This is a genomic window from Nocardioides marmorisolisilvae (assembly GCF_003725775.1).
GTDB classification, from domain to species: Bacteria; Actinomycetota; Actinomycetes; order Propionibacteriales; family Nocardioidaceae; genus Marmoricola; species Marmoricola marmorisolisilvae.
Genome location: NZ_RJSG01000001.1, coordinates 458,354 through 515,363, shown reverse-complemented (window position 1 = coordinate 515,363; position 57,010 = coordinate 458,354). Strand labels below are relative to the sequence as shown.

Sequence of the window (57,010 nt, the reverse complement as noted above, 5' to 3'; positions counted from 1 at the left end):
AGCCCGTCGCCCGCGCAGCCGACACCGGGGCGGATATCCCCGACGCGTTCCGAGCCGTCGCCGAGCTACCTGGGGCTGGGCTGCTTCGAGTAGCAGCCTCGGCCTGGAGCGTGTCTCACCGGTCCGGCGCCGGACTTGCCAAGACGATGGCGCGGGCGGCCGACACCGCGCGCGCAAGCCGGGCGACGTCGCGCTTGGTCAGTACCGAGCTGTCCGCCGCGTTGGCAACCGCGCGGCTGTTGGCGCTGCTTCCGTTGGGCGTGCTGTTTCTCGGACGCGGGATGGGCGGAGACCCCTTCACGTTTCTCCTACGGTCGTTCCCGGGCCAGCTGTGCTTGGCGGCAGGCCTGATGCTCGTCTGGTCAGGGAGTGTCTGGCTCGAACGGATCGCGGACCAGACAGAGCTGTCATGAGTCCGTTCCTGGCTGGCTTGTTCGCGTCGGCAGCGGTCGCCGCCCTCGTCCCGCTCGAAGGCCGCCTCGAGACGACGCCGGGATCCGGTCGCCCCGGGGGGACGGCAGAACGCGCTCTGCTGCTTCGCCTGCGCGGGACCTTGTGCATTCTTGCAGCGGTCGGCGGCTGGGCAGTGGTCGGCGGAGTCGCCGGCTGGGCGATCGGGGTGGTGGCGGCCTTGCTCTCCTGGCGCGCCCTTTCGCGCCTTGAGAGCCCAGCAGCAGCGAGACGTCGGCGTGAGCTCGAGCGGGACGTGCCGATCGCCGTGCATCTCCTTGCGGCGTGCCTGGCCGCGGGTGCGGCGACCGTCGCAGCCCTGGAAACAGTCGCCACGGCGATGCCTGGTGCCGCGGGAGACGAGCTCGACCTGATCCGCCGCCGTCTTCAGATGGGAGTCGATGCGGGACGCGTGTGGCGATCAGTCGACGGGCCGCTCGAAGAACTCGGTCGGCGCATGGCGAGAGCACATGAGTCCGGGGCGTCGGTGGAGCAGGCGGTGACGCGTTTGGCCGAGGATCTTCTCAACCAGAACCGGGCTCGCGCTGAAGCCAGCGCACGGACGGTTGAAGTACGGGCAGCAGCACCCCTCGGCCTCTGTTTCCTTTCGTCCTTCGTTCTTCTCGGAGTCGTTCCACTCGCAGCCGGACTCTTCTCGTCCCTCACCCTTTTCCGCTGACCGAGTCGTCCACAGGTGATTCACGTTGCCGGTTCTCCACCGCTCCCGATCGTGTCGTCGCTCGGTGCTCCTGCAGCCGGAAACCTCCTACCGGTCAGAGGAATCGCCGTCATCGCGCGGCACAAGGAACAGGAGAAGCAATGCGTATTGCCACCGAACGACTGAGGGACCAGATCGGCGCGACCACCGCCGAGTACGCCGTCTGCACCGGAGCCGGAGTCGGGTTTGCCGGCCTGCTGTTCAAGCTGCTCACGAGCGACACCGGAGCGAAGGTCGTGAACACGATCTTCGACCGGGTTCTCGGGATGCTGCCGTTCTGATCGGGCTGGTCGTGGCGGAGGAGCGCTGCTCCTCCGCCATGGCGAAAGGAGGGTCGATGAGAAGGCGCGATGAATCAGGTGCGGTCACGGCGGAGACGGCGACGGTGATCCCGGTCCTGGTCGTTCTGGCGGCGGTGCTCGCGTGGATGGTCGCGTTCGGCGTCGCCCAAGCTCGGGTGGTTGATGCAGCGCGGGAGACAGCGCGAGCACTTGCACGGGGCGACGACGCGGAGACCAGCTCGAGGCTTGGCCGACAGATCGCGCCTGACGGCGCCCAGATCGTGGTGCGGGAGGAACAGGGTGCCCTGGTCGTCACTGTCACCGCCGAGATGCGCGGTCCCGGTGGTCTCCTCGGATTTCTTGGCCGGCCCGTTAGGGCCGAGGCTGTCGCAGCCCAAGAGCCCGGATCATGAGCCGGCGCGAGGATGGTGCGGCTGTGGTGATGGCGCTCGGCCTGGCGGCTCTGATTGTTTTCGTCGCAGTTATCGGGGGAGGCGTCGTAGCGGTCATCGCCACGCACCGACAGGTTCAGGGTGCGGCGGACCTTGCGGCACTTGCGGGTGCATCGGCAGCCCAGGAAGGTGGGTCGCCGTGCCTGGCCGCCGAACGAATAGGTCGCCGTAACGGTGTGAGCGTAAGGCTCTGTGAAGCGTCGGATGGCGACGTCACGGTTGTCGTCGAGCGCCGCCTGCCCGGCGCTTTCGGCAGCAAGGCGCTTCGCGCCAGGGCGCGTGCCGGGCCTACGTCCTGAGCCGCAGCGAGGGCTGCCCTAACCCACGTTGCCGATGACCTTCGTGACCGAGATCCGGATCGCGACGCGACTCGGGTTTTCGCGAGGCACTTTGTAACGCTCGGCGTAGCGACGCTCGGCTTCGGCGACGACTTTCGGGTCGTCGGAAACGGTGGCCGTTCCCTCGATCGTCGACCAGGAGCGGCCGTCGACGCAGCACACGGCGATCGGTCCGCCGTCGGCCAGGTTGCGCGCCTTGCGCGAGGTCTTCGAGGTGATCGCCCAAGCGGTGTCGGTCTCCGGGTCGATCACCACACCCATCGGGACGACGTGAGGTGAGCCGTCCGGCCGCAGCGTGGTCACCGTGCAGAGCCGACGTTCGATCCAGAAATCGAGGAAGGCCGAAGACCGGGGAAGTACGAGGGACACGCTTTGATCCTGCCCTGGTTTACCGTCCCTGCCGAATTGCCCGCTGGTTGGCGGATCTCGCCGTCCATCGTCCGGACTTGGTGCGACTTTGCAGAGTCCACGTCATCCGTGCCACGCGGCCGACGTCTGTTGGCCAGTTTCAATCCAACAACCATGGGAGGTTCGAATGAAGAGTTTCCTGGTGGTACTGACATTGGCAGCGGTCGGCTTGTTCTTCGGAGCAACTGCAGCCATGGCGGCGACCTGGCAGAAGACGACTGACGGCTCGTCGGTCCTTTTCAACAACGATCCTGACGGGAGTGGCGCCGGCAACGATGAGCGCTTCCACGTGTGCGATACCAGCAGCGATGGGCACGCGGTGTACGCCGAATACGCGTTCGACGGAGGTTCGTTGACCAAGCACAACTGGGGCGGCGGCAACGGCACGTGCAAGAACTTCGATCACCAGTGGAGCGAGAACAAGGTGGTCAAGTTCCGTTCCTGCGAGGAGATCAACAACTGGCCGAACGACTGCAGCGGTTACGAGTCAGGCGGCCGAAGCTGAACTCCTACCTCTCGGTGGTCGCTCCGGGAACCGGAGCGACCACCGTCCTCCGCGCCCGAGCAGTGTCCAAGACCTACGGCGATCGCGAGGTTCTGAAAGCCGTCGATCTCGAGGTCCTCGCTGGCGAGATGCTGGCGATCACGGGGCCGTCTGGTTCGGGAAAGTCGACGCTGCTGCACTGCCTGGCAACCATCGTTCAACCTGACGCCGGCGAGATCACCTTTGGTGGCCTGCAGCTCTCTCGGCTGGCCGAGGCTCGACGGAGTGAGATGCGGCGAACCTGCTTCGGCATCATGTTCCAGTTCGGCCAACTCGTGCCTGAGCTTTCGGCGGCAGAGAATGTGGCCTTGCCCCTGCTCCTCCGGGGTATGCGACGCGGTGAGGCGATTGCGCGAGCCACAGCGGTACTCGATCGCTTCGGAGTCGCGGAGTTTGCGCCTGCCAGACCTTCCGCGCTTTCCGGGGGTCAGGCTCAGCGGGTCGCCATGGCGAGGGCGGTCGCAACTGACCCAACGATCCTTTTCGCTGACGAACCGACCGGCGCGCTCGACTCGAACTCCGGGGCTCGGGTGCTCGACGAACTGGTGGCCCTGGCAAGGGCAGGCACAGCCGTCGTGATGGTCACACACGACCCGGCGGCTGCCAGTCGAGCTGACCGTGTCGTGGAGCTACGTGACGGGATGCTCGAGGCGCCAGCATGACGCGGGGTGTTCGACTGTTCAACCTGGTCGCACTGGGTTTCCGATCTGCGTACTCGTCACGTCCTCGGTTCGTAGCCTCTGCCGCAGTCGGCGCTGCTGCCAGCGTCACCTGTCTGGCCGTCGGGACGGTGAGAGCGATTGATTCTGGGCACGGCGGTCCCTACTCGACTGCCCTGCTTCAACAGGCATCGATGCGACAGGGACTACTTACTGGATTGGCGCTGCTCCTAGTCCCGCTTGTGGCACTGCTTGGTCAGGCGGCAACTTTGGGTTCACCGGCTCGGAACCGCCGCCTGGCCCTGTACCGACTCGTCGGGGCCACGCCCCGGGAGGTCCGGATCGCCTTGGTCGCCGAAGCGGCGTTACCCGTGGCGACAGGAGCAGTTGCAGCGCTTTGCGCCTTTCCTCTCGCCCAGCGTCTGTTGAACGGCCCGCTCACAGTGATCGGAAGCTGGACCACCACGACTGTGGTTCGCGACGGGGTCGACGCGACCACGGAAATTACTCATGTTCACCACGGCTCGGTCCACGTGCTGCCGACGGACGTTGCACCGGGTAGTTGCTGGGCTCTGGCGACTCTGCTCCTGCTTCCGACCGCCGCGGTCATCGTTTGTTGGTTCGCGTCACGTCGCATTGAGGCAGATCCACTTGCCGTGTCTCGACGCGTCAAAGCTCGTCGGCCCCCGCTTGCGGCCGCGGCGATCACCCTTCTGCTCAGCCTCAGCGGTCTGGTCGGATACTCCGGCCTACGGTCCCTCCTCGGTCAGCCGAACAGGGCCACGCAGATCGACGTGATTGTTGTGGTCGGGTTGTTCTCGGTCGCCGCCGGGTCTCTCGTAGTCGGGGTGGCGTCGGTGGCATCGCATCTCGGCCGCTGGATTGCTGACACGGCGAGAAGACCGGCTCTTCTGATCGCCGGGCGTCGTTTGGAAAGTGATCCCTACGCAGTCAGCCGCGCGACGGCTCTAGTCCTCCTTGCGCTCGTCGTGGCGTTCAGTGGACAAGCGGTCAAAGCGCACTTCTTGGTCATCACTGATCCTGAAGACCCGCTGTATGCCGACACGCTGAGACTCGTGGATGTCGCCTACTACCTCGCACTAGCTCTGGCGTGCTGCGGGCTCGCCCTCAGTACCTTCGAGGCGATGGTCGCTCGTCGTGAGCAGTTCGAGGTCCAATTGGCCGTGGGGACGCCGCGCAGAGTGCTGCGGCTCAGCGTGGTGCTCGAAGCCTTACTACCGTTGGTCCCAGGTGTGATCGCTTCTTCGGTCATCGCGCTTCTCGGCGTGCGGGGCATCCTCGGCACCGGTCATGCTGAAGTTGTCGGAAGTGGTGCGATCGAGCACACGAGGATCGTGCCGATCCCGATTCCGTGGACCTCTGTGGCGGGCCTGGGCCTCTTCGTCCTTTTTGCCAGCGGTTTGGTCGCCGCTCTCAGTTTCACGGCTCTGGGACCGGTGCAATCGCCGCCGCCAAGGGACTAATTGACTTCGGCTAGTACCAGATCCAGCAGCCGTACAGCTCCCGCCTTGTCGAGCGGGTTGTTCTGGTTGCCGCACTTCGGCGACTGCACGCAGGACGGGCAGCCCTCGGTGCAGGCGCACGAGTCGATCGCGTCCCGGGTGGCCTCCAGCCACTCGAACGCGGTGGCGAAGCCGCGCTCGCTGAAGCCGGCGCCGCCGGGGTGGCCGTCGTAGACGAAGACGGTGAGTACGCCGGTGTCGGCGTGGCGGGCGGTGGAGACACCGCCGATGTCCCAGCGGTCACAGGTGGCGAACAGCGGAAGCAGGCCGATGCTCGCGTGCTCCGCGGCATGCGCGGCACCGGGCAGGTCCTCGGCGGAGATACCGGAGTCCTCGAGCACGTCGTCGGGGACGGTCCACCAGACCGAGGCGGTCTCGAGCGTTCGCTCGGGCAGGTCGAGCGGCTCCTCGCCGATGACGTCGCCGGAGGGCACCTTGCGCTTGAGGAACGACACGACCTGATGGGTCACGCGGACCGTGCCGAAGCTCAGCCGCACCCGCCCCCACGTCTCGTGGCGGGCCTCGCGGACGATCTCGATGTCGGTGACCTCGCGGGCCGAGGTCGAGTAGCTGACGTCGGGTGCCGGAACGACCGTGGCGACCGACTCCTCCAGGTCGAGGTCGAGCACCAGGTAGCTCTCGCCCTGGTGCAGGTAGACGGCGCCGGAGTGCGCGGTGCCGTGGGACGACCCGTGGTCGACGGTGCCGAGGACCCGGCCGGTGCTCTCCTCCACCAGCCGCACCGGGCTGCCGCCCGAGGACCTGATGTCGGCCAGGTCGCTGGCCCGGCGGCGGTCGGTCCAGTACCAGCCGTGGTGACGCTTGCGGAGCAGCCCGGCCGCGGTGAGGGCATCGACGGCGTCGCGGGCGGCGGGTCCGAAGATCTCCAGTCCCTCCTCGGTCAGGGGCGACTCAGCCGCCGCGGCGCACAGGTGCGGACCGAGGACGTAGGGGTTGTCGGGGTCGAAGACGGTCGCCTCTACCGGCCGGCCGAGCAGGTGCTCGGGGTGGTTGACCAGGTAGGTGTCGAGCGGGTCGTCGCGGGCGACCAGCACCCCGAGGGCGTCGCCGCCGTCGCGTCCGGCGCGACCGACCTGCTGCCACAACGCAGCACGGGTGCCGGGGAAGCCGCCGAGGAGCACGGCGTCCAGGCCGGAGATGTCGATGCCGAGCTCGAGCGCGTTGGTTGCGGCCAGGCCGAGCAGCTCGCCTGAGCGCAGCGCCTGCTCGAGCTCGCGTCGCTCCTCGGGGAGATAGCCACCGCGGTAGGCGGCGACCCGGGCGGCCAGCGACGCGTCGACCTCGTCGAGCAGCCGCTTCGTGGTCAGCGAGACCGTCTCCGCGCCTCGACGGCTGCGCACGAAGGCGAGCGTGCGGACGTTCTCGATGATCAGGTCGGTGAGCAGGTCGGCCAGCTCGGCGGTCACGGATCGACGTACCGGGGCGCCGTGCTCGCCGCCGTAGGAGACGAACGGCGGTTCCCACAACGCCAGGGCCACCTGGCCGCGCGGCGAGGCGTCGTCGGTGACGGCGCGGACCGGCAGCCCGGTCAGGCGGCCGGCCGCGACCTCCGGCTCGGCGACCGTGGCCGAGGCCAGCACGAACGTCGGGCTCGCGCCGTACAGGGCGGCGACCCGGCGCAGTCGACGCATGACCTGGGAGACGTGCGCGCCGAAGACGCCGCGGTAGTGGTGGCACTCGTCGATGACGACGAAGTCGAGCGCGGCGAAGAACCGGGTCCACCGCTCGTGGCCCGGCAGCAGCGAGCGGTGCAGCATGTCGGGGTTGGTGAGCACGTACTCGCCGTGGTCCCGTGTCCACTCCCGTTCCTCCGGCGAGGAGTCCCCGTCGTGGGTGGCGACGCGCAGTCCCTCCAGCCCGAGCCCGCGCAGGGTGTTCAGCTGGTCCTGGGCGAGCGCCTTGGTGGGGGAGATGTAGAGCGTGCTCGAGCCCCGCTGCCCTCGGGGGCCGCGCTTGGTGTTGATCGCGGTCAGCGCGGGCATCAGGTAGCCGAGCGACTTGCCCGAAGCCGTGCCGGTAGCGAGCACCGCGTGCTCGCCGGCGTGAGCGAGGTCCGCCGCCTCGACCTGGTGCGCCCAGGGCTCGGCGATGCCACCGCGCTTCCAGGCGGCGACCAGCTCCGGGTCGACCCAGGCGGGCCACGGCGCGGTCCGTGCGACCCGCGGGGGCAGCACCTCGAGGTGGGTGAGCCGGTCGTCGCGCCCCGGCGCACCGGTGAGCCGGTCGACGAGGTGCTCCAGCCGGGTCGTGCTCACGCCTGGAGTCTCCCAGCCACGCCCGACATCCGGATTCCGGCCCCGCAGCGGCCGATACCGCGCGTGGTTGAATGACTGGCAGGATGACGGTTGAACCAAGCAGCCGCCCGCCCACCCCTGACGCACGCTGGGAGTTCTCGTGGATCTGACACTGACCAACCGAGAGGTCGACGGGCACACCGTCGTCTCCGTCGGCGGCGAGATCGACGTCTACACCGCGCCCAAGCTGCGCGACCAGATCTCCGACCTGGTCGGTGCCGGCAAGACGAGCCTGATCATCGACCTGGAGGGCGTCGACTTCCTCGACTCCACCGGTCTCGGCGTCCTCGTCGGCGGGTTGAAGAAGGTCCGTGCCCAGGACGGTTCGATGTCGCTGATCTGCAGCCAGGACCGGCTCCTCAAGATCTTCCGGATCACCGGACTGGCCAAGGTCTTCACCATCCACCCGGACGAGCAGACCGCTCTCTCCGCCTGACCTTCGTCGGGCATTTCGGGCACTTCGCCCTGCCTTGTTATCGGCGTGGGTGACATGGCTCACCCCCTCGCCGTGACCCGCGCCACACCTGCGTATAGTCCGCGACGTTTGACAGGCATTTTGTTGATGGCGCACCACACACAGGAGATTTGATGACCGGGCTCGAGATCAAACCCGAACTCACCGGCGGAAACCTCGCACTTGTGCTGATCATCGGCGTGATCTCCCTAGCTGCACTGGGGATGGCCGCGATGTTCCGCAGCGAGGTGATGGCCGCAGGTCAGGGCACCCAGAACATGCAGAACATCGCCAAGGCGATCCAGGAAGGTGCCCAGGCGTACCTGACCCGTCAGTTCCGGACGCTCGGCATCTTCGCCGCCGTCGCGTTCCTCGCGCTGCTGGCGCTGCCGGCGGACGACGCGGGCGTGCGCATCGGACGCTCCATCTTCTTCCTGGTGGGTGCCGGCTTCTCGGCAGCCGTCGGCTACCTCGGCATGTCGCTGGCCGTGCAGGCGAACCTGCGCGTGGCCGCTGCTGCCAACGAGACCGGCCGCGACCCGGCCATGAAGGTCGGCTTCCGCACCGGCGCCATGGTGGGCATGCTCACCGTCGGCCTCGGTCTGCTGGGCGCCAGCACCGTGGTCATCATCTTCAAGGACGAGGCCCCGCACGTGCTCGAGGGCTTCGGCTTCGGTGCCGCACTGCTGGCCATGTTCATGCGTGTCGGCGGCGGTATCTTCACCAAGGCCGCTGACGTCGGCGCCGACCTCGTCGGCAAGGTCGAGCAGAACATCCCCGAGGACGACCCGCGCAACGCCGCCACCATCGCCGACAACGTCGGTGACAACGTGGGTGACTGCGCCGGTATGGCCGCTGACCTCTTCGAGTCGTACGCCGTGACCCTGGTCGCCGCGCTGATCCTCGGCTCGCAGGCGTTCGGCGACAAGGGCCTCGTGTTCCCGCTGCTGATCCCGGCGATCGGTGCGCTCACCGCGGTCCTCGGTGTCTACCTGTGCAAGCCGCGCCCGGGCGAGAACGGCCTGGTCACCATCAACCGCGCCTTCTACATCTCCGCCGCGATCGGTGGCGTCGCCTCGGTCATCGCCTCGTTCGTCTACCTGCCGAGCAGCTTCGCCGACTTCGACGGTGTCGCCGCGACCGCGCTGAACCAGATCTCCAGCGACGGCGCTGACGGAAACCCGCGGATCATCGCCGCGGCCGCCGTGCTCATCGGCATCGTGATGTCCGCGGGCATCCTGGCGCTGACCGGTTACTTCACCGGCACCGAGTACAAGCCGGTCAAGGACGTCGGCAAGACCTCGCTCACCGGTGCTGCCACCGTGATCCTCTCCGGCCTCTCGGTCGGTTTCGAGTCGGCCGTCTACACGACGTTCGTCATCGGTGGCGCGGTCTTCGGCGCCTTCCTGCTGGGCACCGGCTCGCTGACCATCTCGCTGTTCGCGGTGTCGCTGGCCGGTTGCGGTCTGCTCACCACCGTCGGCGTCATCGTCGCGATGGACACCTTCGGCCCGGTCTCCGACAACGCCCAGGGCGTTGCCGAGATGTCCGGCGACGTCAGCCCGGAGGGTGCACAGATCCTCACCGAGCTCGACGCCGTGGGTAACACCACCAAGGCCATCACCAAGGGCATCGCGATCGCGACGGCCGTGCTCGCCGCGACCGCGCTGTTCGGCTCCTACGCCACCTCGGTGCTCGACAAGCTCGCGGAGGTCCACGCGGACGGCAACGTCATCGCGGACTTCTTCGTCTTCAACCCGGGCGTCCTGGTCGGCGTGCTCCTCGGCGCAGCCGTGGTGTTCCTCTTCTCCGGTCTGGCCATCAACGCGGTGGCCCGTGCGGCCGGCGCGGTGGTCTTCGAGGTCCGTCGCCAGTTCCGCGACATCCCGGGGATCATGGAGGGCACCGGTCGTCCCGAGTACGGCCGCGTGGTCGACATCGTCACCCGCGACTCGCTCCGCGAGCTGGTCACGCCCGGTCTGCTGGCCGTGCTGGCCCCGATCGCGGTCGGCTTCGGTCTCGGCGTCGCGCCGCTGGCCGGCTTCCTGGCCGGCGCGATCGGCAGCGGCACCCTGATGGCGGTCTTCCTGGCCAACTCCGGTGGTGCCTGGGACAACGCCAAGAAGCTGGTCGAGGACGGCAACCACGGTGGCAAGGGCTCTGAGGCCCACGCCGCCACCGTCATCGGTGACACCGTCGGTGACCCGTTCAAGGACACCGCCGGCCCGGCCATCAACCCGCTGATCAAGGTCATGAACCTGGTCTCGCTGCTGATCGCCTCCGCGGTCGTCTCGATGAGCCAGGGCGACAACCAGCACGACGGTCTGCGGATCCTGATCGCCCTCGTGGCGGTCGCGATCATCATCGTGGCCCTCTACGTCGCCAAGCAGCGCGAGGTGGAGTTCGGTGACGACGCCGCGGCCGAGGCCGCTGCAGCGCCGCCGGTCGCCTGACCGAGTAGCAAGGTTTCGACGGGCTCAACCACCGCGGTGGTTGGGCCCGTCGAGCTTTTCGTGCGTGCTGGTCCTTGCCATCCGTCGGCTAACGGTGTTCGTTAGGGGCAGCCCGGTGCCGGCCGGGCGCTGATCAGACTCGTGGGGAGCCTGCTGTGGTGCCGAACGTCGACCGTCGTACCGTCCTGAAGACCGGAGCCGTCGTCGGCGCCGCCACCGCTTTCTCCGCCGGAGCCCCGGCGTTCTCCTCGACCCCGGGACGCCGCGTCGCGATCCTCGGGGGTGGCATGGCCGGCCTGGCCGCCGCGCACGAGCTGGCCGAGCGCGGCTTCGACGTCACCGTCTTCGAGCCCAAGGCCTGGGGCGGCAAGGCCCGCAGCATCCCGGTGGCGAACACCGGCGTCGGTGGTCGGGCCGACCTGCCAGGGGAGCACGGCTTCCGCTTCTTCCCGGGCTTCTACCACCACATCCCGGACACGATGAAGCGCATCCCGTTCGGCTCCAACGCCAACGGCGTGAAGGACAACCTGTCCGCGGCCAAGGGCGGCAAGTTCCTGCGCGGAGGGGATCGCGCCGACGCCTTCATCTTCGGCATCGGCCCGGACCCCCAAGCGCTGCTGACCGTCGACGGCCTGCGTCGCTACCTGCTGGAGAACCTCAAGGGTCAGGACGTCCCGCCGGACGAGCTCGCCTACTTCGTCACCCGGTTGCTGGTCTTCCTGACCTCCAGCGACGAGCGCCGGTTCGGCCAGTGGGAGAACGTGAGCTGGTGGGACTTCGTCGGTGCGGCGACCCGCTCGCCCGACTACCAGCACGTGCTCGCCGCCGGCCTGACCCGCAACCTGGTGGCCGCCAAGGAGACGCTGGCCAGCACGCGCACGATCGGCCACATGGGCGAGGCCTTCGTCTACACGATGATGGGGGTCGGCGCCGACGGTGCGCTGGACCGGGTGCTGAACCTGCCGACGAACGAGGCCTGGATCGACCCGTGGACGACCTACCTGCGCGGTCTCGGCGTGAAGTTCGTGCTCGGCCAGGGACTCGCGTCGTACGAGGTCACCAACGGGAAGGTCAGCGCGGTGAACCTCGCCGATGCGTACGGCGTCACCACGCGCCACGAGTCGGACTGGTTCATCTCCGCGATGCCGGTCGACAAGGCCACCGCGTTCCTCGGCGGCGACATGCTCGCCCGCGACCCGAGCTTCGCGAACCTCAACCGCCTGCAGACCGACTGGATGGTCGGCATCCAGTACTTCCTGAAGAAGAAGATCTCGATCACCTTCGGGCACATCACCTTCATCGACTCGCCCTGGGCGCTGACCGCGCTCACCCAGGGCCAGTTCTGGAAGAGCCGCAACTTCCCGGCCGCGTACGGCGACGGCTCGGCGGTCGATTGCCTCTCGGTCGACATCTCCAACTGGGACGCGAAGGGCATCCTCTACGGCAAGACCGCGAAGGAGTGCTCGCCCCAGGAGGTCGCCAACGAGGTGTTCGCGCAGATCCGCTACCACCACACGGTGGGCGACGTGCTCGGCCCGGAGGACGTGCACTCCTGGGTGCTCGACCCGGGCGTGCAGTACAACGCGATGACGCGGCGCAACGCCAACGACACCCCGCTGCTGGTGAACACCGCGGGCTCCTGGAAGGACCGTCCGGAGGTCTCCACCAAGCTCCCGAACTTCTTCCTCACCGGTGACTTCGTGCGCACCAACATCGACCTCGCCACGATGGAGGGCGCGAACGAGTCGGGTCGTGCGGCCGCCAACGCGATCCTCGACTCCGTCGGCTCGACCGCCTCGCGCGCCACGATGTACAAGCTCTACGAGAACCCCTGGCTGAAGGGGATCAAGAAGATCGACGCCGGGCTCTACAAGGCCGGTCTGCCGAACGCGCTCGACGTCCGGCTGCCAGGGCGGTACTAGCCTCATCCGGGTGACCGACCTCGCTGCCCGCCTCCGTGACGCCCTCACGGAGGCCGACTACACCTACGACGCCGTCGCCGACCTCATCGGTACGACGGCCCAGGCAGCGCTCGGCCGCAACGAGACGCTCCCGGGACTGCGGGCAACCACGGGCGGCAGCCCGCTGGAGACGCTGACCCGGATCTGGCTGCTCCAGGCCACCGTCCCGGCCGATGCTGCCGAGGCCGCCCTGCCGGGACTGGTCGACGACCTGTGCGCGGCCGGGATCCTCGAGCGCTCGTTCTCCGAGGTCGCGGCGCGGGTCGACCTGCGCCCGTACGGAACTGACAGTGGCAACCTCTGGGTGACCTCCGACCTGACGCCCGGTCTGGACGGCGGCCCGCAGAAGGTCGGCCCCGACCACGTCCTCGGGATCAGCCCGGCGGCGACCTCGCTGGCCGAGATGACCATCCGTACGCCGGTCACCCAGGCGCTCGACCTCGGTACCGGGTGCGGCGTCCAGTCGCTGCACCTGGCCGAGCACGTGCAGCACGTGGTGGCCACCGACGTGAACAAGCGAGCGCTCTGGTTGACCCAGCTCAACGCCGAGCTCAACAGCATCTCGACGGGTCCGACGAACAGGATCGAGGTGCGCGACGGCAGCTTCTTCGAGCCTGTCGCCGGCGAGCTGTTCGACCTGATCGTCACCAACCCGCCGTTCGTGATCTCCCCGGCGACCGGGGAGCGCCTCGTCTACCGCGACTCCGGCATCCCCGGCGATCGCGTCGTCGAGGACATCGTTCGGACCATCCCGAAGCACCTGAACCCCGGCGGCACCGGCCAGGTGCTCGCGAACTGGGCGATCCGCCGCGACCAGTCCTGGGACGAGCGGCTCTCCGGGTGGCTCACCGAGGGTTGCGACGCCTGGGTGGTCCAGCGCGAGATCCTCGACCTTCCCTCCTACGTCGAGCTCTGGCTCAAGGACGCCGGCCTGCACCCTTCGACAGGCTCAGGGACCACGGCGGACTACCACCACCGTTACGACACCTGGCTCTCCTGGTTCGACGAGCTCGGCATCGAGGCGGTCGGCTTCGGCTGGATCAGCCTGCGCAACAGCGGCTCTGAGGCCCCCGACCTGCGCCTGGAGGACTGGCGCTGGGAGGTCGAGCAGCCCCTCGGCCCGGAGATCGACCGGCACTTCAGCCGGGTCGCCGAGCTGCGGGACCTGACCGACGACGCACTGCTCGCCAGCCGTCCGGTCCTGGCGCGCGACGTGGTCCAGGAGACCTTCGGTCCGGCGGGTGCCGAGGACCCCAGCCAGATCGTGCTGCGCCGCCAGACCGGGATGCGCCGGGCCGAGCAGGTGGACACCGTGGCGGCTGCGTTCGCGGGTGCTGCGGACGGCGAGCTGACCGTCGGGCAGCTGCTCGCCGCCATCGGCGAGCTGGTCGGTGAGGTCGGCGTACCGGAGCGCCTCGAGCAGGTCCGCGACCTGGTCCGCGACGGGTTCCTGACCCTCGCCTAGACCGCGACGGCGGGACACCGAAACACGAAATCTGCAAGTCCGCGCTACCTTGTTGGCGCGTAAGACCCCTGTGAACGAAGGAATCAGCAGCTTCAGTGGCACACAAACTCGTGATCGTGGAGTCACCGGCCAAGGCCCGAACCATCGAGGGTTACCTTGGCCGGGGCTACGTCGTGGAGTCGTCCATCGGACACATCCGCGACCTTCCGCAGACCGCCGCGGACATCCCCGCGAAGGTCAAGGGCGAGCCCTGGGCCCGCCTCGGCGTCAACGTCGACGACGGCTTCAAGCCGGTCTACGTCGTCTCGCGCGACAAGAAGGCGCACATCACCAAGCTCAAGGGTCTGCTCAAGGACGCCGACGAGCTCTACCTCGCCACCGATGAGGACCGCGAGGGTGAGGCCATCGCCTGGCACCTCCTCGACGAGCTGAAGCCGCCGGCCAACCTGCCGGTGCGCCGGATGGTCTTCCACGAGATCACGCCCGAGGCGATCCAGACCGCGGTCGAGACGCCGCGCGAGATCGACATGGACCTGGTCGAGGCCCAGGAGGCCCGCCGCATCCTCGACCGTCTCTACGGCTACGAGGTCTCCCCGGTGCTGTGGAAGAAGGTCATGTCCGGCCTCTCCGCCGGCCGGGTGCAGTCGGTCGCCACCCGCCTGGTGGTCGACCGCGAGCGCGAGCGGATCGCGTTCCGGATGGCGTCGTACTGGGACCTCGAGGGCACCTTCGACGCCGGGGCCGACCACGAGCAGCGGATGTTCCCCGCCAAGCTGCACAGCATCGACGGCGTCCGCGTCGCCCGCGGCACCGACTTCGCCGACGACGGCACGCTGAAGGTTTCGACAAGCTCAACCAGCCCGAGCGTCGTCCACGTCACCCAGGCTCGTGCGCAGGACCTCGTCGAGGCGCTGCACGACACCGCCTTCACGGTCCGTTCGGTCGAGTCCAAGCCGTACCGCCGGTCGCCGTACGCGCCGTTCCGCACCACGACGCTGCAGCAGGAGGCCAGCCGCAAGCTCGGCTTCAGCGCCTCCAGCACGATGTCGGTGGCGCAGCGGCTGTACGAGAACGGCTACATCACCTACATGCGTACCGACTCGACCACGCTGTCGGACACCGCGCTGAACGCGGCCCGCACCCAGGCGAGCGAGCTGTACGGCGCCGAGTACGTGCCGGACGCGCCCCGGGTCTACGCCTCGAAGGTGAAGAACGCCCAGGAGGCGCACGAGGCGATCCGTCCGGCCGGCGACAACTTCAGGACCCCGGCGCAGACCGGGCTGACCGGCGACCAGTTCCGGCTCTACGAGCTGATCTGGATGCGCACGATCGCCTCGCAGATGAAGGACGCCGTCGGCCAGTCGGTCTCGGTCCGCCTCGGCGGCCCCTCGGCCGACGACCAGGACGTGGTCTTCTCGGCCAGCGGCCGGGTGATCACCTTCCACGGCTTCCTCAAGGCGTACGTCGAGAGCACCGACGACGCCGAGGACGCGCGCGACGACCAGGAGAGCCGGCTGCCGAACCTGTCCGAGGGCAGCGCGGTCAGTGCCGCGGCGCTCAAGGCGGTCGGCCACGAGACCAAACCTCCGGCCCGGTTCACCGAGGCCTCGCTGATCAGCGAGCTGGAGAAGCGCGAGATCGGCCGCCCGTCGACGTACGCCTCGATCATCGGCACCATCCTCAACCGCGGCTACGTCTACAAGAAGGGCACCGCGCTGGTCCCGGCGTGGCTGGCCTTCTCGGTGGTCCGGCTGCTCGAGCGGCACTTCGAGCGCCTGGTCTCCTACGAGTTCACCGCCGTGATGGAGGACGTGCTCGACGAGATCGCCAACGGCCACAAGAACCTGGAGACCGAGCTCGGCGAGTTCTACTTCGGGTCCGACCGGGTCGAGGGTCTCAAGACCCTGGTGAACGAGCTCGGCGAGATCGACGCCAAGGAGCTGGCCACCTTCCCGGTGAGCAAGCCCGACGGCACCCCGAGCGGCATCGACCTGCGCGTCGGCCGCTACGGCCCCTACGTGGAGGACACCACCAGCGACGCCGAGCCGCTCCCACGCGCCAACGTGCCCGAGGACCTGCCGCCGGACGAGCTCACCGAGGAGAAGGCGCGCGAGCTGCTCGCCAACCCGGCGGGCGCCGAGACCGAGCTGGGCACCGACCCGGACAGCGGGAACCCGATCGTCGCGAAGAACGGTCGCTACGGTCCGTACGTGACCGAGGTGCTGCCGGAGGACGCCCCGAAGAAGCAGAAGGCGCGGACCGGTTCGCTCTTCAAGACGATGACGCTGGAGACGGTGACCCTCGCGGACGCCCTCAAGCTGCTCTCGCTGCCGCGGGTGGTCGGCACCGACGCCGAGGGTATCGAGATCACCGCGCAGAACGGCCGGTACGGCCCGTACCTGAAGAAGGGCACCGACTCGCGGTCGCTGACGACCGAGGAGCAGCTCTTCTCGATCACCGTCGACGAGGCGCTGGCGATCTACGCCCAGCCCAAGCAGCGTGGCCGTGGCGCCGCCCAGCCGCCCCTGAAGGAGCTCGGCAACGACCCCGTCTCCGGAAGCCCGGTCGTGGTCAAGGCCGGACGGTTCGGTGAGTACGTGACCGACGGCGAGTACAACGCCACCCTGCGCAAGGACGACACCGTCGAGGCGATCACGCTCGAGCGCGCGGCCGAGCTGCTGGCCGAGCGTCGCGAGAAGGGCCCGGCGAAGAAGGCCGCCAAGAAGGGCGCGAAGAAGACGGCCAAGAAGACGACGAAGAAGGCCGCCAAGAAGACCACCACGAAGGCTGCGGCTAAGAAGTCGTAGCGCGTCGGGCGAGTCCTCGGATCATCGCCTTCGTCAGGACCCGGTGGGCGCGGCTGCGGATCACCGCGGTCTTGTAGAGCTGGCCGGCGACGCCGGGGAACACTGCGTTGGTGCGCGCCGTCATCCGGGTCCGGTCGGGCCCGAGCGGTTCGAAGGTGAAGGTCAGGGCGTAGCGGGAGAAGCGGTGCGCGCCGACCAGGCCGAGCAGCCCGGGTCGTTCGGCGCTGTCGACGACGAACGCGCGCCCACCCTCGGCTCCGACCAGGGCGGCGTACCGGCGCACCACCCCGGTCAGCGGGCGCTCGAAGGTCCGTCGGACCGAGTCCCAGAGCACGTCCGCCGGGACGTCGGCGAGAACACTGTGCTCGTCGATGTACGGATACTCCGGTGCAAGCGCGGCTGCCATACAAACAGTCTGCGCCCGCGCATAGGGTGTGGCACGTGTCCACCGGTGTCTACTCCGCCACAGGCCTGTTCGTCTGCTTCGAGGGCGGCGAGGGCGCGGGCAAGTCGACCCAGGCGAAGCTCCTGCACGACCACCTCGTCGAGCTCGGCCGCGAGGTCGTGCTCACCTTCGAGCCCGGTGACACCGAGGTCGGACGCAAGGTCCGCGAGATCGTGCTCAGCCCGGAGACCGGCGAGCTGGCCCACGAGACCGAGGCGCTCCTGTACGCCGCCGACAAGGCCGAGCACCTGCGCCGCGTCGTGCGACCGGCCCTCGAGCGCGGTGCGGTGGTCATCACCGACCGGTACGTCGACTCCTCGCTCGCCTACCAGGGCGCCGGCCGTGCCCTGGACGCCGACGACCTGGAGACGATGCTGCGCTGGGCCACCGGCGATCTGCGCCCGCACCTGACCGTGCTGCTCGACCTGGAGCCGAGCCACGGCCTGACCCGGTTCGAGGAGCGCGACCGGATCGAGGGCGAGCCGCTGGAGTTCCACCGCCGGGTCCGTGAGGAGTTCCTCGAGCTGGCCGGCCGGGACCCCGAGCACTACCTGGTCCAGGACGCGCACGGCGAGGTCGAGGAGATCGCTGCCAAGATCCGCGCCCGGGTCGAGGAGCTGCTCTGATGGGGGTCTTCGACAATCTGGTCGGCCAGAAGCAGGTGATCGAACGGCTGCGCGGTGCGGTCGCCGGCGACATGACCCACGCCTGGCTGTTCACCGGACCGCCCGGCTCGGGACGCTCGAACGCCGCCATCGCCTTCGCCGCCGCGCTCCAGTGCGAGCAGGGTGGCTGCGGAACCTGCCACTCGTGCCACGAGGTGTCGGTCGGCACCCACCCGGACGTCCGCGTCACCCGCACCGAGAAGCTCTCGATCGGAGTCGACGAGGTACGCGAGCTGGTCCGGTCCTCGGCCCTGGCCCCGGCTGGTCGGCGCTGGCAGATCATGATCGTCGAGGACGCCGACCGGCTGACCGAGCAGGCCTGCAACGCCCTGCTCAAGGCCATCGAGGAGCCTTCCGAGCGGACGGTCTGGCTGCTCTGCGCCCCGACCGTCGAGGACGTGCTGCCCACGATCCGCTCCCGCACCCGGCTGGTCGTGCTGGCCACCCCGAGCAGCGCCGAGGTCGCCGACTTCCTGGTCCGCAACGACCAGGTCGACCCGACCACTGCCACGCACGCGGCGCGCGCGAGCCAGGGCCACATCGGCCGGGCGCGCGCCCTGGCGCGGGACGAGGACACCCGCGGCCGTCGTCGCCAGGTCGTCCAGTTCCCGGCCCGGCTCACCAACCTGGGTGCGTGCATGAAGGCAGCCACGACGCTGCACGACCTCGCCAAGGAGGAGGCCGATGCGCTCACCGGGCAGCACGACGCCCGTGAGCGTGAGGAGCTCGACCGCGCCTACGGCGTCGTCGAGCGCGGTCGTCGACCGCGCGAGTACGCACCGGCTCTGCGTGACCTGGAGAAGTCCCAGAAGACCCGCGCCAAGCGCCGCCACCTCGACGTCGTGGACCGGGGCCTGATGGACCTCGTCTCGGTCTACAGGGACGCCCTGACGCTGCAGCTCGGTGCCGGTTCGGAGATCGTGAACGAGGAGATCCGCGTCGAGCTCGACAAGCTCGCCTCGGCGACGACCGCCGAGAGCAACCTGCGTCGCATCGACGCCGTCTTCGTCGCGCGCGAGCAGATGCTCGAGTTCAACGTGCCGCCGATGCTGGCGCTGGAGTCGCTGATGGTCGCGCTCCGTGTGGATTCCTGACTACGCCTCCCAGGCGTTGCCTAGGCTCTGCACATGTCGATGACGCCTCCGGGTCCGCCGCTGGAACCACCGCCCCCGGGCTCGGACCTGCCGCCGCTGCCCAGCGCCGAGCCGCGTCGTGCGCCGCGCAACGCTGCGCTGGTCGGCCTCCTGGTCGGCGTCCTGGTCTTCGCCGTGGCTGCGGCAGGGTTCGCGAGCTGGAAGCTCGTCGACAACAGCGACCCGAAGGCCGCGCCGAGCCCGTCCCCCGCGATCACGCCCACCCCGAGCGAGCCGATGCCGAGCACGCCGACCTCGCTGGACCGCTTCTACGGCCAGAAGCTCGACTGGCGGAAGTGCGGCCGCGACTTCTGCACTCACCTCGAGGTCCCGCTCGACTACGCCAACCCTTCCGGAAAGACCCTCGAGCTCGCGGTCCTCAAGGTTCCGGCGCAGTCCCAGCGGATCGGGTCGCTGGTGGTGAACCCGGGTGGTCCCGGCGGATCCGGTATCAGCTACGCCGCGGCCGGGTCGCTGCAGTTCGGCAGCGTGCTCTCCGACCACTTCGACATCGTGGGCTTCGACCCGCGTGGGGTCGGGCTGAGCGACCCGCTCAAGTGCCTCGGCACCCAGGGCCTCGACCGCGTCCTCGCCTACGACCCCGACCCGGACACCCCGGCCGAGGTCGCCGGGATGGACCAGCTGATGACCGAGTTCGGCCAGAGCTGCCTGGACAACAGCGGCGACCTGGCCAAGCACGTGTCGACGAAGGAGGCCGCCAAGGACATGGACGTCCTCCGTGCGGCGCTCGGTGAGGCCAAGCTCGACTACCTCGGTGCGTCGTACGGCACGTTCCTCGGGGCGACCTACGCCGAGGAGTTCCCGACGCACGTCGGCCGGTTCGTGCTCGACGGCGCGGTGGATCCGGCGCTGTCGAACACCGAGCTGTCCAAGCAGCAGGGCCAGGGCTTCGAGACCGCGCTGCGCGCCTACCTCAAGGACTGCGTGGACAGCGGCGACTGCTTCCTGGGTCGCACGGTCGACCAGGGCCTGGCGCGGATCAAGAAGCTCCTCGACGACGCGGACGCGAAGCCGTTGTCGACCGGGACCGACCGTCCGCTCACCGAGGGACTGGCGCTGACCGGCATCTTCCTGCCGCTCTACGTGAAGTCGTTCTGGCCGCAGCTGACCTCCGCGCTCAAGGACGCGATCGAAGGGCACGACGGCAAGGCGCTGCTCGACCTGAGTGACCAGTACGCCTCGCGCGGCCCCAACGGCTACACCGACAACGCCATGGACGTCCTGTACGCCGTGAACTGCCTGGACCACGACGACTACGTCGAGAGCAAGGACGTGCCCAAGCTGATCCCGTCCTTCGAGAAGGCGGCACCGACCTTCGGTCGGGCCTTCGCCTACAGCACCTCGTCGTGCTCCAAGTGGCCGATTAAGAGCGGTGAGCGGACGACCGCGATCCACGCCAAGGGCGCGCCGACGATCGTGGTCGTCGGCACCACCCGTGACCCGGCCACTCCGTTGGCGTGGGCACAGGCGCTCGCCAAGGAGCTCGACTCGGGGACGCTCATCACCCGCGACGGCGACGGCCACACCGGCTTCCAGCAGGGCAACACCTGCGTCAACGAGGCGGTCGAGGCCTGGTTGGTCTCGGGCACCAAGCCCAAGCCCGACCTGCACTGCTGACTCGGTTTCGCCGGGCCGCCGGGACGCCCCTATACTCGTCCGGCGTGCCCGGCTGAACGGTCGGTCACTGCGCCGCCTTAGCTCAGTCGGTAGAGCGAATCACTCGTAATGATTAGGTCATCGGTTCGATTCCGATAGGCGGCTCCACTTTCCCGCCCGGGTCATCTCAACGCGGCCGGTGCGGCGAGGCCTTGATCAGGGCGCTCAATCCGCAGCGGTGCAGCAGCGCGAACCTGCCGTCGGGGACGGCTTTCGACTCCTGCGTGATCAGTGCCGTGATCGCCGCCGTCACCCCGTCCCGCGGGTGCGCGGCGATGACGCCCTGGCGGAAGGCCCGCGGCAGGTCGCCGGCGCGCATGCCGGCCAGGTCGAACATCGCGCCCAGCTGGACGTAGGTCCCGGCGGCTCCGTCGTCGGCCACGTTCGCACCCGGGCTCGCGTGGACGGTGATCGCACCGGCGACCTCGTCAGCCACCGCCGCCCCGACCTTGGCGTCCTCGGCGACCCGGATCGCACGGTCCGCGCTGCGCAGCGTGAAGTCCTGACCTGAGACCACCGGCTCGATCCCGTAGTCGTGCAGCAGGCTGGCCACGTAGAAGATCTCCGGGTCCAGGGTGACGCCGTCGAGGGCGGCCAGGCCGTGACCGAACAGCCAGGTCCGGTACCCGTGGCCCAGCACGGCCGGGCTCTGCTCCAGAGCGGCCTCCTCGGCGGCTCGGGCGAAGGCGCTGTCCGGTGCGGTGAACTGTCCGGCGACGAGGTCGCGGGCGCTGACGGGCACCCGGCCGGTGAGCAGCCGGAGTCGTCCGGCGACGTACTGGCCCTGCCCCTTCGCGATGGCGACCAGCAGGGTGCGGCGCTCGGCCTTGGAGAGCGTCCCCTGCGTACGGCGGGTCCACGCCAGACTTCCGATCCGTTCGGTCATAGGAGAAGCATGTCCGAACGCCTACGGTGGCGCCGTGATCGACGTCGCACGCACCCCGGACGAGCAGTTCGCCGACCTGCCCGGTTTCCCCTTCGCCCCGCACTACGCCGAGGTGGTCGCCGAGGACCTCGAACCGGTGCGGATGCACTACCTCGACGAGGGACCGGCCGACGGGCCGGTGGTCCTGCTGCTGCACGGGCAGCCGACCTGGTCCTACCTGTACCGGAAGGTCATCCCGGTGCTGGTCGAGGCGGGGCTGCGCGCGATCGCGCCGGACCTGATCGGCTTCGGGCGATCGGACAAGCCGACCGACCACACCGACTACACCGTGGCGCGGCACGTCGGCTGGGTGCAGAGCCTGGTGACCGGACTCGACCTGACGGACGTCACGCTGGTCGCCCAGGACTGGGGCGGCCCGATCGGGCTGAGCGTGCTGGCTGCTGAGCCGGACCGGTTCGCCCGGGTGGTGGCCGCCAACACGATCCTGCACACCGCCGACCCGGCGCTGGCCGACCGGCTCACCTGGGCGGTGAACGGGACCGGGGAGTCGCGGGTGGTGCTCGAGGAGGCGCTGGTCGACTACCTGCTCTACACCCAGCGTGCGCCCGTCCTCGTGCCGAGCCTGTTCGTCGGGGCAGCCACCACGAACCCGCTCGAGCCAGCCGTGCTGGCGGCGTACGACGCTCCGTTCCCGGACCGGCGCCTCACCGCCGGCCTCCGTCAGATGACCGCGCTGCTGCCGCTGACCCGCAACGACGTCGGCGCCCGCCTGGGCCGACGTACGATGCGGGCGCTCGAGCAGCTCGAGAAGCCGTTCCTCACCTGCTACTCCGACGGGGATCCGGCCACCCGCGGCTGGGAGACCGTGTTCGTCGAGCGGGTGCCCGGCGCCCAGGGCCAGCCGCACCGCACCATCGCGGGAGCCGGCCACTTCCTCCAGGAGGACGCCGGCGAGGAGCTCGGTCGCACGGTCGCGGCTTTCGTCACCGGCGGCTGACCCGCAGCACTACAGTCCCCGCATGACCGAGACCCGCGACCCGCACGCCGAGGGACCGACCCCGGGGCCGTTCTCGGCGCTGCTCGGGTTCCGCTACATCAGCGTCGACGAGCACGAGGCCGTGGTCGAGGCGGACCCGGGTCCGGAGCACTGCAACGGTGGCGGGATCGTGCACGGCGGCTTCCTGGCCGCCCTGCTGGACACCACCACCGGCTGGGCGGTGCACGCGCGGGTTCCTGCCGGTGTCGCCGCGCCGCACGTGTCGCTGAGCATCCAGTACGTCAGGGCCGCCGTCCCGGGCGTCACCCTGGTGTGCCGGGGTCGGGCCGTCGGGGTCGGCCGGCGGATCGGGAGCACCGACGCCGAGATCACCCAGAACGGCAAGGTCGTCGCCCGCGCGGTCGGCAGTCACGCGGTCCTCGGCTGATCGGGATCGTTACCGCTGCCCGGGTTCGTGTGCCACACTGGGGGCAGATCCGAATCGAGCGCTGACTCCCCAGCGCCCCGATCGCCGGATGCGGCACCACCCGAGAACATCCCGGGCCGCCGCTCAGGTCGACTCGTCGACCAAGCGTCGCAACGTCCCTCGACGGGACCCCGCGACGTGCATCGCTGGAAAGGTGAAACCTCGTGGCTCGAGCGCGTCAGCGCCAACAGAACGGCCGCAGCACTGCGACCCGCAACAACGGGCGTGCCCGGAACCAGGACAACAAGGGACTGATCCCGCAGCTCGCCCGCGCCGTGCGCGAGGTCGAGGCGGCCGTCGAGCGACGCTCGATCGCGCCGTCGGTGCGGACCAAGTTCCAGGTCGTGGCCCTGCTCGCCCGCCAGGAGCGGAACCGGATCAAGGCCGACCCGGACCTGACCGAGTCGCGTCGCGGCGAGGAGCTGAAGCGCCTCGACGGCATCGCCACGATCCTGGCCCAGACGGCCGCCCGCGACTCGACGCTGTTCGAGCTGCTGCGCGAGGACGCGATGGTCACCGACGCGGCCAAGGAGCTGATCCGCGACCTGCAGACCGCCGCGGGCATGGAGGTCCCCGAGGAGGAGGAGCCGGAGCCCCAGGAGGCGTCCGAGGCCCCGGAGGTCACCGAGCGCCGGGTCGTGCCGCAGGCGGTCCTCGCCCGGCAGCTGGCCAACCCCTTCCTGGTCCCCGACTTCACCGCCGCCCGCGCCAAGAAGCCGCGCACCAGCGAGCTCGCCCGCTGGGAGCTGCTCGGCCCGCTGTTCCGCTCCTTCGAGCAGTCCGACGACACCGCCGTGGCGTGCATGCCGCTCCCCGGCCCGGAGCACGTCCGGCTGCCCGGTGACCTCGAGCTGATGGCGCACCAGGCCCGGATGGTCGGCGCCGCTGCGAACGGACACCGCACCTTCCTGCTCGCCGACGAGCCCGGCCTCGGCAAGACTGCCCAGGCGCTGCTCGCCGCGCAGGAGGCCAAGGCCTACCCGCTGCTGGTCGTGGTCCCCAACGTCGTGAAGACCAACTGGGCCCGCGAGGCCGAGCGCTGGACGCCGCGCCACCCGGCCACCGTGATCCACGGCGACGGCGACTCGATCGACGGCTTCGCCGACATCATCATCGTCAACTACGAGGTGCTCGACCGGCACGTGGGCTGGCTCAAGGACCTGGGCTTCCGCGGCATGGTCGTCGACGAGGCCCACTTCATCAAGAACAAGAGCTCGCAGCGGTCCCAGCACGTGCTCGAGGTCTCCGAGAGCATCCGCGCCCGCACCGGTCGACCGCTGCTGATGGCGTTGACCGGTACGCCGCTGATCAACGACATCGACGACTTCCGGGCGATCTGGCAGTTCCTGGGCTGGATCGACGAGAAGAAGCCGCTCGCCGAGCTGATAGACAAGCTCGAGGACAACCAGATGACCCCGCTGGACCGGGCCTTCTTCCCGGCGGCCCGCAAGTCGGTGATCGACATGGGCATCGTCCGGCGACGCAAGATCGACGTGGCCGCGGACATCCCCGAGCGTCGCATCGCCGACATCCCGGTCGAGCTCGACGGCGAGGTGGGTCGCTCGATCCGCGAGGCCGAGGCCGAGCTCGCCCGTCGCCTGGTCAAGCGCTACGACAGCGCGCTTGCGGCCCGGACCTCGGGTGAGGTCGTCGAGGGCATCGACCACGACCTGGTCCGCCGGGTCGCCGGGTGGGAGCGCGAGGACTCCGACGAGAGCACCGGCGAGAACGTGTTCGCGCTGATGCGCCGGATCGGCCAGGCCAAGGCCGGGCTCGCGGCCGACTACACCGCGCAGCTCGCCCGCAACGTCGGGAAGGTCGTCTTCTTCGCCAAGCACATCGACGTGATGGACGCGGCCGAGGAGACCTTCGACCGGCGCGGCATCAAGTACTCCTCGATCCGCGGCGACCAGACCCGGGGGGTGCGCGAGAAGAACATCGAGGCGTTCGTGAACGACCCCGAGGTCTCGGTGGTGGTCTGCTCGCTGACCGCCGCCGGCGTCGGTCTGAACCTGCAGGTCGCCTCCAACGTCGTGCTCGCCGAGCTGTCCTGGACGGCGGCCGAGCAGACCCAGGCGATCGACCGGGTGCACCGGATCGGGCAGGACCAACCGGTCACCGCCTGGCGCGTGATCGCGGCGCAGACCGTGGACACCCGGATCGCCGAGCTGATCGACACCAAGGCCGGTCTGGCAGCCCGGGCACTGGACGGCTCGACCGAGGAGGTCTCGTCGGTCGACCTGCAGATCGAGGCCATGGTCACCCTGCTCACCGACGCTCTCGAGGCCCGTCTCGCCGTCTGAGTTGTGACGAATCAGTCCCTTTTTGCGGTCGTTTCAGGTCGGTTGAGGGCGGTTTGATCCGGTATGCCGACGGCGATGTGACGCACGGGGTGTATGTGACCTCAGGAATTGCAGTACGCTGATCGCTCCGCTCGCTTTCGAGTTGAATTGTGGGGATTCTCGTGAAGAAAGTTCTGTCGCTCGGGGTGGCAGCTCTGGTCGGGCTGCTGGCCGTCATCGGGCTTGCACCGGCCGCTCAGGCGTACCCAGAGGTCATCATCGACTTGACCGCCCAGCCGACCGTTCTCTACGGCGGCCAGACGTTCACCGCCACCGCCACGGCCAACGTCAGCTGCGACTGGACGCTGGAGTGGAACGGCGACTCCCGCGACAAGAACGCGAGCCAGAAGTTCGTCACCGTCTACACGGCGCCGGACGTCACCAAGATCACCAAGATCCCGCTCCACGGCACCTGCGTGTACGAGCTCCCCGACGGCGCGACCCCGGTCACCAGCAAGGTGTCCACCAAGGCCGCCGCGGGCCCGCTGACCACCTGGAAGCGGACCATCATGATCACCGTCCTGCCCCGCGGCAGCGCCGTGACGCCCCCGGGCGACGACCTGCCGAACACCGGTGGTCCGGACCTGTGGATCCTGCTCGCCGGCCTCGGCCTGGTGGGCCTCGGTACCGCGGTGACGCTGCGGTCCCGTCGAAAGGTCCAGACCGCCTGACCCTCCTGGGTCCGGTTTCACCCGTTATCCGCAGGTCTCCCTGGGGAATTCGGGACCTCTCACCCCGTAACGGGTGTGTACTACGGTCGTTGTGCTGATCAGGTACCACCTGGTGGGCGCACGGAGGGTGCACCCATGATTCGGGAGACGAGTGGATGAAGAAGCTGATTGCGATCGGGGCTGCGGGGCTCATCGCACTGTTCATGCTGGTCGGACTTGCTCCGGCGGCGTCCGCGTACCCGGAGACCACCTGCAACACCACGGTCGACGCGCAGACCGTCGTCTCTGAGGGCAAGGTCCACGTCCACGGCACCGTCGACATCGTCATCACCGACGACGGCAACGGCCGCAAGGCCGCGAGCGACACGGTCCACTGGGTCGCCACCTTCAACGGCGAGACCCACACTGCCGACGAGGACGTCTTCGACACCACGTTCGACGTCCCGAAGGTCACCAAGACCACGACCTTCACCCTGCACGTCGAGGCGGTCATGCCCGACGAGAAGACCACCTGCCAGCGTTCGCTGCAGATCACGGTCAAGCCGAGCGGCAGCGTCTCGCCGCCGAACAACCACCCGCACCTGCCGGACACCGGTGGTCCGCGCCTGCTCCTGCTGATCGCGGGCCTCGGCCTCGTGATCGCCGGCGCGGTGTCGATCCGGATGTCGCGGCGCGAGCAGCAGCGCTCCGGGCGCCACGCCCACTGATACTGATCCGAGCTTTTCGCGAGAGCCTGTCCTTCGGGGCAGGCTCTCGTGCTTTGCGGGCAAGACCTTCCGCAGAAAAGTAGAACACGTTACAGTTCGGGCATGATTCTGGACCGCTTCAAGGTCGACGGCCAGGTTGCCGTCATCACCGGTGCCGGACGAGGGATCGGCGCCGGCTCGGCGATCGCCCTCGCCGAGGCCGGGGCCGACGTCGTCATCTCCGCCCGCCACTCCTCCCAGCTCGCCGAGGTCGCCGAGAAGGTCGAGGCTCTCGGGCGCCGGGCCCTGGTGGTCAAGGCCGACCTGTCCGACCTCGAGCACACCGCGGGCCTGGCCCAGGCGGCGTACGACGAGTTCGGCCGGCTGGACATCATCGTCAACAACGTCGGCGGCACCATGCCGCTGCCGTTCCTGGACACCGACGAGAACTTCCTCATCGACGCGTTCAAGTTCAACGTGGCGACCGCGCACGCGCTCACCCGCGCCGCCGTGCCGCTGATGCTGACCGGTGAGAACCCCGGCGGCTCGATCGTGAACATCTCCTCGGTGATCGGCCGGGTCTCGGGCCGCGGCTACTCGGCGTACGGGACCGCCAAGGCGGCGCTGACGCACTGGACCCGGCTGGTGTCCAAGGACCTCGCCCCGCTCATCCGGGTCAACGCGATCGGCACCGGCTCGATCATGACCAGCGCGCTGGACTACGTGGCCACCGACGAGGCCGTCATGACCGAGCTCGCCGAGAAGACCACCATGCAGCGGGTCGGCCAGGTCGAGGACATCGCCGCCGCAGTCGTGTACCTCGCCAGCCAGGCGGGCTCGTTCCTGACCGGCAAGGTCATCGAGGCCGACGGCGGCCTGGACATCCCGAACCTGGACTTCAAGCTGCCCGACCTGGGTCCGAGCTGATGGCCTCCGCCGAGAAGCCGCTGCGGGTCGTCGCCTGGTCGACGGGCACGATCGGACGGCACGCGATCGCCGGCATCGACGCCCGCCCCGACCTCGAGCTCGTCGGGCTCTGGGTGTCCAACCCCGACAAGGTCGGTCAGGACGCCGGTCGCCTCGCCGACCTCGGTCGCGACCTCGGCGTGCTGGCCACCAACGACAAGGAAGCGCTCTTCGCGCTGGAGCCGGACGCGATCGTGCACTCCGCGATGACCGACGACCGGATCTTCGACGCCCTCGAGGACCTCGTCGGGTTCGTGGAGCGCGGCATCAACGTGATCTCCTCCGGCCCGGTCGTGCTGACCTTCCCGGACGGCACCGGCCTGGACAGCTACGTCGACCGGATCAACGCTGCCGGTGCCGCGAACGGTGCCAGCCTGCACGTCAACGGCATCGACCCGGGCTTCGCCAACGACGTTCTGCCGCTGGTGATGACCAGCCTGTCGCAGCGCATCGACAAGGTCGTGGTCAGCGAGATCTGCGACTACTCGACGTACTACCAGCCCGTCGTGATGCAGGACCTCTACGGGTTCGGCCGGCCGATGGACTACCCGGCGATGCTCTGGCAGCCCGGTGTGCTGACCGCTGCCTGGGGTCCGGTCGTCCGGCAGATCGCCGCCGGGCTCGACCTCGAGCTGGACCCGGTGCTCGAGGAGTACCACGAGCGGATCCCCTCCGAGGTCGACCTGACGATCGACTCCTGCGAGGTGCCCGCCGGATCGATGGGTGCCGTGAAGTTCGGCGTCATCGGCACCGTTGACGGCGTGCCCCGCGTGCAGCTCGACCACGTCACCCGGACCAACCCCGCGCAGGCGCCGCACTGGCCGCAGCCGGCCGAGGGCGACGGCGGCTACCGGGTCGAGGTCTTCGGCGAGCCGATGATGAAGGTGGACTTCAACCACCACGGTGAGCACGGCGACCACAACGTCTCCGGGATGATCACCACGGCCATGCGGCTGGTCAACGCGGTCCAGGCCGTGTGCGCCGCTCCGGGCGGCGTGGTGGTCGCCAAGGACCTGCCGATGATCACCGGGCGCGGCCTGGTCGCGCGCTGATCCGGGCGTCCTGTGAGGATGTGCCCATGAGAGGCGTGGCATGAAGGACCAGGCGAACTTCGGGCAGGCGTTGCCCCCGACCGCGGTGCGGATCAGCCCGGACTCGGGCCTGAACTGGACCGAGCCCGGCGCGTGGCAGGTCGCCCCCGGCGTGCGGCGCATCCCGTTGCCGCTGCCGATGGACGGTCTGCGCGCGGTCAACGTCTACGTGATGGAGACCGACGGCGGGCTGGTCCTTGTCGACGGCGGCTGGGCGATCCCGGAGTCCCGCGAGGTCTTCGAGTCCTCGATGCGTGAGGCCGGCTACGCCCTCTCCGACATCCGCCGCTTCCTGGTCACCCACCTGCACCGCGACCACTACACCCAGGCGTACGTCGTGGGCCGCGAGGTGGGTGCGCCGGTCAGCATGGGCATCGGCGACAAGCCGTCGATGGACCTGATGCACGACCGCAGCCTCGGCAAGGACCCGAACCTGACCCGGCTCGAAGCGGCTGGTGCCGTCCAGCTCGCCGAGGGCTGGCGGGCGATGATGCCGACCGGGCGGCCGGCGATGGACGACTACGGGATGCCGGACATCTGGCTCGACGAGGACCTGGTCCTCGACCTCGGCGGCCGCAGCGTCGAGGCGATCTCCACCCCGGGCCACACCCAGGGGCACTACGTCTTCGCCGAGAAGGCGTCCGGTCTGCTCTTCGCCGGTGACCACGTGCTGCCGACGATCACGCCGTCGGTGGGCTTCGAGCCGCGCTGGGTCGAGCAGCCGCTGCGCGACTTCATGGACTCCCTCGTCAAGGTGCGCGACCTGCCGGACCTGATGCTGCTGCCCGCGCACGGTCCGGTGGCGCCGAGCTCGCACGCCCGGGTCGACGAGCTGCTCGAGCACCACCGCGTCCGGCTCGACCAGTGCCGGGCCGCGGTCGCCGGTGGCGCGGTGACGGCGTGGGACGTGGCCGGCGAGCTCGGGTGGACCCGGCACGAGCGCCGGCGCGACGAGCTCGGCCCGTTCGACGCGGTGCTGGCCGCGTTCGAGACGCTCGCGCACCTCGACCTGCTCACGCTGCGCGGGGACCTCGACCGTTCGCTGGACGGACCCGAGAAGCACTACGCACTGCCGACGGCGTAGATTCTCCTCACAACACACGACAGGGGAGCTCCGCGAGGAGCTGAGAGTGCGGAACAGCCGCAGACCCTTGAACCTGCTCCGGTTAGCACCGGCGAAGGAAGTCGAAGGAGAGTCATGCGCAGCAATTTCAAGGCGTCCGGCGTGCTCGGCGCGAGCCTGCTCCTGATCGGTGCGGTCGCACTGGCCGGGTGCGGGAGCGACGACAGCACCGACACCACCAAGGTCGGCAAGACCCTCGTGGTGGCGACCCACAACTCGTGGGCGATGTCGAAGGAGGTGATGGCCGAGTTCACCAAGGAGACCGGCATCACCGTCAAGATCGCCACCAACGGCGACGCCGGCGAGCTGACCAACAAGCTCGTGCTCACCAAGGACGACCCGATCGCGGACGGCGTCTACGGGATCGACAACACCTTTGCCACCCGGGCCGTCGACGCCGGTGTGCTGGCGAAGTACCGGCCGCTGATCAGCGCCGCGTCGGTCAAGAGCTACGCGCTCCCGGGCGACGGGGCGTCGTACCTGACGCCGATCGACTACAGCGACGTGTGCGTCAACGTCGACGACACCTGGTTCGCGAAGAAGAAGCTCGCGCCGCCGACGACGCTCGACGACCTCGCCGCCCCGGCGTACAAGAGCCTGACGGTGACCGAGGGAGCCAAGACCTCCTCGACCGGCCTGGCGTTCCTGCTGGCGACCATCGGCAAGTACGGCGACGACGGCTGGCAGGACTACTGGAAGAAGCTGGTCGCCAACGACCTGAAGGTCGACAAGGACTGGGAGAACGCCTACGAGGTCGACTTCACCGCCGGCGGCGGCAAGGGCGACCGGCCGATCGTGGTCTCGTACTCCTCCTCCCCGCCGTTCACGATCCCCAAGGGCGCGAGCAAGCCGACGACCAGCGCGCTGCTCGACACCTGCTTCCGCCAGGTCGAGTTCGCCGGCGTGCTCAAGGGGTCGAAGAACCCGCTCGGGATGCAGAAGTTCATCGACTTCATGTCGCAGCGGTCCTTCCAGGAGGCGCTGCCGGACAACATGTACGTCTACCCGGTCGACAGCACCGTGACCCTGCCCGCCGGGTGGGACACCTTCGCCCCCGTCGCGCCGCACCCGTACGTCGTGCCGCCGGCCGACATCACCGCCAACCGCGACACGTGGTTGAGCCAGTGGAGCGACGTCACCGGGCGCTGAGGGTCCGATGCCGACGCTGAGGAGCCGTCTCGGGACCGCGACGCTGGTCGCGGTCCCGCTGGTCGTCCTCGTCGCGTTCTTCCTCTACCCGGTCTCCGGGATGATCGGCCGCGGCTTCTGGACCGACGGCTCGTTCGACCCGGGAGGGGTGCTCGACGTCCTCGGGCGCGACCGCGTGCACCGGGTCGTCTGGTTCACCCTGTGGAGCGCCGGGCTCTCGACCGCCCTGGCGGTGGTGCTCGGGGTGCCGTCGGCGTACGTGCTGCACCGGTTGAGCTTCGGTGGCCAGCGCATCCTGCGCACGCTGATCGTGGTGCCGTTCGTGCTTCCCACCGTGGTGGTCGGCGTCGCGTTCCGCCAGCTGATCGCACCGTCCGGCCTCCTCGGAGGGCTGAACCTCGACGGCACCGCGACGGCGATCATCGCCGCCCTGGTGTTCTTCAACGTCAGCGTCGTGGTGCGCACCGTCGGGTCGTTCTGGGAGGGCCTGGACCGCCGTACCGAGGAGGCGGCGGCAGCGCTGGGTGCCTCGCCGCTGCGGGTGTTCGGCACGATCACGCTGCCGGCCCTGCTGCCCTCGATCGCGTCTGCGGCGAGCGTGGTCTTCCTGTTCTGCTCGACCTCGTTCGGCATCGTGCTGACCCTCGGCGGGCTGCGCTACGCGAACGTCGAGACCGAGATCTACCAGCTCACCACCCAGGACCTCGACCTCCAGGCCGCGGCTGCCCTCTCGGTGCTCCAGATCGCGGTGATCACCGCGCTGCTCGTCATCTCGCACCGGACCCGGCGCAACGCCCCGGCGCTGACCCGAGCCGCGGAACGGGGACGTCGCCCGGCGGTGCGCGACCTGCCGCTGCTGCTCTGGACCGCGGCGGTGATCGCGCTGCTGGTGACGCCGCTGACGACGCTGCTGGTCTCCTCGCTGCGCATCGACGGCGCCTGGAGCCTGGCCAACTACCGGGCGCTGCAGACCACCGGCGCGCACAACGCGCTGCTGGTGACCGCGAGCAGCGCCCTGGCCCACTCGCTCGAGATCGCGGTGCAGGCCGCAGCGTTCGCCCTGGTGCTCGGGACGGTGGTCGCGTTCCTGGTCTCGCGACGGCCCCGCTCCCGCGCCGTACGCCGGGCCTCGGGTGTCTTCGACGGGGTCTTCATGCTCCCGCTGGGCGTCTCGGCGGTGACCCTCGGGTTCGGCTTCCTGATCACGCTGAACAAGCCGCCGCTGGACCTGCGCTCCTCCTCCTTGCTGATCCCGATCGCCCAGGCGATGGTCGCGCTGCCGCTGGTGGTGCGGACCGTCGCCCCGGTGCTGAGCTCGATCGACCCCCGCCAGCGCGAGGCGGCGGCGTCGCTGGGCGCAGGCCCGCTCCGGGTGCTGCTCTCGGTCGACCTGCCGTACGCGTGGCGGGCGCTGGTCGCGGCGACCGGGTTCGCGTTCGCGGTCTCGCTGGGGGAGTTCGGCGCGACCAGCTTCCTGTCGCGCGACGACAACCCGACGCTGCCGGTGGTGATCTTCCGTCTGATCGGGCGACCGGGTGCCGAGAACTTCGGGATGGCGCTCGCGGCCTCGGTGGTGCTGGCCGCGGCGACCGGGATCGTGATGCTCCTGGTCGAGCGGTTCCGCGTCGGATCCGTGGGAGCGTTCTGACGTGGAGGACCTCGAGGTCAGCGGGCTGACGGTGCGGTTCGACGGCACGACCGCGGTCGACGGCGTCGACCTGGTGCTGCCCGCCGGATCGGTCACCGCGGTGCTCGGGCCGTCCGGGTGCGGCAAGTCCACCCTGCTGCGGGCGATCGCCGGGCTCGAGCAGCCCGCCTCGGGCTCGGTGGTGTACGCCGGCCAGGACCTGGCCCGGGTGCCGACCCACCGGCGCGGCTTCGCGCTGATGTTCCAGGACGGACAGCTGTTCCCGCACCAGGACGTCGCCTCCAACGTCGGGTATCCGCTGCGCCTGCGCCGGGTCCCGGGGCAGCAGCGCGCCGAGCGGGTCGAGGAGCTGCTCGACCTGGTCGGCCTCGCGGGCTTCGGGGACCGGATGCCGGCGACGCTGTCGGGAGGCGAGCGGCAGCGGGTGGCGCTGGCGCGGTCGCTCGCGGTCCAACCGCGGCTGCTGCTGCTCGACGAGCCGTTGAGCGCACTCGACCGCGGCCTGCGCGAGCGGTTGGCCGGCGACCTGCACGACATCCTGCGCCGGGCCGGCACGACCACGCTGCTCGTCACCCACGACCACGAGGAGGCCTTCGCCATCGCCGACCGGATGGCGGTGATGCGCGAAGGACGGATCGTGCAGGTCGGCGACCTGGCCGCGGTCTGGGAGCATCCCGCCGACGCCTGGTCCGCCCGGTTCCTCGGCTACGCGGAGGTGCTCACCGGGGCGCAGGCCGAGCTCCTGCGCGGGCTGATCGACCCCGCCGCGACCTGGAGCGCGGTGGCGCTGCGGCGCTCGGCCCTCGAGATCGACCCTTCCGGACCGCTGGCCGCCCAGGTGGTGTCCGCGCGGGTGAGCCCCGAGCAGGTGCGCCTGGTGCTCGACGTCGACGGCCTCGGCCGGCTCGCCGCGGTGGCCGATCCGGGGCACCCCGCACGGGCGGGGGAGCGGGTGCGGGTCGGGGTCCGGACCGACCGTCTGGCGCCGCTGGGCTGACGCCGGTCAGGTTCTCCTCAGGCGGGTTCCGTAGACTGCCGCCTCGTGAAGGACTACGCCACGGAACGGGGTGCTCCGTGACGACGGTCTCGAAACCTGCTCGCGCGGCCGGAAGCTGGCGTCGCGCCTATGCCCTGCTGGTCTCGGTGGCCATCGTCATGGGTGTGCTGGCGTTCGTGTGCAGCCGTTCGCTCGGCTACCCGCTGCGCGACCCCGACGGCTTCCTCGGCCCGGCCTGGATCCGGTTGCCGCTGCTGGTGATCGGTGCCTTCATCGCCGACGTGCTGCCGCGCACGCTGTTCCGTGCCCGCGGCAACCCGGGCCGCTTCCGTGCCGAGGCGACGCTGCTGGTCAAGGAGCACTGGACCCGGGAGCGGATCCAGCTGGTCGTGGTCGGCCTGATCTCGTTCTACGTCACCTACGTCAGCTACCGGAACCTCAAGAACTTCCTGCCGTTCGTGATGTCGGTCGACGGCAAGCCGAAGAAGTACGACTTCGCGCTGCACCGGTTCGACGAGTGGCTGATGTTCGGTCACGACCCGTCCACGATCCTGCACACCGTCCTGGGCACCGGCGTGAGCGCGTACGTGCTCTCCTGGATCTACCTGCTGTTCCTGCCGATGGTGCCGATCTCGGTGGTCGTCTGGGCGGTCTGGTCGCGCAACGTCAGCTTCGGCTACTGGTTCATCACGGCGCAGTGCATCTGCTGGGCCCTGGGCACGCTGAGCTACTACGCGATCCCCACGCTCGGCCCGAACTTCTTCTTCCCCTGGCTCTACCAGGACCTGCCCGGCACCGGGGTCGCCCAGCTCCAGGACGCCTTGTTCAACGGACGTCAGAGCATCTTGTTCAATCCGTTCGCCGACGGCGTCCAGTCGGTCGCCGGCTTCGCCTCGTTGCACGTCGCGATCACGGTCACGCTGGCGCTGGTCGGTCAGTACACGCTGCGGACCAAGGCGTTCCGGGTCGGCCTGTGGGTCTACTCGTTCCTCACCATCCTGGCGACCACGTACTTCGGCTGGCACTACATCGCCGACGACATCGCCGGCCTCGCCATCGCGCTGATCGCGGTCTACCTGGGCGGTATCGCCACCGGTCAGAAGTTCGACCGCGGTGGCCGCAGCTCGCACCCGACGACCTCGACCGACGAGGTGCCGATCGACGAAATGACATCGGTGTAGTTCGTCAAGCCGACACGCCGTGAGTTTGATGCTTTTTTGAGCATTCTGTTCCTTCTGTGACGGATGAGGTTTACCGTCGTCGGGTGCGCTTGGGGGTAATGCGGGGGATCGTGGCTGTCGTCGTGGCTGCCACGTCCGTTCTCGGGGTGACCGCGTCGGCACAGGCCGACCGGCACCCGGGAGCGCCGACGCGTTCCGAGGTCGAGCACGCCAAGGCGGTCGTCGCCCAGCGGACCCGCGACGTGGCCTCGCTCCAGGCCCAGCTCGTCGTGGCCAACGACGCGCTCCAGGCGGCGGGCGAGAAGGCCGAGATGGCCGCCGAGGCCTACAACGGCGCGATGTACCGGCTGCAGCAGGCCAAGGCCCAGACCGCGCAGGCCAAGGCCGACGCCGCCAAGGCAGCCCAGAACGTCGAGAGCGAGCGGGCCGGCATCGCGGCGCTGGTCACCCAGGGCGCTCAGGACGGGTCCTCGCTCGCCGGCGTCACGGCCTTCCTCGGCGCCGACAGCATCGACGGTGTGATGAACCGGGTGGCTGCGGTGAACAGCGCCGCCGACTCGATGCAGGCCCGCTTCGACCAGTTCACCGCGATGAATGCGCTCGCCCGGGTCGCCCAGGCCAAGGCCGAGAAGGCCGTGCAAGCCGAGACCAAGCTGACCAAGAAGGCCGCCACGCTGCGCGCGCAGGCTGCCCAGGCCGCCAACGACGCGCAGACCAAGGCGTCCCAGATCGGCGCGCAGCGCACCGAGCTCGTGCACCAGCTCGCCGCGGCCCAGAAGATCTCGGTGAAGCTCGCCGCCCAGCGTCAGCGCCACCTGGAGAAGGTCGCCGAGGCCCGGGCCGCCGCCGCAGCGGAGGCGAAGGCCAAGCACGACGCCGAGGAAGCGACCAAGAACTCCTCATCGCACGAGGACGAGAACCTGCCCGAGGAGGGCGGCTGGGACCTGCCCGGGCTGTCGAGCCCGGACGGCACGGCCGACGGGGCCGCCAAGGCGATCAAGTTCGCCAAGGCGCAGCTCGGTGACCCCTACGTGTGGGCCGCCGCGGGCCCGGACCGCTGGGACTGCTCGGGGCTGACGATGATGGCCTGGAAGGCCGGCGGCGTGGCGCTGCCGCACTACTCGGCGGCGCAGTACCAGCTGACCGTGCACATCGGTGTCGGCGACCTGCGCCCCGGTGACCTGGTCTTCTGGGGGACCTCGCCGAACACGATCCACCACGTGGCCATGTACATCGGTGACGGCAAGATCATCCAGGCTCCGCGGACCGGCTCCTACGTCGAGATCAGCGGCATGTATGACTGGATCCCGCCGAACTTCTTCGGGCGCCCGTAGGTCTAGATCGATTCGGCGGTCAGAACCTCGCCGGTGAGCGCGTCCACGATCACGACGAACTGTGCGGTGTAGTAGTCGGGCTTGCTGGCCTGCCCTTGGGTTGGGGTAAGCGGTCCAAGGACGGGAACCTGTACGTCGTCGAACACCAGGACCCATGCCAGACGGTCCTGAATCACAGGCTCGATTCGTGACGGCTTGGCGGGATCTGCTTCGGCCTGGCGTCCGTACTCCGGCTCGCTGACTCTGGCTAGGTTGGCGCCGCTCGCGGCCTTGGAACCGAGGAGGTGCGCGAACGCCCTGGAGCTGGCGCTCTCGGCACCGGTCAGGTCGACTGTAGGAGTCGCAGAGCCCAGCGGCACCTCGCGAACGATCGTCTTCTGGCGTTCAAGGGCGTCGATCACGGTTGCTCCCACCGACGGTGGAGGCGTCCTCGCAGCATGAGGAAGCACTTGGCTGCCCGCGACTGAGGGTGCCTGTTTCGTCTCCGTGGCAAACGTCGTTCCTACAATCGCAATGCCCACAGCGGCGGCCGCAGCGACCGGGATCGCTGCGGACCTAGAAGCGCGTATCACAGTGGATCCGTCCATACGAGAAATCCTTTCCCTCCGACTGATGGGCTGTACGACGCTCGGTGGTACCGGCTGGTCGCGGGTGACGTGTACGAGAGCGACGAAATGAAGTTGATGTCGCCGTTCTGCGCGTACTGCTGCAGGTAGTCGAAGTGGGTTTGGCTCGTCTTGGTCCCGGGAACGTCGTCTTCGAAGTGGTAGGTCTCAGCGCCGTATTGGGCACTCCATTGCGGTTTCCACTGACCCGTGACGTCGTAGCCCACAGTTCCGAGGTCCGTACCGGCTGCCGTCATGTGAATCCGGTCGTCCGATGCCCTGAGGTACGAGGAGTAGAACGCGGCCTTGGAGGCTGTCCCGAAGAACTTGGTCGTGTAGGGACTGCTTCCAGTGGGGCAGCTCGCGTGGGCCCGACACTTATTGGTGTTCTGGAAGAAGATGCGGATCCCGCTCGAGTCGAACGGCGCTCCGGATCCCAACTGCATGTACCCGCTTTGAGCCCAACCGTCAGATCCAGTCGAATCGACCGACTTCGCGGTGACCATAGCCCACACCGTGCTGAGCCCCGGGCCGGTGACGTCGCTGCCGCAGAGATCGGGGTTGTGGAAATCAATGCGCCCGCGGGCCCCGTACGTCGCCGACGAATAGGTCGAGTAGCCGCCGTAGTTCGATGATCTGGTCGTGCTTGGGCAATCGCTAGCAGCCTGAGCTGCAGGACTAGCGAGAGCCTGCACTCCGCCGACAACGATCACCACGGCTAGGAGTGCACGAAGTCTCACGAGCCCGCCTTCCTCTTTGACAGTGGAGTGCGGGAAGGACGTAAAACTCGTCCCGGCATTACGTGGCTCGCGATTACGGGGGCCAGAGCGTTTCGCGACGATCGCGATGCTGGCAGCATGAGGCCATGGCCGACTACGAGCAGCCCCAGGTCGACGTACCGGCAATGACCGCCCTGCTGGACGGCAGCTACGTCGAGGTCCGCGATCTCACCCGCAAGCGCCTGGTCGAGTACGCCTCGATCCTCACCGACCAGCGCGACCTGGACCGTGGCAAGTTCCGGGAGCGGGTCAAGGACGTCGTGGTCGAGCTGGCCGGCACCGGGCAGACCGGGCTCGGCTTCCCCACCGAGTACGGCGGCGGAGGCGACATCGGCGCCTCGGTGGCCGCGTTCGAGACGATGGCCTTCGGGGACCTGTCGGTGCTGGTCAAGGTCGGCGTGCAGTTCGGGCTCTTCGGCGGCGCGATCCTCCAGCTCGGCACCAAGAAGCACCACGACGCCTACCTCAAGGACCTGGTCAGCGGGCAGCTGCTCGGTTGCTTCGCGATGACCGAGACCGGGCACGGCTCGAACGTGCAGGCGCTCGGCACCGTCGCGACGTACGACGTCGAGACCCACGAGTTCGTGATCACCACCCCGGACGACCACTCCCGCAAGGACTACATCGGCAACGCCGCCGCCCATGCCCGGCTCGCGGTCGTCTTCGCCCAGCTCGAGATCGGCGGCCAGTCCGAGGGCGTGCACGCGTTCGTGGTGCCGATCCGTGACGCCAAGGGCAAGGTCCTCAAGGACGTGCGGATCGAGGACGACGGCCGCAAGATCGGCCTCAACGGCGTCGACAACGGACGGATCTGGTTCGACGGCGTCCGCATCCCGCGGGAGAACCTGCTCAACCGGTACGCCGACGTCACCGAGACCGGTGTCTACCGCTCCGAGATCGACAACCCGGACCGGCGGTTCTTCACGATGCTCGGCACCCTGGTCCAGGGCCGGGTGTGCGTCGGCGGGGCGAGTATCAACGCCAGCAAGGTCGCCTTGTCGATCGCGACGAAGTACGCGCTCGGCCGGCGCCAGTTCGGGAACCCGGGCGGCCCCGAGGAGCTGCTGCTCGACTACGGACTGCACCAACGCCGGCTGCTCCCGCTGATCGCGCGCACCTACGCGCTGCACTTCGCCCAGGAGGTCCTGGCCGGCCAGCTGCACGCGGTCTTCTCGGCCACCGCCGAGGTCGACGAGCGCACCCGTCGCGCGCTGGAGTCGCGGGCGGCCGGGACGAAGGCGCTGGGAACCTGGCACGGCAGCCGCACGATCCAGGAGTGCCGCGAGGCCTGCGGCGGGGCCGGTTACCTGTCGGCGAACCGGTTCGACGCTCTGCGTGCCGACACAGACGTGTTCACCACCTTCGAGGGCGACAACCACATCCTGCTGCAGCTGGTCGCCAAGGGCCTGCTGACCGACTACTCCTCGGAGTTCAGCGACCTCGACCAGCTCGGCATGGTGCGCTTCGTCGCGGGGATGGCGGTCGACACGGTCGTCGAGAAGACCTCGGTGCACAAGCTTCTCGAGCGGGTCAAGGACATCCTTCCCGGCGGGGACGACTGGGCCCAGGAGGCCGAGATCGTCGACTCCGAGTACCAGCTGGCGATGTTCCGCTGGCGCGAGGAGCACATGCTGGCCGGCGTCGCGAAGCGGCTGAAGGCCGGCATGGACGCCGGGATGGACCCCAAGGAGGTGTTCAGCCGCTGCCAGGACCACGTCATCGGGTCGGCGCGTGCCCACGTCGAGCGGCTGGTGCTCGAGGCCTTCGTCGACAAGGTGCGCGCCACCCCCGACGGTCCCAACAAGTCGGCTCTCTACCTGCTCTGCGACCTCTACGCGCTGTCCGCGATCGAGGCGGACCGCGGCTGGTGGATGGAGCACGGCCGGCTCACCTCGTCCCGTTCCAAGGCCATCAGCAAGGAGATCAGCGAGCTGTGCCGTAAGTTGCGTCCGATCGCCGAGGACCTCGTCGACGCGTTCGGCGTACCGGCCGAGATGCAGGCCGCCGAGATGCTCGCCCCCGGAACCGTCGAAGGCCAACGCATGTGAAAGGGCGACGCTGATGCTGGACCGACTACGCCTGCCCGGGCTGGGCGGGTGGAGCGACGACCCGCTCTGGGCCACCTTCTACGACTGGTCGGTCGAGCACCCGCGCGCCGGCGGCGCGGTCTGGAAGCTCGGTATCGGCAGCGACCTCGGGCTGCTCTACAACGCCGCGGCCGAGATCGGTCGCCAGCCGGCCGGCAGCTCCGTGCTCGACGTCCCCTGCGGCGGCGGGGTAGCCCTGCGCGGGCTGCGCCCGGGCCAGGGGATCCGGTACGTCGCCGCGGACATCGCCCAGGCGATGCTCGACCGCACCACGGACGCCGCGCGCGAGCGCAGCCTGAGCGACCAGGTCGAGCCCAGGATCGCGGACGTCGGTGCGCTGCCGTTCGGGGACGGCGAGTTCGACCTCGTCGTCAGCTTCACGGGTCTGCACTGCTTCCCGGACCCGCACCTCGCGGTGCTGGAGATGGGTCGGGTCACCCACGCCGGCGGTGTGCTCACCGGCAGCGCCCTGCTGAACGACACCGGCGGCGTGCGCGGCGTGCCCGTACGCAGGGTCGGTCGGCTCTCGGGCCTGCTGGGCCCGGGTGCCACGAAGGCCGAGGTCCGCGACTGGATGGCCGAGGCCGGGTTCGTCGACGTGACCGTCAAGGTCTCCGGGGCGATTGCGTATTTCCGCGGGGTGAAGCTCTAGTCGGTTCCCTGCGCGTGTCACCAGGTTTCGACACGCTCGGTCGCCCGGCTCGTTCCTCGCTCGGGCGCTCGCTGCTCAGCCACCAACGATCAAGGCCGCTGGCGCGTCCTTGATCAGTGAGCGTGGCCCTCGGCCTCGGCCTTCCGGAACCGCTCGAAGGAGGCCTTCACCTCGGCCTCGGCCTCGGTGCGGCCGACCCAGTTGGCGCCCTCGACGGACTTGCCCGGCTCCAGGTCCTTGTAGACCTCGAAGAAGTGCTGGATCTCCAGGCGGTCGAACTTCGGCACGTGGTTGATGTCGCGGATGTGCTCCAGGCGCGGGTCGTGCGTCGGGACGCAGAGCACCTTGTCGTCGCCGCCGGCCTCGTCGGTCATCCGGAACATGCCGATGGCGCGGGCGCGGATCAGGCAGCCGGGGAAGGTCGGGGCCTGCAGGATCACCAGGGCGTCCAGCGGGTCGCCGTCCAGGCCGAGGGTGTTCTCGATGTAGCCGTAGTCCTCGGGGTAGGCCGTCGAGGTGAACAGCATCCGGTCGAGGCGGATCCGGCCGGTCTCATGGTCGACCTCGTACTTGTTGCGCGAACCCTTGGGGATCTCCACGAGTACGTCGAACTCCACGGCGTTTCCTTCCGATGCAGCGTCTGGGGAATGAGGGCCGCGGTGCCCGTCTGAACGCCGGGCGCGGCAACCCGGTTAGTCTCCCGCACAATGGCCGCGATGGGCGAACCGAGGAGTCGAAAAATGGCCCGTAGGGGGGCTCGGCGTGAGCAACGCCACGCGAAGGGCTCACGAACCCTGCGCCGGGTGCTCTCCTGGGTCCCCGAGGTGCTGGTGGTGCTGGTGGTCCTCGCGGCCGTCGGCAACGTGCAGTACGACCTGGGGCACCGCTGGTTCGGCCTGCCGGCGACCGATCCCGACTCCCACCCCGCCGCGGTGCTGCCGCCCGAGGGGCTCGACCTGCCCGCCGGAACTCCGGCGCCGGCGGTCGCCGCGGCGCTGACCCCGGGCAGCGCCGACCCGGCACGGGTCCGCTCGGCGCTGACGCACCTGCTGGCGGACAAGCGCCTGGGCAAGCACGTCGACATGCTCGTCACCGACCTGTCGACCGGCACGGTGCTCTTCCAGCGCGGGAGCGGCTCGGTCACGCCAGCATCGACCACCAAGCTGCTGACCTCGCTCGCCGCGCTGCAGAGCCTCGGTCCGATGACCCGGTTCAGCACCCGCGTCGTCGCCGTCGGTGACCGGCTCACCCTCGTCGGTGGAGGTGACCCCTTCCTGGCCAGCACGCCGGCCGCCGCGAAGGGCCGTTACCCGGCGCGCGCTGATGCCCAGACGCTCGCCCGACGGACCGCCGCGGCACTGACGGCGCAGGGCATCCGGCAGGTGCGGCTGAGCTACGACGCCACGTTGTTCACCGGTCCGGGGATGAACCCGAACTGGCCGGCCGCCTACGGGCCGGACAGCGTCGTGCCGCCGATCCGGGCGCTCTGGGTCGACGAGGGCAAGGTGGACCACCGCTTCGTCACCGACCCCGCCGCCGTGGCAGGTCACAGCTTCGCGACCTCGCTGGCCAAGGCCGGCATCAAGGTCGTCGGGCCGGTCCGTGCGGGGAAGGCTCCGGCGGATGCCGTCCAGGTCGCGGAGATGAAGAGCGCCCCGGTCGGCGAGATCGTCCAGCACACCCTGACCGTGAGCGACAACAACGCCGCCGAGGTCCTCGCCCGGCAGGTCGCCCTCAAGGTCGGTACCTCGCCGTCCTTCAGCGGCGGCACGACGGCGGTGTTCCGGGTGCTCGACGAGCTCGGGGTCGACCTCGCCGGCTCGCGGATCTACGACGGCAGCGGTCTCTCGCGCCGCAACCACCTCACCCCGACGACGCTGCTCGACGTGCTCCGGACCGCCGCATCGCCCGAGCACCCGACGTTGCGCGAGGTGATCACCGGCCTGCCGGTCGCCGGGTTCACCGGCTCACTCCAGGAACGCTTCGACGACGGTCCGACCGCGGCGCGTGGTCGGGTGCTCGCCAAGACCGGAACGCTGACCGGGGTGCACGGACTCGCCGGCGTCGCCACCGACCTCGACGGCGACCTCCTCGGGTTCGTGATCATCGCCGACCGGGTCTCGGTCCCGAACACGCTGCCAGCCCGGCACCAGATCGACCTGATGGCGGCGGCGCTGGGTGCCTGCCACTGCGGCCGGCCCAAGGATTCCCCGGTCTCCTGACAGGGCGACCCGTAGGGTCTCCCTCATGACTGCAGCAGCGCCCTCCGCGATGATCGACTGGGATCTCGCCGTCCGCGTGGGCTCCCGGCTGGCCGGTGACGGCCCGGTCGTGAGCCGCGGCGAGGCCGACGCGGTGGTCGCCGAGCTGCGGGCCGGGGCGACCCGCTCGACCCCGCTGGTGCGCGAGTTCACCGGACTCGTCGCCGAGGAGCGCACGGCGCCGGTGCTGGTCGTCGACCGTCCCGGCTGGATCCGGGCCAACGCCGACGCCTTCTCGACGGTGATCGCGCCGATCGTCGCCAAGCTCCAGGACAAGAAGGGACCGCCGTCGCCGCTCACCGAGGCGATCGGCTCGCGGATCACCGGCGCCGAGCTCGGCGTGATGCTCGGCTTCCTGGGCAACAAGGTGCTCGGCCAGTTCGACCCGTTCCACGAGGCCCCGGGAGCGGCTGGTCGCCTGCTGCTGGTCGCCCCGAACATCGTCCAGGTCGAGCGCGAGCTCGACGTCGACGAGCACGACTTCCGGCTCTGGGTCTGCCTGCACGAGGAGACCCACCGGGTGCAGTTCACTGCCGTCCCCTGGATGCGCGACCACCTGCACTCGCTGATGGGCCAGATCGTGAACGCGGTCGAGACCGACCCCTCGGCACTGCTGTCCGAGGGCATGTCCCGGGTCGGCGCACTGGTGTCCGGCAAGACCGACCCTTCGACAGGCTCAGGACAAGCGGCAAGCCTGCTCGACCTCTTCTCGACGCCCGAGCAGAAGCTGGTCATCGACCAGGTCACCGGGGTGATGAGCCTGCTCGAGGGTCACGCCGACGTGGTGATGGACGGCGTCGGACCCGAGGTGATCCCGACGGTCTCCCAGATCCGGGAGAAGTTCACCCAGCGACGCAAGGGCGTCGGCAGCCTCGACAAGCTGCTGCGCCGGTTGCTCGGCCTGGACCAGAAGATGGCGCAGTACCGGGACGGCGCCGTCTTCGTGCGCCAGGCGGTCGACAAGGTCGGGATGGAGGGCTTCAACGCCGTCTGGGCCGAGGCCGCGAACCTGCCGACCAAGACCGAGATCCACGACCCCGACGCCTGGCTCAGGCGCGTCCACGGCTGATGGGCCTCGACCCGGCAGTCGCCGCCGTCCGGTCGGCGGTCCGTGGCGTGCTCCCGGGCCCCGGTGAGGTCGCGCTGGTCGCCTGCTCGGGGGGAGCCGACTCGCTCGCGTTGCTGGCCGCGACGGTCTTCGAGGCGCGGCGGGACGCCGTACGGGTGGTCGGTGCCGTGGTCGACCACGGTCTGCAAGCGGGGTCTGCCGAGCACACCGCCCGGGTCGTCGAGCAGATGGCCGGACTCGGCGTCGACGAGACGGCGACGATCCGGGTCACCGTCGACCCGGGACCCGGAGGCATCGAGGCCGGTGCCCGGGAGGCTCGGTACGCCGCCCTCGGCCAGCTCGCCGAGCACGTCGGCGCCGGCACGGTGCTGCTCGGGCACACCCTCGACGACCAGGCCGAGACCGTGCTGCTCGGGTTGGCACGCGGTTCCGGTGGCCGCTCGCTGCAGGGGATGCGCCGGTCCTTCGACCTCGACGGCGTCCGCGCGGTGCGCCCGCTGCTGGGCCTGACCCGGCAGCAGACCGAGGCCGCGTGCACGGCCGAGGGCATCACCTGGTGGGACGACCCGCAGAACGAGGACCGGGCCTTCACCCGGTCCCGGATCCGGCACACCGTGATGCCCGTTCTCGAGCGCGAGCTCGGTCCTGGCGTCGCCCAGGCACTGGCCCGTACGGCCGATCAGCTGCGCACCGACATGGGTGACCTCGAGGAACGAGCGCTCGGCGCCCTCGACGAGGCACGGATCGAGGGCGGCATCGACCCGGGCGACCTCGAGTGCACCAGCCCGGCTGTCTTCGGCCGGGTGCTGCGGATGGCGGCGGTCGAGGCCGGCGCGATCGCCTCCGAGCTGACCTTCGAGCACGTGCAGGCGATCCGCTCGGCCCGCCCGGGAAAGGAGATCCGGCTGCCGGGTCACGTCACCGCTTACCGCGAGGGCGAGTGGCGGATCCTGTTCAAGCCGACGCCGTCACTGTCGGACGAGTAGCCACCGTCAAGGCCCTCGGGTGCCATTGCGGAACTCGAACCCGTCCTGCTAGTCCTGTTCTGGGACCGGACGAGGAGCTGCCATGGGTGACTGGGTCGAGCTGCGGGTTCACGGCGTGCACGGCACGTCGCCGGCCAACATGCTGGGGGTCGCGGACTCCGACGTCCGCCAGATCGCGGGTGACGCGCTCACCGGCGTCTACCGCGCCGAGGACGTGGAGCTGCCGTTGCGCACCTTGCGCAGCGGTCCGGACCAACCCGAGAACGTCGCTGTCGAGGCCTACTCCTGGGGTGCGCTGACCTCGGGAGTGCAGGGGATGCTCGGCTGGGTTCGCCGGGTCGGTTGGCTGCTGCTGCTCCCGTTCGCGTTGGCCAACATGGCCTACTGGGCGCGGATGCACGTCGCCGTCGGCGACCGTCGGGACCGGTGGGGGGTCAGGGCCGTGCGGGCCTCCGGCCTTCTCCTGACCGTCTTCATGATCCTCACGCCGGTCGTGATCGCCGTGGACATGATCGGGTGGCAGTGCTTCCGCGAGGGCGTGCCGCGGTGCTCCCGCCTGCCCGGGCAGCTGGACTTCCTGGCCGGCTGGACGGCCGGGCAACGTCTGCTGGTCGCCAGCCTGGTGCCGCTGCTGGTGGTCCTGCTGCTCTGGATCCTGTCCAGCCAGACCATGAACTCCTACGAGGTCGGTCGCCCCCCGGAGCACGAGAAGGGTGACGACAAGGACGTCGACAAGGGTGACGACAAGAACCGCACGCAGCTGCCCGGGCTGATCCTGCGCCGCGACGCGTTGTGGCGCTCGAAGGACCGGACCGGCCAGCTGCGCAACCTGCACGTCGCGGCGGCGCTCCTCGCCCTGGTCATCGTGATCTCGACCCACATGGTCCGTGCCCGGACCCACGGGCACGACGTGCCCCCGTTCTGGCTGGCCATGCTGGTGGTCGCGAGCGCGGTGCTGCTCGTCTGCCTCGTGGTGGTCTGCCTCCCGCAGGTCGGCGACATCGGGCCGCACGACGATGCACCGGGTCCGCCGGCGTGGTGGTCCGCCCGGCTGCGGGACGTGGCGGCCCTGCTGGTGGTCGTGCAGTCGGTCGCGCTCTGGAAGCACGGCGGTGCGCTGGACCAGACCCTCTCCTTCCAGGGGACCGACTGGTGGATCCTCAGCCTCTTCGTGGCGCTCACCGCCCTGCACCTCTCGGTGTTCTTCGGCGCCCGGATGCGCGCCGTGGTGGCGGTGCCCCTGGTCCTCGGCGTCGCGGCCGGTGGCATCGTGATGGTGGTCCTGTACGCGCACCACCAGTACCTGCGGTTCTCCCGGGACCGGCTCGGGCTCGCCGTGCTGATCGCCGTGCTCGGCTTCGGGCTGATGGTGTTCTGGCACTACCGGATCGCGGACCCCGAGCCGCTACCCGGAGCACCCCGCCAGCCGCACACGCGTGACCGCGTGGCCTGGCGCGGGGCGGGTGCGTCGGTGCTGCTCGCCGCGGCCGCCTGGGTCGGGCTGCTGTTCACCTCCAGTGCGGTGACCGCCGCCGCCGACTACCTGAACGGGCCGCAGTCGGTGGGCGACCTGCGCACCCTCACGCACGAGACGGAACCCGGGACCCCGCAGTACTTCGGCGCCACCGGCAAGGTCGTGCTCCGCAAGCCGGTCATCACCATCGAGGGCGACCTGATCGTCGTCAATGCCGGGAACGTGATCGCCGACCGGATCCTGGCCCACGTCGACGGGGACCAGATCGACCACCTGATCGGGACCCGGAAGTTCAGGGGTCCCATCCGTCTCCACCTCCCGGCGGGGAGCGTGCTCGACATCGACCGCGGGTGCGAGGTCACGCGGTACGTCCCCGGGCACGGGTGCATCCGCAACCTGACGGCGCGCTGGTTCGCCACCGAGCAGATCCCGGTCGGGGACCGGGAGGTCTGGTTGGGGTCGCTCGTCGGCTGCTCGGACCCCGCGGCGTCCACCCGGACCTACCAGACGGTGTCGACCGGCCTGTGCCCGGCCCGGAAGCAGGGCCTGGTCGTCCTGCGACCCCAGGAACGCCTGCAGGCCCCGCTGGTGGTTCCGCAGGTCCTGGCCTGGATGCCGATCGGCCAGTTCGTCTGGCTGATCGCCGTCGCGCTGGCCGCCCTCGGCTGCCTGGTGCGGTTCAACACCGGTGCCGGGAAAGCGGTGACGGCATCCCTGAGCGCGTCGAAGATCAAGCCGCCGGACGACGCCATCCCGTTGGTCGACCGCGTGCGCTGCATCGCCAAGCGTCGTGGGGCCGCCCTGTCACACCGGGCAGAGACCTTGCTGGACGTGATCGGATCAGTGACCGGGCTGGTCGCGCTGCTGCTGATCGTGTGCTCGCTCACCGGGCAGGTGCCCTGGGACCGGGGTGGGATGGCCTGGACGAACCCGCTGGCCACGGTCTCCCTGTACCTGATGCTCGGCACGGCCGGGGGCTTGATCCTGCTGGGGTCCTACCTGCGGCGCTCGGCGTCGACCCGCAAGGCGGTCGGCGTGATCTGGGACCTGTGCACCTTCTGGCCACGAGCGGCGCACCCGCTCGCTCCGCCGTGCTACGCCGAACGGGTCGTCCCGGAGCTCGAGACCCGCGCCCGCTGGGTGCTGCGCTCCGACGGGGGGAGCAACCAGCTGATCCTGTCGGGGCACAGCCAGGGCTCGCTGATCCTCGCCGCGACCGCCAGCCGGCTCGACGACGAGGACTTCGACCGCGTCCGGTTCATCACCTACGGCAGCCAGATCCGGGCCCTCTACGGCCGGGTGTTCCCGCGGGTGTTCGGACCGGAGGCGATCGGCTACGTCCCGACGCCCCGCAGTCCCCGGCTGGGCAACGGGTGGCCGGACACCGGCGTGAAGCCCGGGCACGGCGGCGACGCGGTTCCCGGCAGCCTGCGCTACCGCATCGAGCACCGCGACGACGGCCGCCCGGGCGGATCCTGGGTCAACCTGTTCCGCCGCAGCGACCCGCTCGGCTTCCGCGTCTTCGCCGATCTCGACGGTGATCCGCTGGCGCCGAGCAGCGGGTCCGACCTTCCCGTGATGGAGGTGCCGACGGCCGACCGCGGCGACCCGGGCCCGGCGGTGGCCGGGCACAGCGACTACCAGCACACGGAGGTCTACCGCCGGGTGGTCTGCTCCTGGACCGGCGAGGAGGAGTTCGAGGCGACCTACGATCCCGGTGGGGTGCTGGACCTGCCGCCGAAGCCCCAGGGCTAGAGCAGCTCGGTCGCCAGCAGCTGCAACGTCGTCTCCCGGGCCGGGGAGGCGTCGACCGGGGTTCCGGCGACGGCTCCGGCCACCGGGTGGACCATCACCTCGTCGACGCCGAACTCCTCGGCCAGGCCGCGGATCTTGGCCGCTGCGGTCTCCGGCGTACCGATCACCCAGCGCTCGCGCATCGCCAGCACCAGCGGCAGGTGCGCGTCCGGGACCGGGTCCGCCTCGGCCTCCTCGATCAGGCGCTGCGGGCGCAGCTGACCACCGGTGCGCAGGGCGACCATCGCCTGGAGCTGCGGCGCGGCCAGGCGGTCCGCCTCCTCCTGGGTCGCGGCCACGACCGCGTTCACGGTGAGGAAGGTCCGCGGCTCGGCCAGCTCCTCGGAAGGCTGGAAGCCGCTCCGGTACAGCGACAGGGCCTCGGCGGTGCCGTTGCCGGAGAAGTGGTGCGCGAAGACGTACGGCAGGCCGCGAGAGGCGGCGAGCTGGGCCGAGTAGTCGGACGAGCCGAGGAGCCACACGTCCGGACGCGAGGTCGCGTGCGGGGTGGCGGTGAGCGCGTGCAGCCGACCGTTGACCTGGAGCCCGACCCCGCCCGGGCTCATCATCGCGATCACGTTGTCGACGTACGACGGGAACTGGGCGACGGCGTCGTCGGTGACCCCGCCGGCGCCGTGGCGCAGCGCGTAGCTGGTCACCGGGTCGGTGCCGGGTGCGCGACCGATGCCCAGGTCGATCCGCCCGGGGAAGGCGGCCTCGAGCAGCGCGAACTGCTCGGCGACCACCAGCGGCGCGTGGTTGGGCAGCATCACCCCGCCGGAGCCGACGCGGATCCGCTCGGTGGCGCCGGCCACCATCGCGATCAGCAGCGGCGGGTTCGTCGCCGCGACGGCCGGCATGTTGTGGTGCTCGGCCAACCAGTAGCGGTGGTAGCCGCATCCGTCGGCGACCCGCGCCAGCGACCGGGTGGCCGCCAGGGCGTCGCCGGTGCTCTGGTCGGAACGCACGGGGACGAGATCGAGCACGGAGAGACGCATGTTCGGGCAACGCGCCTGTCTGACCCGGGATTCCCTCAGGTGTGCGGCGGCGGGACCCCGCCCGCTGCCCCGCCGCCGCACACCTATGGCAGGCTTCGGGCATGGAATCCGCCGACGTCGAAGCCGACCTCGTCAACGTCCTCTTCACCGAGGCGCAGATCCAGGACAAGCTCCGCGAGCTGGCCAAGGAGATCGAGAACGACTACGCCGGCAAGGACATCCTGATCGTCGGCATCCTGCGCGGAGCCGTGATGGTGATGGCCGACCTGGCCCGCGCCCTGAACCGGCACGTCGAGATGGACTGGATGGCGGTCTCCTCCTACGGCTCGGGGACCAAGTCCTCCGGCGTGGTGCGGATCCTCAAGGATCTCGACACCGACATCACCAACCGGCACGTCGTCGTCGTGGACGAGATCATCGACACCGGCCTGACGCTGTCCTGGCTGATCTCGAACCTCGCCTCGCGCAACCCGGCCTCGCTGGAGATCTGCACGCTGCTGCGCAAGCCTGAGGCCTCCCAGATGGATGTTCCGGTGAAGTACGTCGGCTGGGAGATCCCGAACGAGTTCGTCGTCGGGTACGGCCTGGACTACCAGGAGCGGTACCGGAACCTGCGCGACATCGGCACGCTGGCCCCGCACGTCTATTCCTGAGCACTCCCGGCGCGCCCCCTGGGGCGACCTGAGAGTATGTCGGGCGTGAAGCGAATTCTGCGTGGTCCCTGGCTCTGGGTCGCCCTGGCCGGTGTGGTCGTGATCCTGGCGCTCCAGGTGCTGCTGCCCAACGGCGGCTACAAGGAGATCCAGACCTCGACCATGGTCGAGCACATCAACAACGGCGACATCAAGAAGATCACGTTCGTCGACGGCGACCAGCAGATGCGCGCCGAGCTCAAGAACGGCAAGAAGTACGTCGCGACCTGGATCGACGGCCAGCAGACCGGACTGGTCGACCTGGTCGAGAAGCAGAAAGCCGACGGCAAGCTCGGGACCTACACGAGCAAGAACCCGCAGCCCAGCCTGCTGACCTCGCTGCTCGGGACGATCCTCCCGTTCGTCTTCATCGTGCTGATCTTCCTGTTCCTGATGAACCAGGTGCAGGGCGGCGGTGGCCGGGTGATGCAGTTCGCCAAGTCCAAGGCCAAGCTGATCAGCAAGGACATGCCGAAGACCACCTTCGCCGACGTGGCCGGCTGCGAGGAGGCCATCGAGGAGCTCGGCGAGATCAAGGAGTTCCTCCAGGAGCCCGCCAAGTTCCAGGCCGTCGGCGCCAAGATCCCCAAGGGCGTGCTGCTCTACGGCCAGCCCGGTACCGGCAAGACGCTGCTGGCCCGCGCGGTCGCCGGCGAGGCCGGTGTCCCCTTCTACTCGATCTCCGGCTCGGACTTCGTGGAGATGTTCGTCGGTGTCGGCGCCTCCCGCGTGCGCGACCTGTTCGAGCAGGCCAAGGAGAACGCCCCGGCCATCGTCTTCATCGACGAGATCGACGCCGTCGGTCGCCACCGCGGTGCCGGCATGGGTGGCGGTCACGACGAGCGCGAGCAGACCCTCAACCAGCTGCTCGTGGAGATGGACGGTTTCGACGTGCGCGGCGGGGTCATCCTGATCGCGGCCACGAACCGCCCCGACATCCTCGACCCGGCGCTGCTGCGCCCGGGCCGCTTCGACCGCCAGATCAGCGTCGACGCCCCGGACCTCAAGGGCCGCGAGCAGATCCTCAACGTGCACGCCCGAGGCAAGCCGATGGGCGCCGACGTGGACCTGCTCTCCGTCGCGCGCCGTACGCCGGGCTTCACCGGTGCCGACCTGGCCAACGTGCTCAACGAGGCAGCCCTGCTCACCGCCCGCCAGAACGGCAAGCTGATCGACGCCGCCGCGATGGACGAGGCGATCGACCGGGTCATCGCCGGTCCGCAGAAGCGGACCCGCCTGATGAGCGAGAAGGAGAAGCTCATCACGGCGTACCACGAGGGCGGCCACGCCCTGGTCGCCGCGGCGCTGCCGGGCACCGACCCGGTGCACAAGGTGACGATCCTGCCGCGCGGTCGTGCGCTGGGCTACACGATGGTGCTGCCCGACGAGGACAAGTACAGCCAGACCCGCTCGGAGATGCTCGACAAGCTGGCCTACATGCTGGGCGGTCGCGCCGCGGAGGAGCTGATCTTCCACGACCCGACCACCGGCGCCGGCAACGACATCGAGAAGGCCACCTCGCTGGCCCGGGCCATGGTCACCCAGTACGGCATGACCGAGCGCCTCGGGGCGATCAAGCTCGGCGACAACGGCCACGAGCCGTTCCTCGGCCGCGACATGGGTCACCAGCGGGACTACTCCGAGGACGTCGCCGCGATCATCGACGACGAGACCAAGAAGTTCCTCGCCGCTGCGCACCAGGAGGCCTTCGACATCCTCGAGGAGAACCGCGACGTCCTCGACGCCCTGGTGCTCGCGCTGCTCGAGCGGGAGACGTTGGACAAGGCCGAGGTGGCCGAGGTCTTCGAGCCGCTGCGCCGTCGCCCGGAACGTCCCGCCTGGACGGGCTCGCCGGACCGGGTGCCGTCCTCGATCCCGGCCGTCTCGGTTCCGAAGAACGGATCTGCGCCGAGCGAGCCCGAGCCGGAGGGTGGCGTCATCCTGACCCCGCCGAGCGGGGACGGCGACTCCTTCGGGGAGGCGCCCAACCCCGGGAACACCCCGTGAACATCGGACCGGTCAGCACCGACGGGAAGCCCGCCGGACCGTTCGACCACGACCGGGCTGCCGCCGCCGTCCGCGAGCTGCTGATCGCGATCGGTGAGGATCCGGACCGCGAAGGTCTGCGCGACACCCCGGCGCGGGTTGCCCGGGCCTACGAGGAGCTGACCGGCGGCCTGCGCAAGACCGCCGAGGACGTGCTCACCACGACGTTCGACCTCGGCCACGACGAGATGGTCCTGGTCCGCGACATCGAGCTCTGGTCGATGTGCGAGCACCACCTGGTGCCGTTCACCGGGGTCGCGCACGTCGGCTACATCCCGGCCGAGTCCGGCAAGATCACCGGGCTGTCCAAGCTGGCCCGCCTGGTCGACGTCTACGCCAAGCGCCCGCAGGTGCAGGAGCGGCTGACCACCCAGATCGCCGACTCCCTGATGGAGATCCTGGATGCGCGCGGCGTGATCGTGGTGATCGAGGCCGAGCACCTCTGCATGACGATGCGCGGCGTCCGCAAGGCCGGCGCGCGCACCATCACCTCCGCGGTCCGCGGGATCATGCACAACGCCGCCACGCGCTCCGAGGCGATGGCGCTGATCAACGCGGCCCACCGGTAAGCAGCGGCGCAGTGGCCACCCCGCTGACCCGGAGCCTGACCCAGCGTCACCTCGACGGGCTGCCGCGCGCCGATCGGCCGCTGGTGATGGGCGTGGTCAACGTGACCCCGGACTCGTTCTCCGACGGCGGCCGGTACGACGAGGTCGACCGTGCCGTGGCCCACGGGCTCGCCCTGATCGCCGAGGGCGCCGACCTGGTCGACATCGGCGGCGAGTCGACGCGTCCCGGCGCCACCCGGCCGCTGGTCTCCGAGGAGCTGGCCCGGGTGGTCCCGGTGATCGAGCAGCTCGCCGCCCAGGGTGCCGTGGTCTCGGTGGACACCATGCGCGCCGAGGTCGCCGCCGCTGCGATCGCTGCCGGTGCGCGGTTGGTCAACGACGTCTCCGGCGGGCTCGCCGATCCGGAGATCCTGGCGGTGGCCGCCGACCACGAGGTCGCCTACCTGGCCATGCACTGGCGGGCGCACGCGACCGAGATGCAGCAGCGCGCCACCTACGCCGACGTCGTCGGCGAGGTCTGCGCCGAGCTCTCCGCCCGGGTCGAGGCGGCACTGACCGCCGGTATCGCGCCCGAGCGCCTCGCGGTCGACCCGGGTCTCGGGTTCGCCAAGACCGCCGACCACAACTGGGAGCTGCTCCAGCACCTGGACGCGCTGGATGTGCTGGGCCTCCCGGTCCTGGTCGGCTCGAGCCGGAAGTCCTTCCTCGGTTCACTGCTGGCCGACGCGGAGGGCGAGCCGCGCCCGGTGGACCAGCGCGAGGACGCCGGAGTGGCCCTGAGCACGCTCGCCGGCCTGGCGGGAGTCTGGGCCGTCCGGGTGCACCAGGTGCGCGGCACCGTGGACGCGCTCCGGGTGGTCTCACGCTGGCAGGGTCGCCCGTTTGGCACCCAGGACGCCCCGGGTAGGGTCATCGAGTGACTGACCAGCTGGCGGTGCGCGGCATCGAGATCCACGCGCACCACGGCGTGTTCGACTTCGAGCGCCGCGACGGTCAGGTCTTCGTGATCGACCTGCTGCTGGGGATCGAGACGCGGCCGGCCGCCGCTGCGGACGACCTGGCGCTGACCGTCGACTACGGAACGCTGGTCGACGAGGTCCGAACCGCGGTCGAGAACGACCCGGTCGACCTGATCGAGACGCTGGCCCAGCGGATCGCCGACGTCTGCCTCAAGGCCGACGTCGACTGGGTCGAGGTCACCGTGCACAAGCCGAACGCCCCGATAACGACGACGTTCTCGGACGTCGCCCTGACGATCAGACGGAGCCGAGCATGACCGAGTCCCCGAATCCTGCCGTGATCGACGCCGACACCCTCACCGGAGACATGCACCCGATCCGTCGTGCCGTGCTGTCCCTGGGGTCCAACCTCGGCGACCGGATGTTCAACCTCCAGGGCGCCGTCGACGCGCTCGCGGACACCCCCGAGGTCTGGGTCACCGGCGTCTCGGCGGTCTACGAGACCGAGCCGGTGGACGCACCCGAGGGGTCCGAGAACTTCCTCAACGCGGTGATCACGCTGGACACCACGCTGTCCGCGCGCACCCTGCTCGAGCGGGCCCTGGCCGTCGAGGCGGCGTACGGGCGCGAGCGCGGGGAGACCAACGCGCCGCGGACCCTCGACGTCGACCTGATCGTGGTCGGCGACCGGCACGCCGACGACGAGCACCTCAAGCTGCCGCACCCGCGTGCCGCCGAGCGTGCGTTCGTGCTGGTGCCCTGGCACGACCTGGAGCCGGACGCCGAGATCCCCGGCTACGGCACCGTTGCCGAGCTGCTGGAGAAGACCGGCCGGGACGGGGTCGAGCGTCGCGACGACCTCGCGCTCGAGGTCCAGTAGACAACCCCTCGTGACGCGCGACGTACCGCCTCCGGTCCAGCGACCGGAGCAGGACCCGGAGCCGACCGGCACCGTCGGCACGACCGGGCCGGGCCCGCTGGTGGTGCTCGGCCTCGTGGGTCTGTTCGTGGGTTGGGCGGTCCGCGGGGTCGCGATCCGGCACGGGTCCCCGACGCCGATGATCTCCTGGCTGGCCGTCGGGGTGACCTGGTTCCTGGTCGCGGTGACCGCCGCGACGGCGTACCTGACCTGGCGCACGGTGCAGCGGGACCGGGCCCTGCTCAGCCCGCAGCAGGGTCTGACCCGGCTGGTGCTCGGCAAGACCATGGACCGACTCGCAGCGCTGGCGCTCGGCGGCTACCTCGGTGCCGCGGTCTCGGTGCTCGGGGTGGACGGCGAGAGCGCGGACCGGATGATCCTGCGCGCGCTGTTCGGGGCCGTCGGAGCAGCCCTCGGGCTGGCCGCGGGGCTCGCACTCGAGCACGCGTGTCGCGTCCCTCCGGCAGATCGGTAGCGACTTACCCTGGCTGCATGGCCAGGAACCGCACCTCAGCGCGTCGTCGGCAACGCAGTGTCCGCGTCACGGTCGCGGTCTCCCTGCTCGCGGTGGCCACGGCCGCCGTCATCGCTGCTCTCCCGACCCAGTCGCCGGCGCTGCTCTCCGCAGCCGCCGTGGCCGCCGTGGTCCTGGGGTGGGCGTCCGTCCGGATCGTGTGGACCGAGGTGCTGCAGTCGCGTCGCGAGAACGCGACCGACCGCGCCGCCACCGCGACCGCCTACAAGAGCCTGTTCTCCCAGCGCGCCGCCGAGCACGCAGAGTTCACCACCGCGATGACCGAGCGGCTGGCGGAGTCGAACCAGACCCTGCACGAGTACCAGGGCGCGATGGTGCAGGCGCAGCGGGAGACCGCAGCGGCCCAGCTGCGGGCCGAGACCGCCGAGTCGGCGCACGCAGCGGCGATGGTCCGCGTCGCCGAGCTGGAGCGCTCGATCGAGATGCTCCGGGCCGAGGACATCGTCGAGGACCTGGTCGCGTTCGACGAGAAGATCGCCGAGGCCGCGGGCAAGCACGCGGCCGAAGAGGCCAAGCTCGCCTGATCAGTCCGCGGGCGGTGCGTTCACGTCCGCGCGCAGCATCGCGTGGATGCCGTTCGGCGTCAGCACGCCCAGGAACCGCGGTCCGTCGGTGACCCCGATCATCGCCTTGTCCTCGCGCAGCAGCAGGGCCAGCGCGTCCTCCAGGGTGGATCCGACGTCGAGCGTGCCGGCCAGGTCCGCGGCCGCGATCCCGTCCATCGACTCGAGCCGGGCCGGGTCGATCCTGGTCACCGAGAGCCGGCGCACCCCGCGCCGGCCGCCGACGAACTCGGCGACGAAGTCGTCCGCGGGTGCACCGAGCACCGCCGCCGGTGCGTCGTACTGAGCCAGCCGACCACCGCCGGCGAGGACCGCCACCCGGTCGCCCATCTTCACGGCCTCGTCGATGTCGTGGGTCACCATCAGCACCGTCTTGCCGAGCTCGCGCTGGAGCCGCAGGAACTCGTCCTGCAACCGGGCGCGGACGATCGGGTCGACCGCTCCGAACGGCTCGTCCATCAGCAGCACCGGTGGATCGGCGGCGAGGGCCCGCGCGACACCGACCCGCTGGCGCTGGCCGCCGGACAGCTGGTGGGGGTAACGCTTGGCGAACTGCGCCGGGTCGAGGCCGACGAGGTCGAGCAGCTCGAGCGCCCGGGCGCGTGCCTTCTTCTTGTCCCAGCCCAGCAGGCTCGGCACCGTCGCGACGTTGGTGGCGATGTCCTGGTGCGGGAACAGCCCGACCTGTTGGATGACGTAGCCGATCCCGCGGCGCAGCTGGACCGGGTCGGCGTCGGTGACGTCGGTGCCGTCCAGGTAGATCCGGCCCGCGGTCGGTTCGATCAGCCGGTTGACCATCTTCAGGATCGTGGACTTGCCGCAGCCCGACGGTCCGACCAGCGTCACCAGGGTGTTCGCGGGGACGTCGAGGTCCAGGCCGGTGACGGCGACCGTGCCGTCCTCGTAGGTCTTGGCGACACCTTCGAGCCTGATCACGCTAGGTTCGTCTCGTGGTCCCACTGGCCGATCCTGCCTTCCCGGACAACTGCCTGACCCGCAACGAGTGGATCTGCGGGCGGTACTACTCCACGCGATCCCACGAGCTCGAGTCCGCGCTCCTCCAGCACCTGGGGATCGTGGTCGCCTCGGTGGCCCTGGGCCTGGTGCTGGCGATCCCGCTGGCGCTGCTGGCTCGACGCTACCGAAAGCTCGAGGGAATCATCGTCGGCTCGACCACGGCGATCTACTCGATCCCCTCCCTGGCGCTGTTCTCGTTGCTCGTCCCGTTCACCGGTCTGGGGCGCCGCACGGTGCTGATCGGTCTGGGCCTCTACTCGCTGACCGTCCTGGTGCGCGCGATCCTGGACGGCCTGGACGCGGTGCCGGCCGAGGTCAGGGAGGCGGCGACCGGGATCGGCTACGACGGTCGCCGGATGCTGCTGCGGGTCGAGATCCCGCTGGCGCTGCCCGCGTTCATGGCGGGACTGCGGGTGGCCACCGTCTCGGCCGTCGCGCTCACCACCGTCGGGTCGATCCTCGACTACGGCGGCCTGGGCGACCTGATCCTCGAGGACGCCACCTTCAAGGCGCAGGTACTGGCCGGCAGCGTGCTGTGCGTGGCGCTGGCGGTCACCCTCGACGTGATCCTGGTGATCAGCCAGCGACTGCTGACGCCGTGGGCGCGGAAACCTCGCCGACGGGCGGTGGCGGCGTGAACGGCGTCATCGACTGGTTCCGGAGCTCCGAGCACTGGCACGGCGACTACGGAGTCCCGGTGCTGCTGGGCCAGCACGTGCT

53 protein-coding genes, 1 tRNA gene, 2 pseudogenes and 1 riboswitch (2 of these 57 cut by a window edge) are annotated in these 57,010 nt (G+C 69.8%); of the genes and pseudogenes, 47 read left to right on the top strand and 9 right to left on the bottom strand.

Annotated features, from left to right (window positions below; translation table 11 throughout):
• From EFL95_RS02615 to EFL95_RS20135, 5 genes are all read left to right on the top strand, one after another.
• Window positions 1-413: the 3' portion of a type II secretion system F family protein gene (locus EFL95_RS02615; RefSeq protein WP_183406986.1), read on the top strand. 118 nt of this gene lie to the left of the window's left edge; 413 of the gene's 531 nt are visible here — the last part of the coding sequence; its start codon lies beyond the left edge, outside the window; it ends in the stop codon at window positions 411-413.
• The gene (locus tag EFL95_RS02610; RefSeq protein ID WP_123232475.1) at window positions 410-1,129 is read left to right on the top strand and encodes a type II secretion system F family protein; all 720 of its coding nucleotides are present in this window, start codon (window positions 410-412) and stop codon (window positions 1,127-1,129) included. Before EFL95_RS02615 ends, EFL95_RS02610 begins: the two co-directional genes overlap by 4 nt.
• Before the next feature lie 140 nt (window positions 1,130-1,269).
• A complete protein-coding gene (locus EFL95_RS02605; protein WP_123232474.1) occupies window positions 1,270-1,449 on the top strand; it encodes a DUF4244 domain-containing protein in 180 nt (59 codons plus the stop codon).
• 56 nt (window positions 1,450-1,505) lie between these two features.
• Complete coding sequence (locus EFL95_RS02600) at window positions 1,506-1,862, top strand: TadE family type IV pilus minor pilin (RefSeq protein WP_246004763.1); 357 nt, start codon at window positions 1,506-1,508, stop codon at window positions 1,860-1,862.
• Window positions 1,859-2,200 (top strand): Rv3654c family TadE-like protein, encoded by a 342-nt coding sequence (locus EFL95_RS20135; protein ID WP_123232473.1) that lies wholly within the window; start codon window positions 1,859-1,861, stop codon window positions 2,198-2,200. Before EFL95_RS02600 ends, EFL95_RS20135 begins: the two co-directional genes overlap by 4 nt.
• Before the next feature lie 18 nt (window positions 2,201-2,218).
• On the opposite strand, the gene EFL95_RS02590 is transcribed toward EFL95_RS20135, so the two are convergent.
• Window positions 2,219-2,608, bottom strand: coding sequence for a pyridoxamine 5'-phosphate oxidase family protein (locus EFL95_RS02590; protein ID WP_123232472.1), 390 nt, complete (start codon window positions 2,606-2,608; stop codon window positions 2,219-2,221).
• Window positions 2,609-2,774: 166 nt separating this feature from the next.
• Here EFL95_RS02590 and EFL95_RS19160 point away from each other — a divergent pair, with 166 nt between their 5' ends.
• The 3 genes from EFL95_RS19160 (at window position 2,775) to EFL95_RS02580 (ending at window position 5,334) form a co-directional block, all read left to right on the top strand.
• Window positions 2,775-3,152 (top strand): hypothetical protein, encoded by a 378-nt coding sequence (locus EFL95_RS19160; protein ID WP_148044947.1) that lies wholly within the window; start codon window positions 2,775-2,777, stop codon window positions 3,150-3,152.
• Window positions 3,153-3,214: 62 nt separating this feature from the next.
• Window positions 3,215-3,853 carry an ABC transporter ATP-binding protein gene (locus EFL95_RS02585; RefSeq protein WP_246004762.1) on the top strand — a complete coding sequence of 213 codons (639 nt, stop codon included), beginning with the start codon at window positions 3,215-3,217 and terminating at the stop codon, window positions 3,851-3,853.
• Window positions 3,854-4,197: 344 nt separating this feature from the next.
• On the top strand, window positions 4,198-5,334 hold the full coding sequence (locus EFL95_RS02580) for an ABC transporter permease (protein ID WP_183406985.1): 1,137 nt from the start codon (window positions 4,198-4,200) through the stop codon (window positions 5,332-5,334).
• On the opposite strand, the gene EFL95_RS02575 is transcribed toward EFL95_RS02580, so the two are convergent.
• Complete coding sequence (locus tag EFL95_RS02575) at window positions 5,331-7,649, bottom strand: DEAD/DEAH box helicase (protein ID WP_246004761.1); 2,319 nt, start codon at window positions 7,647-7,649, stop codon at window positions 5,331-5,333. The two genes, EFL95_RS02580 and EFL95_RS02575, sit on opposite strands and share 4 nt — an antisense overlap.
• 139 nt (window positions 7,650-7,788) lie before the next feature.
• Between EFL95_RS02575 and EFL95_RS02570 the strand changes: the two genes are divergently transcribed.
• From EFL95_RS02570 to topA, 5 genes are all read left to right on the top strand, one after another.
• Window positions 7,789-8,124, top strand: coding sequence for an STAS domain-containing protein (locus EFL95_RS02570; protein ID WP_123232470.1), 336 nt, complete (start codon window positions 7,789-7,791; stop codon window positions 8,122-8,124).
• Between the two features lie 152 nt (window positions 8,125-8,276).
• Entirely contained in the window at window positions 8,277-10,595 is a 2,319-nt protein-coding gene (locus EFL95_RS02565; RefSeq protein ID WP_123232469.1) for a sodium-translocating pyrophosphatase, read from the top strand.
• Between the two features lie 158 nt (window positions 10,596-10,753).
• On the top strand, window positions 10,754-12,517 hold the full coding sequence (locus tag EFL95_RS02560) for an FAD-dependent oxidoreductase (RefSeq protein WP_246004760.1): 1,764 nt from the start codon (window positions 10,754-10,756) through the stop codon (window positions 12,515-12,517).
• A 10-nt stretch (window positions 12,518-12,527) separates the two neighbouring features.
• Window positions 12,528-14,021 carry a DUF7059 domain-containing protein gene (locus EFL95_RS02555; RefSeq protein WP_123232467.1) on the top strand — a complete coding sequence of 498 codons (1,494 nt, stop codon included), beginning with the start codon at window positions 12,528-12,530 and terminating at the stop codon, window positions 14,019-14,021.
• Between the two features lie 95 nt (window positions 14,022-14,116).
• On the top strand, window positions 14,117-16,828 hold the full coding sequence (topA, locus tag EFL95_RS02550) for a type I DNA topoisomerase (protein ID WP_123232466.1): 2,712 nt from the start codon (window positions 14,117-14,119) through the stop codon (window positions 16,826-16,828).
• Here the strand turns inward: topA and EFL95_RS02545 are convergent.
• Window positions 16,815-17,234 carry a hypothetical protein gene (locus EFL95_RS02545; protein ID WP_123232465.1) on the bottom strand — a complete coding sequence of 140 codons (420 nt, stop codon included), beginning with the start codon at window positions 17,232-17,234 and terminating at the stop codon, window positions 16,815-16,817. The two genes, topA and EFL95_RS02545, sit on opposite strands and share 14 nt — an antisense overlap.
• Before the next feature lie 35 nt (window positions 17,235-17,269).
• Between EFL95_RS02545 and tmk the strand changes: the two genes are divergently transcribed.
• The 4 genes from tmk (at window position 17,270) to EFL95_RS02525 (ending at window position 20,856) form a co-directional block, all read left to right on the top strand.
• Window positions 17,270-17,899: a dTMP kinase gene (gene tmk / locus EFL95_RS02540; RefSeq protein ID WP_123232464.1), complete on the top strand. Its 630-nt coding sequence runs from the start codon at window positions 17,270-17,272 to the stop codon at window positions 17,897-17,899.
• Window positions 17,899-19,032 (top strand): DNA polymerase III subunit delta', encoded by a 1,134-nt coding sequence (locus EFL95_RS02535; protein ID WP_123232463.1) that lies wholly within the window; start codon window positions 17,899-17,901, stop codon window positions 19,030-19,032. Before tmk ends, EFL95_RS02535 begins: the two co-directional genes overlap by 1 nt.
• A 33-nt stretch (window positions 19,033-19,065) precedes the next feature.
• Window positions 19,066-20,709: an alpha/beta hydrolase gene (locus EFL95_RS02530; protein ID WP_246004759.1), complete on the top strand. Its 1,644-nt coding sequence runs from the start codon at window positions 19,066-19,068 to the stop codon at window positions 20,707-20,709.
• A 71-nt stretch (window positions 20,710-20,780) separates the two neighbouring features.
• A tRNA-Thr gene (locus tag EFL95_RS02525) sits at window positions 20,781-20,856 on the top strand.
• 19 nt (window positions 20,857-20,875) lie between these two features.
• Here EFL95_RS02525 and EFL95_RS02520 read toward each other — a convergent pair.
• Window positions 20,876-21,634 (bottom strand): HD domain-containing protein, encoded by a 759-nt coding sequence (locus EFL95_RS02520; RefSeq protein ID WP_123232462.1) that lies wholly within the window; start codon window positions 21,632-21,634, stop codon window positions 20,876-20,878.
• 34 nt (window positions 21,635-21,668) lie between these two features.
• Between EFL95_RS02520 and EFL95_RS02515 the strand changes: the two genes are divergently transcribed.
• The 14 genes and pseudogenes from EFL95_RS02515 to EFL95_RS02455 all read left to right on the top strand — a co-directional run bounded on the left by EFL95_RS02515 (window position 21,669) and on the right by EFL95_RS02455 (window position 36,285).
• The gene (locus EFL95_RS02515; protein ID WP_246004758.1) at window positions 21,669-22,631 is read left to right on the top strand and encodes a haloalkane dehalogenase; all 963 of its coding nucleotides are present in this window, start codon (window positions 21,669-21,671) and stop codon (window positions 22,629-22,631) included.
• 22 nt (window positions 22,632-22,653) lie between these two features.
• On the top strand, window positions 22,654-23,058 hold the full coding sequence (locus tag EFL95_RS02510) for a PaaI family thioesterase (protein ID WP_123232461.1): 405 nt from the start codon (window positions 22,654-22,656) through the stop codon (window positions 23,056-23,058).
• Between the two features lie 548 nt (window positions 23,059-23,606).
• Window positions 23,607-25,187: pseudogene (locus EFL95_RS02505) on the top strand (SNF2-related protein); the annotation flags it as partial.
• Between the two features lie 115 nt (window positions 25,188-25,302).
• A pseudogene (locus EFL95_RS20130) lies at window positions 25,303-25,407 on the top strand (hypothetical protein); the annotation flags it as partial.
• Between the two features lie 154 nt (window positions 25,408-25,561).
• Window positions 25,562-26,110: an LPXTG cell wall anchor domain-containing protein gene (locus tag EFL95_RS19685; protein WP_221176291.1), complete on the top strand. Its 549-nt coding sequence runs from the start codon at window positions 25,562-25,564 to the stop codon at window positions 26,108-26,110.
• Between the two features lie 155 nt (window positions 26,111-26,265).
• A complete protein-coding gene (locus EFL95_RS02495) occupies window positions 26,266-26,817 on the top strand; it encodes a hypothetical protein (protein ID WP_123232459.1) in 552 nt (183 codons plus the stop codon).
• Between the two features lie 102 nt (window positions 26,818-26,919).
• Entirely contained in the window at window positions 26,920-27,723 is an 804-nt protein-coding gene (locus EFL95_RS02490; protein ID WP_123232458.1) for an SDR family oxidoreductase, read from the top strand.
• Window positions 27,723-28,814 carry an NAD(P)H-dependent amine dehydrogenase family protein gene (locus EFL95_RS02485; protein WP_123232457.1) on the top strand — a complete coding sequence of 364 codons (1,092 nt, stop codon included), beginning with the start codon at window positions 27,723-27,725 and terminating at the stop codon, window positions 28,812-28,814. Before EFL95_RS02490 ends, EFL95_RS02485 begins: the two co-directional genes overlap by 1 nt.
• 40 nt (window positions 28,815-28,854) lie before the next feature.
• Window positions 28,855-29,937, top strand: coding sequence for an MBL fold metallo-hydrolase (locus EFL95_RS02480; RefSeq protein WP_123232456.1), 1,083 nt, complete (start codon window positions 28,855-28,857; stop codon window positions 29,935-29,937).
• Window positions 29,938-29,948: 11 nt separating this feature from the next.
• A riboswitch (TPP riboswitch) is annotated at window positions 29,949-30,054 on the top strand.
• On the top strand, window positions 30,052-31,125 hold the full coding sequence (locus tag EFL95_RS02475; RefSeq protein ID WP_123232455.1) for a thiamine ABC transporter substrate-binding protein: 1,074 nt from the start codon (window positions 30,052-30,054) through the stop codon (window positions 31,123-31,125). Its footprint overlaps the riboswitch before it by 3 nt.
• Window positions 31,126-31,132: 7 nt before the next feature.
• The gene (locus tag EFL95_RS02470) at window positions 31,133-32,773 is read left to right on the top strand and encodes an ABC transporter permease (protein ID WP_123232454.1); all 1,641 of its coding nucleotides are present in this window, start codon (window positions 31,133-31,135) and stop codon (window positions 32,771-32,773) included.
• Between the two features lies 1 nt (window position 32,774).
• Entirely contained in the window at window positions 32,775-33,770 is a 996-nt protein-coding gene (locus EFL95_RS02465) for an ABC transporter ATP-binding protein (protein ID WP_123232453.1), read from the top strand.
• 77 nt (window positions 33,771-33,847) lie between these two features.
• Window positions 33,848-34,951, top strand: a complete 1,104-nt coding sequence (locus EFL95_RS02460) for a phosphatase PAP2 family protein (protein ID WP_246004757.1) — start codon at window positions 33,848-33,850, stop codon at window positions 34,949-34,951.
• Window positions 34,952-35,034: 83 nt separating this feature from the next.
• Entirely contained in the window at window positions 35,035-36,285 is a 1,251-nt protein-coding gene (locus tag EFL95_RS02455; RefSeq protein ID WP_148044946.1) for a C40 family peptidase, read from the top strand.
• Window positions 36,286-36,287: 2 nt separating this feature from the next.
• Here the strand turns inward: EFL95_RS02455 and EFL95_RS02450 are convergent, their stop codons facing one another.
• Together EFL95_RS02450 and EFL95_RS19155 are read right to left on the bottom strand one after the other, a co-directional pair.
• Window positions 36,288-36,686, bottom strand: a complete 399-nt coding sequence (locus EFL95_RS02450; protein ID WP_123232451.1) for a hypothetical protein — start codon at window positions 36,684-36,686, stop codon at window positions 36,288-36,290.
• Between the two features lie 167 nt (window positions 36,687-36,853).
• A complete protein-coding gene (locus tag EFL95_RS19155) occupies window positions 36,854-37,630 on the bottom strand; it encodes a hypothetical protein (RefSeq protein WP_148044945.1) in 777 nt (258 codons plus the stop codon).
• 125 nt (window positions 37,631-37,755) lie between these two features.
• On the opposite strand from EFL95_RS19155, the gene EFL95_RS02440 reads away from it, so the two are divergent.
• Both EFL95_RS02440 and EFL95_RS02435 read left to right on the top strand, forming a co-directional pair.
• Window positions 37,756-39,717, top strand: coding sequence for an acyl-CoA dehydrogenase family protein (locus EFL95_RS02440; protein WP_123232449.1), 1,962 nt, complete (start codon window positions 37,756-37,758; stop codon window positions 39,715-39,717).
• A gap of 13 nt (window positions 39,718-39,730) precedes the next feature.
• Window positions 39,731-40,408, top strand: coding sequence for a class I SAM-dependent methyltransferase (locus tag EFL95_RS02435; RefSeq protein ID WP_123232448.1), 678 nt, complete (start codon window positions 39,731-39,733; stop codon window positions 40,406-40,408).
• Window positions 40,409-40,521: 113 nt separating this feature from the next.
• Here EFL95_RS02435 and EFL95_RS02430 read toward each other — a convergent pair whose 3' ends face one another.
• Window positions 40,522-41,025, bottom strand: coding sequence for an inorganic diphosphatase (locus EFL95_RS02430; RefSeq protein WP_123232447.1), 504 nt, complete (start codon window positions 41,023-41,025; stop codon window positions 40,522-40,524).
• A gap of 186 nt (window positions 41,026-41,211) precedes the next feature.
• On the opposite strand from EFL95_RS02430, the gene dacB reads away from it, so the two are divergent.
• The 4 genes from dacB (at window position 41,212) to EFL95_RS02410 (ending at window position 47,953) form a co-directional block, all read left to right on the top strand.
• Window positions 41,212-42,630: a D-alanyl-D-alanine carboxypeptidase/D-alanyl-D-alanine endopeptidase gene (dacB, locus tag EFL95_RS02425; RefSeq protein ID WP_183406984.1), complete on the top strand. Its 1,419-nt coding sequence runs from the start codon at window positions 41,212-41,214 to the stop codon at window positions 42,628-42,630.
• Window positions 42,631-42,655: 25 nt separating this feature from the next.
• Window positions 42,656-43,738 carry a zinc-dependent metalloprotease gene (locus EFL95_RS02420; RefSeq protein ID WP_246004756.1) on the top strand — a complete coding sequence of 361 codons (1,083 nt, stop codon included), beginning with the start codon at window positions 42,656-42,658 and terminating at the stop codon, window positions 43,736-43,738.
• Complete coding sequence (gene tilS, locus EFL95_RS02415) at window positions 43,738-44,724, top strand: tRNA lysidine(34) synthetase TilS (RefSeq protein WP_123232444.1); 987 nt, start codon at window positions 43,738-43,740, stop codon at window positions 44,722-44,724. The genes EFL95_RS02420 and tilS overlap by 1 nt, the downstream gene beginning before the upstream one ends.
• Window positions 44,725-44,806: 82 nt before the next feature.
• Entirely contained in the window at window positions 44,807-47,953 is a 3,147-nt protein-coding gene (locus EFL95_RS02410) for a hypothetical protein (RefSeq protein WP_123232443.1), read from the top strand.
• Here EFL95_RS02410 and EFL95_RS02405 read toward each other — a convergent pair.
• Window positions 47,950-48,990 (bottom strand): LLM class flavin-dependent oxidoreductase, encoded by a 1,041-nt coding sequence (locus tag EFL95_RS02405; protein ID WP_123232442.1) that lies wholly within the window; start codon window positions 48,988-48,990, stop codon window positions 47,950-47,952. The genes EFL95_RS02410 and EFL95_RS02405 overlap by 4 nt on opposite strands.
• Window positions 48,991-49,091: 101 nt before the next feature.
• Here EFL95_RS02405 and hpt point away from each other — a divergent pair, with 101 nt between their 5' ends.
• The 8 genes from hpt to EFL95_RS02365 are packed head-to-tail and all read left to right on the top strand — an operon-like array spanning window position 49,092 to window position 55,234.
• Window positions 49,092-49,643 (top strand): hypoxanthine phosphoribosyltransferase, encoded by a 552-nt coding sequence (gene hpt, locus EFL95_RS02400; RefSeq protein WP_123232441.1) that lies wholly within the window; start codon window positions 49,092-49,094, stop codon window positions 49,641-49,643.
• A gap of 36 nt (window positions 49,644-49,679) precedes the next feature.
• Window positions 49,680-51,689 (top strand): ATP-dependent zinc metalloprotease FtsH, encoded by a 2,010-nt coding sequence (ftsH, locus tag EFL95_RS02395; RefSeq protein ID WP_123232440.1) that lies wholly within the window; start codon window positions 49,680-49,682, stop codon window positions 51,687-51,689.
• Between the two features lie 2 nt (window positions 51,690-51,691).
• Complete coding sequence (gene folE / locus EFL95_RS02390; protein WP_221176312.1) at window positions 51,692-52,297, top strand: GTP cyclohydrolase I FolE; 606 nt, start codon at window positions 51,692-51,694, stop codon at window positions 52,295-52,297.
• A gap of 11 nt (window positions 52,298-52,308) precedes the next feature.
• Window positions 52,309-53,217, top strand: coding sequence for a dihydropteroate synthase (folP, locus tag EFL95_RS02385; protein WP_484213806.1), 909 nt, complete (start codon window positions 52,309-52,311; stop codon window positions 53,215-53,217).
• A complete protein-coding gene (folB, locus tag EFL95_RS02380) occupies window positions 53,214-53,573 on the top strand; it encodes a dihydroneopterin aldolase (protein WP_123232438.1) in 360 nt (119 codons plus the stop codon). Before folP ends, folB begins: the two co-directional genes overlap by 4 nt.
• Window positions 53,570-54,136, top strand: coding sequence for a 2-amino-4-hydroxy-6-hydroxymethyldihydropteridine diphosphokinase (gene folK, locus EFL95_RS02375; protein ID WP_123232437.1), 567 nt, complete (start codon window positions 53,570-53,572; stop codon window positions 54,134-54,136). Before folB ends, folK begins: the two co-directional genes overlap by 4 nt.
• 10 nt (window positions 54,137-54,146) lie before the next feature.
• Complete coding sequence (locus EFL95_RS02370; protein WP_183406983.1) at window positions 54,147-54,650, top strand: DUF3180 domain-containing protein; 504 nt, start codon at window positions 54,147-54,149, stop codon at window positions 54,648-54,650.
• Window positions 54,651-54,667: 17 nt separating this feature from the next.
• Window positions 54,668-55,234, top strand: a complete 567-nt coding sequence (locus EFL95_RS02365) for a hypothetical protein (protein WP_123232435.1) — start codon at window positions 54,668-54,670, stop codon at window positions 55,232-55,234.
• On the opposite strand, the gene EFL95_RS02360 is transcribed toward EFL95_RS02365, so the two are convergent.
• The gene (locus EFL95_RS02360; RefSeq protein WP_123232434.1) at window positions 55,235-56,209 is read right to left on the bottom strand and encodes an ABC transporter ATP-binding protein; all 975 of its coding nucleotides are present in this window, start codon (window positions 56,207-56,209) and stop codon (window positions 55,235-55,237) included. It lies immediately after the preceding gene.
• 14 nt (window positions 56,210-56,223) lie between these two features.
• On the opposite strand from EFL95_RS02360, the gene EFL95_RS02355 reads away from it, so the two are divergent.
• Together EFL95_RS02355 and EFL95_RS02350 are read left to right on the top strand one after the other, a co-directional pair.
• Window positions 56,224-56,928: an ABC transporter permease gene (locus EFL95_RS02355; RefSeq protein ID WP_221176290.1), complete on the top strand. Its 705-nt coding sequence runs from the start codon at window positions 56,224-56,226 to the stop codon at window positions 56,926-56,928.
• Window positions 56,889-57,010, top strand: partial view of an ABC transporter permease gene (locus EFL95_RS02350; protein WP_221176289.1) — the beginning only. Its footprint extends 598 nt past the window's final position; only the first 122 of its 720 coding nucleotides appear in the window; its start codon is at window positions 56,889-56,891; its stop codon lies off the right edge, out of view. Before EFL95_RS02355 ends, EFL95_RS02350 begins: the two co-directional genes overlap by 40 nt.

What these genes read in the sequence shown, in the direction of transcription:
- EFL95_RS02610 (WP_123232475.1), top strand. Translation starts at nt 410, where the DNA reads ATGAGTCCGTTCCTGGCTGGCTTGTTCGCGTCGGCAGCGGTCGCCGCC.
- EFL95_RS02605 (WP_123232474.1), top strand. Translation starts at nt 1,270, where the DNA reads ATGCGTATTGCCACCGAACGACTGAGGGACCAGATCGGCGCGACCACC.
- EFL95_RS02600 (WP_246004763.1), top strand. Translation starts at nt 1,506, where the DNA reads ATGAGAAGGCGCGATGAATCAGGTGCGGTCACGGCGGAGACGGCGACG.
- EFL95_RS20135 (WP_123232473.1), top strand. Translation starts at nt 1,859, where the DNA reads ATGAGCCGGCGCGAGGATGGTGCGGCTGTGGTGATGGCGCTCGGCCTG.
- EFL95_RS19160 (WP_148044947.1), top strand. Translation starts at nt 2,775, where the DNA reads ATGAAGAGTTTCCTGGTGGTACTGACATTGGCAGCGGTCGGCTTGTTC.
- EFL95_RS02565 (WP_123232469.1), top strand. Translation starts at nt 8,277, where the DNA reads ATGACCGGGCTCGAGATCAAACCCGAACTCACCGGCGGAAACCTCGCA.
- EFL95_RS02545 (WP_123232465.1), bottom strand. Translation starts at nt 17,234, where the DNA reads ATGGCAGCCGCGCTTGCACCGGAGTATCCGTACATCGACGAGCACAGT.
- EFL95_RS02535 (WP_123232463.1), top strand. Translation starts at nt 17,899, where the DNA reads ATGGGGGTCTTCGACAATCTGGTCGGCCAGAAGCAGGTGATCGAACGG.
- EFL95_RS02530 (WP_246004759.1), top strand. Translation starts at nt 19,066, where the DNA reads ATGTCGATGACGCCTCCGGGTCCGCCGCTGGAACCACCGCCCCCGGGC.
- EFL95_RS02520 (WP_123232462.1), bottom strand. Translation starts at nt 21,634, where the DNA reads ATGACCGAACGGATCGGAAGTCTGGCGTGGACCCGCCGTACGCAGGGG.
- EFL95_RS02510 (WP_123232461.1), top strand. Translation starts at nt 22,654, where the DNA reads ATGACCGAGACCCGCGACCCGCACGCCGAGGGACCGACCCCGGGGCCG.
- EFL95_RS02495 (WP_123232459.1), top strand. Translation starts at nt 26,266, where the DNA reads ATGAAGAAGCTGATTGCGATCGGGGCTGCGGGGCTCATCGCACTGTTC.
- EFL95_RS02490 (WP_123232458.1), top strand. Translation starts at nt 26,920, where the DNA reads ATGATTCTGGACCGCTTCAAGGTCGACGGCCAGGTTGCCGTCATCACC.
- EFL95_RS02485 (WP_123232457.1), top strand. Translation starts at nt 27,723, where the DNA reads ATGGCCTCCGCCGAGAAGCCGCTGCGGGTCGTCGCCTGGTCGACGGGC.
- EFL95_RS02480 (WP_123232456.1), top strand. Translation starts at nt 28,855, where the DNA reads ATGAAGGACCAGGCGAACTTCGGGCAGGCGTTGCCCCCGACCGCGGTG.
- EFL95_RS02475 (WP_123232455.1), top strand. Translation starts at nt 30,052, where the DNA reads ATGCGCAGCAATTTCAAGGCGTCCGGCGTGCTCGGCGCGAGCCTGCTC.
- EFL95_RS02470 (WP_123232454.1), top strand. Translation starts at nt 31,133, where the DNA reads ATGCCGACGCTGAGGAGCCGTCTCGGGACCGCGACGCTGGTCGCGGTC.
- EFL95_RS02440 (WP_123232449.1), top strand. Translation starts at nt 37,756, where the DNA reads ATGGCCGACTACGAGCAGCCCCAGGTCGACGTACCGGCAATGACCGCC.
- EFL95_RS02435 (WP_123232448.1), top strand. Translation starts at nt 39,731, where the DNA reads ATGCTGGACCGACTACGCCTGCCCGGGCTGGGCGGGTGGAGCGACGAC.
- EFL95_RS02420 (WP_246004756.1), top strand. Translation starts at nt 42,656, where the DNA reads ATGACTGCAGCAGCGCCCTCCGCGATGATCGACTGGGATCTCGCCGTC.
- tilS (WP_123232444.1), top strand. Translation starts at nt 43,738, where the DNA reads ATGGGCCTCGACCCGGCAGTCGCCGCCGTCCGGTCGGCGGTCCGTGGC.
- EFL95_RS02410 (WP_123232443.1), top strand. Translation starts at nt 44,807, where the DNA reads ATGGGTGACTGGGTCGAGCTGCGGGTTCACGGCGTGCACGGCACGTCG.
- EFL95_RS02405 (WP_123232442.1), bottom strand. Translation starts at nt 48,990, where the DNA reads ATGCGTCTCTCCGTGCTCGATCTCGTCCCCGTGCGTTCCGACCAGAGC.
- hpt (WP_123232441.1), top strand. Translation starts at nt 49,092, where the DNA reads ATGGAATCCGCCGACGTCGAAGCCGACCTCGTCAACGTCCTCTTCACC.
- ftsH (WP_123232440.1), top strand. Translation starts at nt 49,680, where the DNA reads ATGTCGGGCGTGAAGCGAATTCTGCGTGGTCCCTGGCTCTGGGTCGCC.
- folK (WP_123232437.1), top strand. Translation starts at nt 53,570, where the DNA reads ATGACCGAGTCCCCGAATCCTGCCGTGATCGACGCCGACACCCTCACC.
- EFL95_RS02365 (WP_123232435.1), top strand. Translation starts at nt 54,668, where the DNA reads ATGGCCAGGAACCGCACCTCAGCGCGTCGTCGGCAACGCAGTGTCCGC.